General features: G+C 70.8%; 37 protein-coding genes and 1 pseudogene. 14 read left to right on the top strand and 24 right to left on the bottom strand.

Going from position 1 to position 55,388, the window contains the following annotated elements; translation table 11 throughout:
* From ABT001_RS30475 to ABT001_RS30460, 4 genes are all read right to left on the bottom strand, one after another.
* The coding region (locus ABT001_RS30475; protein ID WP_351284158.1) for a type I polyketide synthase at positions 1-12,488 on the bottom strand (12,488 nt) is incomplete at its 3' end.
* A gap of 268 nt (positions 12,489-12,756) precedes the next feature.
* The gene (locus tag ABT001_RS30470; RefSeq protein ID WP_351284156.1) at positions 12,757-13,521 is read right to left on the bottom strand and encodes a thioesterase II family protein; all 765 of its coding nucleotides are present in this window, start codon (positions 13,519-13,521) and stop codon (positions 12,757-12,759) included.
* A 21-nt stretch (positions 13,522-13,542) separates the two neighbouring features.
* Positions 13,543-16,299: an AAA family ATPase gene (locus ABT001_RS30465; protein WP_351284153.1), complete on the bottom strand. Its 2,757-nt coding sequence runs from the start codon at positions 16,297-16,299 to the stop codon at positions 13,543-13,545.
* Positions 16,300-16,301: 2 nt separating this feature from the next.
* On the bottom strand, positions 16,302-16,850 hold the full coding sequence (locus ABT001_RS30460; RefSeq protein ID WP_351284150.1) for an NlmOI: 549 nt from the start codon (positions 16,848-16,850) through the stop codon (positions 16,302-16,304).
* A gap of 698 nt (positions 16,851-17,548) precedes the next feature.
* Between ABT001_RS30460 and ABT001_RS30455 the strand changes: the two genes are divergently transcribed.
* Positions 17,549-17,935 (top strand): hypothetical protein, encoded by a 387-nt coding sequence (locus ABT001_RS30455; RefSeq protein WP_351284147.1) that lies wholly within the window; start codon positions 17,549-17,551, stop codon positions 17,933-17,935.
* A 920-nt stretch (positions 17,936-18,855) separates the two neighbouring features.
* Here ABT001_RS30455 and ABT001_RS30450 read toward each other — a convergent pair.
* Positions 18,856-19,746, bottom strand: a complete 891-nt coding sequence (locus tag ABT001_RS30450; RefSeq protein WP_351284145.1) for a LysR family transcriptional regulator — start codon at positions 19,744-19,746, stop codon at positions 18,856-18,858.
* A 112-nt stretch (positions 19,747-19,858) separates the two neighbouring features.
* Here ABT001_RS30450 and ABT001_RS30445 point away from each other — a divergent pair, with 112 nt between their 5' ends.
* Complete coding sequence (locus tag ABT001_RS30445) at positions 19,859-20,917, top strand: zinc-binding dehydrogenase (RefSeq protein WP_351284142.1); 1,059 nt, start codon at positions 19,859-19,861, stop codon at positions 20,915-20,917.
* Positions 20,918-21,029: 112 nt separating this feature from the next.
* Here the strand turns inward: ABT001_RS30445 and ABT001_RS30440 are convergent, their stop codons facing one another.
* The 3 genes from ABT001_RS30440 to tap all read right to left on the bottom strand — a co-directional run bounded on the left by ABT001_RS30440 (position 21,030) and on the right by tap (position 24,694).
* Complete coding sequence (locus ABT001_RS30440) at positions 21,030-21,653, bottom strand: hypothetical protein (protein WP_351284140.1); 624 nt, start codon at positions 21,651-21,653, stop codon at positions 21,030-21,032.
* A 224-nt stretch (positions 21,654-21,877) separates the two neighbouring features.
* Positions 21,878-22,435, bottom strand: a complete 558-nt coding sequence (tpg, locus tag ABT001_RS30435; protein WP_351284138.1) for a telomere-protecting terminal protein Tpg — start codon at positions 22,433-22,435, stop codon at positions 21,878-21,880.
* Between the two features lie 12 nt (positions 22,436-22,447).
* Positions 22,448-24,694: a telomere-associated protein Tap gene (gene tap, locus ABT001_RS30430; protein ID WP_351284135.1), complete on the bottom strand. Its 2,247-nt coding sequence runs from the start codon at positions 24,692-24,694 to the stop codon at positions 22,448-22,450.
* A gap of 193 nt (positions 24,695-24,887) precedes the next feature.
* Between tap and ABT001_RS30425 the strand changes: the two genes are divergently transcribed.
* Positions 24,888-25,865, top strand: a complete 978-nt coding sequence (locus ABT001_RS30425; RefSeq protein WP_351284132.1) for a hypothetical protein — start codon at positions 24,888-24,890, stop codon at positions 25,863-25,865.
* Positions 25,866-27,030: 1,165 nt separating this feature from the next.
* Here ABT001_RS30425 and ABT001_RS30420 read toward each other — a convergent pair.
* Entirely contained in the window at positions 27,031-27,420 is a 390-nt protein-coding gene (locus tag ABT001_RS30420; RefSeq protein WP_351284129.1) for a hypothetical protein, read from the bottom strand.
* 185 nt (positions 27,421-27,605) lie between these two features.
* On the opposite strand from ABT001_RS30420, the gene ABT001_RS30415 reads away from it, so the two are divergent.
* From ABT001_RS30415 to ABT001_RS30395, 5 genes and pseudogenes are all read left to right on the top strand, one after another.
* Complete coding sequence (locus ABT001_RS30415) at positions 27,606-27,902, top strand: transposase (protein ID WP_351284126.1); 297 nt, start codon at positions 27,606-27,608, stop codon at positions 27,900-27,902.
* Positions 27,903-27,916: 14 nt separating this feature from the next.
* A pseudogene (locus tag ABT001_RS30410) lies at positions 27,917-28,062 on the top strand (IS30 family transposase); the annotation flags it as partial.
* 50 nt (positions 28,063-28,112) lie between these two features.
* Positions 28,113-28,406: a hypothetical protein gene (locus ABT001_RS30405; RefSeq protein ID WP_351284123.1), complete on the top strand. Its 294-nt coding sequence runs from the start codon at positions 28,113-28,115 to the stop codon at positions 28,404-28,406.
* Positions 28,407-28,786: 380 nt separating this feature from the next.
* Positions 28,787-29,047 (top strand): hypothetical protein, encoded by a 261-nt coding sequence (locus ABT001_RS30400; protein ID WP_351284120.1) that lies wholly within the window; start codon positions 28,787-28,789, stop codon positions 29,045-29,047.
* Positions 29,048-29,490: 443 nt separating this feature from the next.
* Complete coding sequence (locus tag ABT001_RS30395) at positions 29,491-29,790, top strand: YncE family protein (protein ID WP_351284118.1); 300 nt, start codon at positions 29,491-29,493, stop codon at positions 29,788-29,790.
* A gap of 113 nt (positions 29,791-29,903) precedes the next feature.
* On the opposite strand, the gene ABT001_RS30390 is transcribed toward ABT001_RS30395, so the two are convergent.
* The gene (locus ABT001_RS30390) at positions 29,904-30,653 is read right to left on the bottom strand and encodes an SDR family NAD(P)-dependent oxidoreductase (RefSeq protein WP_351284115.1); all 750 of its coding nucleotides are present in this window, start codon (positions 30,651-30,653) and stop codon (positions 29,904-29,906) included.
* Between the two features lie 128 nt (positions 30,654-30,781).
* On the opposite strand from ABT001_RS30390, the gene ABT001_RS30385 reads away from it, so the two are divergent.
* Complete coding sequence (locus ABT001_RS30385) at positions 30,782-31,216, top strand: Rrf2 family transcriptional regulator (RefSeq protein WP_351284112.1); 435 nt, start codon at positions 30,782-30,784, stop codon at positions 31,214-31,216.
* A gap of 146 nt (positions 31,217-31,362) precedes the next feature.
* Here the strand turns inward: ABT001_RS30385 and ABT001_RS30380 are convergent, their stop codons facing one another.
* Positions 31,363-31,842, bottom strand: coding sequence for a CGNR zinc finger domain-containing protein (locus ABT001_RS30380; RefSeq protein ID WP_351284109.1), 480 nt, complete (start codon positions 31,840-31,842; stop codon positions 31,363-31,365).
* A gap of 106 nt (positions 31,843-31,948) precedes the next feature.
* On the opposite strand from ABT001_RS30380, the gene ABT001_RS30375 reads away from it, so the two are divergent.
* A complete protein-coding gene (locus ABT001_RS30375; RefSeq protein ID WP_351284106.1) occupies positions 31,949-32,815 on the top strand; it encodes an alpha/beta fold hydrolase in 867 nt (288 codons plus the stop codon).
* 391 nt (positions 32,816-33,206) lie between these two features.
* On the opposite strand, the gene ABT001_RS30370 is transcribed toward ABT001_RS30375, so the two are convergent.
* Together ABT001_RS30370 and ABT001_RS30365 are read right to left on the bottom strand one after the other, a co-directional pair.
* Positions 33,207-33,332: a hypothetical protein gene (locus ABT001_RS30370; RefSeq protein WP_351284103.1), complete on the bottom strand. Its 126-nt coding sequence runs from the start codon at positions 33,330-33,332 to the stop codon at positions 33,207-33,209.
* Between the two features lie 144 nt (positions 33,333-33,476).
* Positions 33,477-34,475 carry an NADP-dependent oxidoreductase gene (locus ABT001_RS30365; RefSeq protein ID WP_351284100.1) on the bottom strand — a complete coding sequence of 333 codons (999 nt, stop codon included), beginning with the start codon at positions 34,473-34,475 and terminating at the stop codon, positions 33,477-33,479.
* 121 nt (positions 34,476-34,596) lie between these two features.
* Between ABT001_RS30365 and ABT001_RS30360 the strand changes: the two genes are divergently transcribed.
* Both ABT001_RS30360 and ABT001_RS30355 read left to right on the top strand, forming a co-directional pair.
* Complete coding sequence (locus ABT001_RS30360) at positions 34,597-35,472, top strand: LysR family transcriptional regulator (protein WP_351284097.1); 876 nt, start codon at positions 34,597-34,599, stop codon at positions 35,470-35,472.
* 191 nt (positions 35,473-35,663) lie between these two features.
* Positions 35,664-36,089, top strand: coding sequence for a hypothetical protein (locus tag ABT001_RS30355; protein WP_351284094.1), 426 nt, complete (start codon positions 35,664-35,666; stop codon positions 36,087-36,089).
* 66 nt (positions 36,090-36,155) lie between these two features.
* Here ABT001_RS30355 and ABT001_RS30350 read toward each other — a convergent pair whose 3' ends face one another.
* Positions 36,156-36,290 carry a hypothetical protein gene (locus ABT001_RS30350; protein ID WP_351284092.1) on the bottom strand — a complete coding sequence of 45 codons (135 nt, stop codon included), beginning with the start codon at positions 36,288-36,290 and terminating at the stop codon, positions 36,156-36,158.
* Between the two features lie 784 nt (positions 36,291-37,074).
* Here ABT001_RS30350 and ABT001_RS30345 point away from each other — a divergent pair.
* A complete protein-coding gene (locus ABT001_RS30345; RefSeq protein WP_351284089.1) occupies positions 37,075-39,903 on the top strand; it encodes a helix-turn-helix transcriptional regulator in 2,829 nt (942 codons plus the stop codon).
* Between the two features lie 162 nt (positions 39,904-40,065).
* Here the strand turns inward: ABT001_RS30345 and ABT001_RS30340 are convergent, their stop codons facing one another.
* Positions 40,066-40,908: a metallophosphoesterase family protein gene (locus tag ABT001_RS30340; RefSeq protein WP_351284086.1), complete on the bottom strand. Its 843-nt coding sequence runs from the start codon at positions 40,906-40,908 to the stop codon at positions 40,066-40,068.
* A 558-nt stretch (positions 40,909-41,466) separates the two neighbouring features.
* On the opposite strand from ABT001_RS30340, the gene ABT001_RS30335 reads away from it, so the two are divergent.
* The gene (locus ABT001_RS30335) at positions 41,467-42,663 is read left to right on the top strand and encodes a cytochrome P450 (protein ID WP_351284083.1); all 1,197 of its coding nucleotides are present in this window, start codon (positions 41,467-41,469) and stop codon (positions 42,661-42,663) included.
* A 69-nt stretch (positions 42,664-42,732) separates the two neighbouring features.
* On the opposite strand, the gene ABT001_RS30330 is transcribed toward ABT001_RS30335, so the two are convergent.
* The 9 genes from ABT001_RS30330 to ABT001_RS30290 all read right to left on the bottom strand — a co-directional run.
* Entirely contained in the window at positions 42,733-43,842 is a 1,110-nt protein-coding gene (locus tag ABT001_RS30330) for a DegT/DnrJ/EryC1/StrS family aminotransferase (protein WP_351284081.1), read from the bottom strand.
* Complete coding sequence (locus ABT001_RS30325) at positions 43,839-45,377, bottom strand: NDP-hexose 2,3-dehydratase family protein (protein WP_351284078.1); 1,539 nt, start codon at positions 45,375-45,377, stop codon at positions 43,839-43,841. Before ABT001_RS30325 ends, ABT001_RS30330 begins: the two co-directional genes overlap by 4 nt.
* A gap of 73 nt (positions 45,378-45,450) precedes the next feature.
* Positions 45,451-46,161 (bottom strand): class I SAM-dependent DNA methyltransferase, encoded by a 711-nt coding sequence (locus ABT001_RS30320; protein ID WP_351284075.1) that lies wholly within the window; start codon positions 46,159-46,161, stop codon positions 45,451-45,453.
* A 14-nt stretch (positions 46,162-46,175) separates the two neighbouring features.
* On the bottom strand, positions 46,176-47,432 hold the full coding sequence (locus ABT001_RS30315) for an activator-dependent family glycosyltransferase (protein WP_351284072.1): 1,257 nt from the start codon (positions 47,430-47,432) through the stop codon (positions 46,176-46,178).
* 111 nt (positions 47,433-47,543) lie between these two features.
* Positions 47,544-48,566: an NAD-dependent epimerase/dehydratase family protein gene (locus ABT001_RS30310; protein ID WP_351284070.1), complete on the bottom strand. Its 1,023-nt coding sequence runs from the start codon at positions 48,564-48,566 to the stop codon at positions 47,544-47,546.
* A complete protein-coding gene (locus ABT001_RS30305; protein ID WP_351284160.1) occupies positions 48,563-49,168 on the bottom strand; it encodes a dTDP-4-dehydrorhamnose 3,5-epimerase family protein in 606 nt (201 codons plus the stop codon). Before ABT001_RS30305 ends, ABT001_RS30310 begins: the two co-directional genes overlap by 4 nt.
* 108 nt (positions 49,169-49,276) lie before the next feature.
* Positions 49,277-50,014, bottom strand: coding sequence for an ABC transporter permease (locus ABT001_RS30300; RefSeq protein ID WP_351284068.1), 738 nt, complete (start codon positions 50,012-50,014; stop codon positions 49,277-49,279).
* Positions 50,011-50,970, bottom strand: a complete 960-nt coding sequence (locus ABT001_RS30295; protein ID WP_351284065.1) for an ABC transporter ATP-binding protein — start codon at positions 50,968-50,970, stop codon at positions 50,011-50,013. The genes ABT001_RS30300 and ABT001_RS30295 overlap by 4 nt, the downstream gene beginning before the upstream one ends.
* 56 nt (positions 50,971-51,026) lie before the next feature.
* The coding region (locus tag ABT001_RS30290) for an SDR family NAD(P)-dependent oxidoreductase (RefSeq protein WP_351284062.1) at positions 51,027-55,388 on the bottom strand (4,362 nt) is incomplete at its 5' end.

Here is a 55,388-nt window from a genome sequence, read left to right as displayed (position 1 = left end):
GCCGAACCCCGCACCACCGCCAACACCCGACGCCCCGCCCGCCGCGCATCCGACAACCGCTCCACCACCAACACACCAACACCCTCACCCCAACCCGTACCATCCGCCCCCTCAGCAAACGACTTACACCGACCATCCCCAGCCAACCCACCCTGACGAGCGAACGCCTCGAAGGCGTTCGGGGTGGCCATCGTCGCGACGCCACCGACCAGCGCCAGGGTCGACTCCCCGCTCCGCAGCGACTGCGTGGCCAGGTGCAACGCCACCAACGACGACGAACACGCCGTATCCACCGTCACCGCAGGACCTTCGAGGCCGAGGGAGTATGCGATCCGGCCGGAAAGGACACTGGCCGCACCGCCGGTGAGGGTGTATTCGCGGCCGCGGCCGGCGGCCGTGACCAACTCGGCGTAGTCGTGCGCGCCCGCGCCGACGAAGACCCCGGCCGGGGTGCCCCGCAACGACAGCGGGTCCACGCCGGCGTGTTCCAGCGCTTCCCAGCCGACCTCCAGCAGCAGCCGCTGCTGCGGGTCGGTGGCCTCGGCCTCCCGGGGCGAGATGCCGAAGAACCCGGCGTCGAACCCCTTGACGTCCAGGAAGCCGCCGCGCAGCCCGGCCCGCTCGGCCAGACCGGACAGGTCCCAGCCTCGATCGGCCGGGAAGTCCTCGATCGCGTCCTCGCCGGCCAGCAGCATGTCCCACAGCTGCTCCGGAGAGCCGATGTCGCCGGGGAACCGGCAGGCCATGCCGACGATCGCGAGGGGCTCTTCGGAGCGCACCGCGACCGGGGCCGCCGTCGCCGGGGCCGCCGCCCGGGGGCCCGGGGCGTCGACGAGCCTCGTCAGCAAGTACCGCGCCGCCTCAACCGGGGTGGGGTGGTCGAAGACGAGCGTCGCGGGCAGGGAGAGCCCGGTCGCCGTGGCCACCCGGTTGCGCACCTCCACCGCGGTCAGCGAGTCGATCCCGAGTTCCTTGAACGGTTTCGCCGCAGGGACGGCCGCGTCGGCGTCGTGGCCGAGCGCCAGCGCGGTCGCCCTGCGGACCAGACCCAGCACGATGCGCTCCCGGTCCGGGCCGTCCGCGGCCAGGACCTTCCGCCGAAGCGCCGAATCCGTGGCCGCGGGCTTCTCGATGGACACGCCCGGCAGGCACTCGATGAGCGGACGGCGGCGGGCGGCGGTGTAACTGTCGGCGAAGGCGGCCCAGTCGATGTCGGCGACGGTGACCGTGGTGTCGTCGTGCTCCACCGCGGCCACCAGCGCGGCCAGCGCGGTCTCCGGCGCCATCGACCGGACGCCGATGTGGGTCAGTTCACGCTCGACCCGGGCGTCGACCATGCCGCCGCCGGCCCAGCTGCCCCAGGCGATCGATGTCGCGGTGCGCCCCTGCCGCCGGCGCCGTTCGGCCAAGGCGTCGAGGGACGCGTTCGCCGCCGCGTAGGCGGCCGAGCCCGCGCTGCCCCACACCGCGGCACCGGAGGAGAACAGGACGAAGAAGTCGAGGGGACGATCGCCGAGCAGTTCGTCGAGGTGCCGGGCCCCGTCGGCCTTGGCGGTCGCCGCGGCCAGGACGGCCGCGTCGGTCTCCGCGATCGCGGCACGCGGGCTGGCCCCGGCCGCGTGCACCACACCGGTGATCTCCCGTCCCTCGGCGTCGAGGTCGGCGATCAACGCGGCGACGGCGTCCCGGTCCGCCACGTCCGCGGCTACGGTCGAGACCTCGGCGCCCAGGCCGCGCAGCTCGGCGACCAGTTCCGCGACGCCTTCGCCGTCCGGGCCGCGCCGGCTCACCAGCACGAGGTCCCGCGCGCCGCGGGCGGCCAGCAGGCGGCAGACGTGCCCACCGAGCGCGCCGGTGCCGCCGGTGACGACGACGGTGCCGCGCACCCGCCACGGCGTCGCCGCACCGGTCACCGGCGCGGGGACGAGCCGGCGCACCAGCACGCGGCCGTCGCGGACGGAGAACTCCTGCTCGTCCCCGGGCGACGCCAGCACCGAGGCGAGCGCACGCAGCTCGCTCGGCTCCGGGTCCACCGGCAGGTCGATCAGGCCACCCCAGCCGTCCGGCCACTCCAGGCCCGCGACCCGGCCGAAGCCCCACAGCGCGGCCTGGTCGGGGTCGGCGTCGAGAGCCCCGCGCGTGACGCACCACAACGGCGCGGCCGTACCCGAGTCCTGGACTGCCTGGACGAGCCCGAGCACCGTGGTCAGGGACGCATCGTCGATCAGGGCGACGATGCCGTCGGCCTGGCCCAGGTCGGTGGCGGACAGCGGCAGGACGGCGGTCTCGGTGCCGAGAACGGCGCGCAGGTCGCCGGCCGGCCGGTCGGCCGACGCGAGCACGACCCAGCGCCCGGTGGGCACCGCGCCGCGCGCGAGGGTGGCGTCCTGCCATGTCGTGCGGTAGCGCAGCGCGTCCGCCGTGGCCCGGCGTCGCCACCCGGCGAGCAGTTCCAGGGTGGTGTGGACGGCGTCGCCGCCGACCACACCGAGTTCGTCCGCGAGAGCCCCGGCGTCGCCGTTGTCGACCGCGCGCCACAGCTCACCGGCCGGCTCACCGGCCGACGCGGGCGCGGCGGGCGTCGGCCAGAACCGCTGCTGCTGGAACGGGTAGGTGGGCAGGTCGACGCGCTCGCCCGAGTCCGCGGGGCGCACCGCCGCCCAGTCGACGGGGACGCCGTGGGTGAACGCCTCGGCCAGCGCGGTGAGGAACCGGCGCGGGCCCTCGTGGTGGCGCCGGAGGGTCCCGGACACATGGGCGTCACATCCGGCGGCCTCGGCTTCCTCACGTACCGCGGGCACCAGGACCGGATGCGGGCTGATCTCGGTGAAGACGCCGGATCCGGCTTCCAGCAGGGCGCGGACGACCGGTGCGAAGGAGACCTTCTCCCGCAGGTTCCTGTACCAGTACTCGGCGGTCATCGCGGTGGTGTCGAGCGAGCCGGGCACGGTCGTGGAGTGCAGCGGGATCTCGGCCGCGCGCGGCGTGATCGGGGCCAGGTCGCGCAGCAGGTCGTCACGGATGCGTTCGACCTGCGCGGAGTGCGACGCGTAGTCCACGGCGATACGGCGCGACCGGATGCCGGTGCGCTCGCACCCGGCGAGCAGTTCGTCGAGCGCGGTCGAGTCACCGGAGACCACGGTCGCCGTGGTGCTGTTGACGGCCCCGACCGACAGCCGGTCCGCCCATGGCTCGATCAGTTCGGCGACCTTTTCCTCGGACAGCGACACCGATGCCATACCCCCGGGTCCGGAAAGTCGCGCCCCGATCAGCTTGCTGCGCAGGGCGACCACGCGTGCGCCGTCCTCCAGACACAGTGCCCCGGCGACGACCGCGGCGGCGATCTCGCCCTGGCTGTGCCCGACGACGGCGGCGGGGACGACCCCGCACTCCTGCCAGAGCCGGGCCAGCGACACCATGACCGCCCACGTCACCGGCTGCACGACGTCGACACGGTCCAGTGGTCCGCGCAGCTCGGCGATCAGGTCCCAGTCGGTGAAGGGGGCGAGTGCCGCGGCACACTCCCGCATCCGGGCGGCGAACACGGGCGAGGCGTCCAGGAGGTCGGCTGCCATGCCGGTCCACTGCGCGCCCTGCCCCGGGAAGACCCAGACCGGCCCCGTGTTCCGGACAGCTTCCCCCGCGACGACGTCGGGGTCTTCCGCGAGGTTGCCGAGTCCGCGGACGACGTCTTCGACACCGGTGCCGAACACGACCGCGCGGTGCTCCCACACCGTCCGCTCGCCCAGCTCCCGAGCCACGGTGGGCAACGTCGGCGAAGCGGCGGAGGTTTCGCCGAACACACCGGCGAGGCGGGAAGCGGTCTCGTCGAGCGCGGCGGGCGAGCGGGCCGACAGCACGAGCGGCGCGAAGTCCGAACGCAGCGCGCGAGGCGCCTCGACCGGAAGTGCGGGCGGCTGCTCGGGCGGCTGCTCCAGGATCACGTGCGCGTTGGTGCCGCTGAGCCCGAACCCGGACACCCCGGCCCGGCGCGGGCGGTCGACGGCGGGCCAGCTCCGCGCCCGGTCCAGAACGCGGACTTGGCCGGCCGTCCAGTCGACGTGCGGCGACGGTTCGCCGGCGTGCAGGGTCGCGGGCAGCCGGCCGTGCCGCATCGCCAGCAGCATCTTGATGACCCCCGCCATCCCGGCGGCGGCCTGCGTATGCCCGAGGTTCGACTTCACCGAGCCCAGCCACAGCGGCTCCGCGCGGTCGGCCCCGTAGCTCGCCAGCAGCGCCTCCGCCTCGATGGGGTCGCCGAGCGCGGTGCCGGTCCCGTGCGCCTCGACGGCGTCCACGTCGGAGGGCGTCAGCCCGGCGCTGTCGAGCGCGGCGCGGACGACCCGCTGCTGGGCGAGCCCGTTGGGCGCGCTGAGGCCGTTGGACGCGCCGTCCTGGTTGACCGCGGTGCCCGCCACCAGGCCCAGCACCCGGTGCCCGTGACGTCGGGCCTCTGAGAGCGGTTCGAGGACCACCACGCCGGCGCCCTCACCCCAGCCGGTGCCGTCGGCGTCGGCCCCGAACGCCTTGCAACGCCCGTCCGGCGCGAGGCCGCCCTGGCTGGAGAAGTCCACGAACAGCTGCGGCGTGGACAGCACCGTGACCCCGGCGGCCAGTGCGAGCGAGCACTCCCCCGCCCGCAGCGACTGCACCGCCAGGTGCAGCGCCACCAGCGACGACGAGCACGCGGTGTCCACGGTGACCGCCGGCCCGGACAGCCCGAGAAGGTACGAGATCCGCCCGGACAGCACGCTGGCCGATGTGCCGGTCAGCAGGTGGGCCTCGGTGTTCTCGGCCCCCGCGCGCAACAGGTCGGCGTAGTCGCGCAGGTTGGAGCCGACGAACATGCCGACGTCGCGCCCCCGCAGCCCCGGTGCGGGAATGCCCGCGCGCTCGAGGGCTTCCCATGTGATCTGCAGGAGCAGCCGCTGCTGCGGGTCCATGGCGAGAGCCTCGCGCGGCGAGATGCCGAAGAACTCCGCGTCGAAACCGGCGACGTCGTCGAGGAACCCACCTGTCCGGACGTGACTGGTGCCGGGGTGCGCCGGGTCGGAGTGGTACAGCGCGCCGAGGTCCCACCCTCGGTCGGTGGGGAACTCCGTGATCGTGTCGGTCCCGTCGGACAGCAGGTCCCACAGTCGTTCGGGTGAGTCGGCGCCGCCGGGGAACCGGCAGGCCATGGCCACCACGGCGATCGGCTCCTCCATCGCGGCTGCGGCCCGCACCGGGACGGGTGCCTCCTGGGGATTTCCGAGGTAGCGGATGACGTCACCGGGTGTCGGATGGTCGAACACCAGCCCGGCGGGCAGGTCCAGTTCGAGCCGCGCTGCGAGGCGGTTACGGAACTCCACCGCGGCCAGGGAGGTGAAACCGAGACCGGCGAAAGTCAAGGTGGGGTCGATCGCGGCACCGGATGGGTGGTTGAGCACCTCGGCGGCCTGCGCGAGCACGAGGTCGTGGAGCCGGGACCGGCGCTGTGCCTCCGACAGGGCACGCAGGTCGTCCCGAGGCGACGGCTCAGTCGCCGCTTCCTCGATCTCGCCGAACAACGGGCCCGGCCTGGACGCGGCCAGACGCGGCCAGTCGACGTCGGCGACAACGGCGGTGGGGTGGGTCGTGCCGAGGAGTCCGTGCAGGGTCGCCAGGGCTGAAGCGGGCTGGAGCGGCTTGAGGCCGATGCGGTGGAAGTGCTCGCGGACCTCGGCCGTTCCGGCCATGCCGTCGCCGGCCCACGGGCCCCAGGCGACGGCGGTCGCGGGCAACCCGGCCGCGGTCCGTGCTTCGGCGAGGGCGTCGAGGTAGGCGTTGGCTGCGGCGTACCCGGCCTCGCCGATGTCGCCGACGACCCCCAGGACCGACGAGAACAGCACGAAGGCGGAGAGATCCAGCCCAGCCGTCAATTCGTGCAGGTTGCGGGCGGCGACCGCCTTGGCCCGCGCGACCGCCCGCACCCGCTCGGGCGTGAGGGTGTCGAGCAGACCCGCGTCCACGACACCCGCGGCGTGCACGACCGCGGTGAGCGGGAACCGCGCCGGAACGCCGTCGATCACTCGGGCGAGCGCGTCCCGGTCGGCGGCGTCACACGCCTCGATCGTGACGCGCGCGCCGAGGGCGGTGAGTTCGGCTTCGAGCGCGGCGGCGTGCCCTCCCCCGCCGGTGCGGCTGAGCAGCAGCAGGTGCTCGGCGCCGAGCCCGGCCAGCCATCGGGCCACGTGCGTGCCGAGCGCGCCGGTGCCTCCGGTGACGAGGACGGTGCCGCTGGGCCGCCATGTGGGCCCGGCTGCCGGGAGCACCGGTCCACGGGCCAGTCGCCGGACATACGCACCGGACTCGCGGATCGCGAACTGGTCCTCCGCGCCGGACGCGGCGAGCATCGCGCAGAGTTCGTCCAACGCGGCCGGGCCGGGCTGGAGCGGTAGGTCCACCGCGCCGCCCCAGCGGGCCGGCTGCTCCCGGGCCAGCACCCGGCCCAGACCCCAGACGGGCGCCTGCTCCGGATCGGCCGGCTCGTCGGTCACACGCTGGGCCCCGACCGTCACGCTCCACAGGGCCGCCGTGCTGCCCAGGTCGTCCAGCGCCTGCGCGAGCGACACGGTCGCGGGTGCACCGCCCTCACCGTCCAGGGCCAGCAGGGACAGGACTCCGTCGGCCGGCGTCTCCCGCAGCCGCGCGGCGATCGCCGCGCGGTCCACCGTGGAGAGTTCGACCACGCTCAGCTCCAGTCCCCGCGACGCGAGGCCGCCGTGCAGTTCTCCGACCAGCTCCGCCGACGCGGTCGGAGGTACGACGAGGAGCCACTGCCCCGCAGGCACAGCGCGGGGCATCGACGGCACCGGCCGCCAGCCGGTGCGGTACGAGTGCGTCGCCGGAAGGACCGGGACCGTCGGCGTGGCGGTCAGCCAGAACCGCCGGCGCCGGAACGCGTACGCCGGCAGGTCGACCGTCCGGGCACCGGTGCTCGCGAAGTACGCGGGCCAGTCCGGCTCGCCGCCGCGTCCGTGCACCCGGGTCAACGCGTCGACGAGCGAACGGACTTCGGAACGCTCCCGGCTCAGCAGCGGTACGCAGACGATGGCGGCGGGCAGCGTCTCGGCCACCATGGGTGTCAGGACGGCGTCCGGGCCCACCTCCACCAGGACGGCGGCACCCGCCGCACGTAGCGCGACGACGGCGTCGGAGAACCGCACCGCGTCCCGTGCGTTGCGCAGCCAGTGTTCCGGGGTGCGCAGACCCTCGGTGGCCGGGGCCCCCGTCGTGGTCGAGACGATGTCGAGGACCGGCACGCGGTACTCCACGGAAGCCAGCACCTCGCCGAAGGCGGCCAGCACCGGTTCGATGAGTGCCGAGTGGAACGCGTGGCTGACGCTGATCCGCTTCGTACGCATCCCTCCGGCGGCCAGGACCGCCGCGACCCGGGTCACCGCCGCCTCATCGCCCGAAAGCACCACCGATCGCGGGCTGTTCACCGCGGCGATCGACACGCCGTCGACCAGCGACGCCCGTACTTCGGCCTCCCCTGCCGCCACGGCCACCATGGCGCCGCCCTCGGGCAGCGCCTGCATCAGGCGGCCCCGCGCGGCCACGACCGCGCACGCGTCCGGCAGTGACCACAGCCCGGCGCAGTACGCGGCGCTCAGCTCGCCGATGGAGTGCCCGGCCAGCAGGTCCGGCCGTACTCCCCAGTGGTCGAGGAGTCGGAACAGGGCGACCTCGATCGCGAACAGCCCGGCTTGGGCGTACTCGGTCCGGTCGAGCAGGTCGTCGTCCTCGCCGAACACGACGTCGGCGATCTTGCGGTCCAGATGCCGGTCCAGCTCCGCATGCACCTCGTCGAGCGCGGTCGCGAAGACCGGGAACTCGCGGTACAGCTCGCGGCCCATGCCGGCACGCTGGGCGCCCTGGCCGCTGAACACGAACGCGACAGGGCCGCCGGCGGCCCGCTCCGGGGACCCGTCGGCGGCGAGCCGGGCCAGAGCGGTCAGCGCCTCTTCCCGGTCGGCGGCCACGACGGCACCGCGGTAGGCCAGTGCGGACCGCGTGGTGGCCAGGGAGAACGCGACATCGGTCAGGTCGGCGTCGGAGTCTGCGAGCAGGTGTGCGCGCAGCCGCCCGGCCTGCGCGCGCACCGCGTCGGGGTCCGCGCCCGAAAGTACCAGCGGCACCATGGCCGGCCGGTGCCGGATCGGCGTGGGGGCGGGTGGCTCCGCAGGCGGCTCGGCCAGGATGACGTGCGCGTTGGTGCCGCTGATACCGAAGGACGACACCCCGGCCCGGCGCGGCCGGTCGGTCGCCGGCCACGGCTCGCCCTCGCGCAGCAGCCGGACGTCGCCGGCGGACCAGTCGACCTTCGGCGTCGACTCCTCGACGTGCAGCGTCGCGGGCAGGAACCCGTGCCGCATCGCCAGGACCATCTTGATCACGCCGACGACCCCGGCCGCAGCCTGCGTGTGGCCCAGGTTCGACTTCACCGATCCGAGCCGCAGCGGCTCGGATCGGTCCGCCCCGTACACGGCGAGCAGGGCGGACGCCTCGATCGGGTCGCCGAGCGCGGTGCCGGTGCCGTGCGCCTCCACCGCGTCCACATCGGACGGTGCGAGGCAGGCGGTGCCCAGCGCCCGCCGGATGACGCGTTGCTGCGCCGGGCCGTTCGGGGCGGTGAGCCCGTTGGAGGCGCCGTCGGAGTTGACCGCGCTCCCTGCCACCACCGCGAGCACGCGGTGACCGCGGCGACGGGCGTCGGACAGCCTCTCCAGCAGGAGCACACCCGCGCCTTCGGCCCATCCGGTACCGTCCGCGTCGGCGGAGAAGGCCTTGCATCGACCGTCGGCGGACAGGCCACCAGCCGTCGCGAACTCGGAGAAGAGACCCGGCGTGGCCATCACCGCGACGCCACCCGCGACGGCGAGGTCGCATTCCCCGTCGCGCAGCGAGCGGGCGGCCGTGTGCAGCGCGACCAGCGACGAGGAGCAGGCGGTGTCCACGGTGACCGCCGGCCCTTCCCAGCCGAACGTGTAGGCGACGCGGCCGGACAGCATGCTGGCGGTGGTGCCGGTCAGCAGGTAGCCGCGGGACTGGTCGGTCCCCTCGTGGAGGCGCGGGCCGTATTCCTGGGACATCGCGCCGACGAACACGCCGGAGTTGCTGCCGCGCAGGGCGTCCGGCGCCATACCGGCGCGTTCGAGGGCTTCCCAGACCGTCTCCAGCATGATCCGCTGCTGCGGGTCCATGGCGGCGGCCTCGCGGGGTCCTATGCCGAAGGGAGTGGGGTCGAACTCCACCGCGTCGTACAGGAACCCGCCGCGTCGCGGTACGCCCGCGTCCAGCGTGGCCAGGTCCCAGCCCCGGTCGTCGGGGAACCCGGAGATCACGTCGCGGCCCTCGACCAACAGGTCCCAGAACTGTTCCGGCGAGCTCACCCCTCCGGGCAGCCGGCAGTGCATGCCGACGATGACGACCGGGTCACCGTCGGTGGCCCCAGCCGTCTGCTCGGGTCGGGCGTCGGGCTCACCGGTCAGCAGGTCGTCGAGGTGGCGGGCGAGCGCGTCCGGCGTCGGGTGGTCGAACACCAGGCCAGGAGCGAGCCGCAGTCCGGTGGCCCGGGTCAGCCGGGCTGCGAGCTCGACGCCGAGAACCGAGTCGAGGCCCAGCTCGCGGAAGGTCAGCGCGGGCAGCACGTCGTCGTGTCCGTCGGTGCCCAGCACCGCGGCGGCCTCCTCGCGTACCAGTTGCAGCAGCGCCGACCGGCCTCGGGCCGGCTTCCGGCGCGATGCCGGTGCCTGTGCGGGAGCCTCTACCGCCAGGGGCCCGGCCTGCGGCGCGCTCCCCGACCACGGCCAGAAACTCCGGCGCTGGAAGGCATATGTGGGCAGGGCGGTCCGCTTGCCCCCGGACGCGGCGAGCACCGCGGGCCAGTCCACGTCGACGCCGTCGGCCCATGCCTGTGCGAACGCGCGCAGCAGCCGCTGCGGCCCTCCCTCGAAGCGGCGCAACGACGACAGCGCGACGGCGGCGGACTCCTCGTGCTGGATCGTGTCGGTGAGCCCGACGACGAGCACGGGGTGCGGGCTCATCTCGACGAAGGCCCTGGCCCCCGCCGCCAGCAGGAACCGGGCCGCGGCCTCGAACCGCACCGGCTCGCGGAGGTTGCGGTACCAGTAATCCGCGTCCAGCGCCGTGCCGTCGTGCGCCGTGCCGGTGACCGACGAGACGAACGTCGTCGTGCCCGTCCGGGGCAGTACGGGTGCCAGCGCTTCGAGCAGGTGCTCGCGCAACTCTTCGACCTGGGCGGAGTGGGAGGCGTAGTCGACGGCGACGCGCCGGGCGCGCACGTCCTGTTCCTCGCAGTGACGGAGGAGCTCGTCGAGGGCGTCGGGGGTTCCGGACACGACGGTCGCCCCGGGCCCGTTCACCGCCGCGACGCTGATGTGGTCGTCCCAGGGGCTCATCAGTTCGCGGGCGCGTTCGGCCGAGACCGGCAGCGAGACCATGCCGCCCCGCCCGGCGAGGCGGGCCAGGGCCCGGCTGCGGAGCACGACGACTCTCGCGCCGTCTTCGAGCGACAGCGCGCCGGCCACCACGGCAGCGGCGATCTCGCCCTGGCTGTGCCCGACGACCGCCGATGGCACCACGCCCGCGGCGCGCCACACGGCGGCGAGCGAAACCATGACCGAGAACAGGACCGGCTGGACGACGTCGTCGCGGTCCAGTGGCCCGGCCAGTTCCTCGAAGAGGTCCCATTCGACCAGCGGGGCCAGTGCCTCGGCGCAGTCGCGCATCGACGCGGCGAACGCGGGCGAGGACGTCATCAGGTCCAGCCCCATCGCCGTCCACTGCGAGCCCTGCCCGGGGAAGACGAACACCGTGTCCCCGGCCGGCCCCGTCTGCCCGGTCACGACCTGGGCGACCGAGCGCTCGTCGGCGACCGCGTCCAGTCCGGTGCGCAGTTCGTCGGGCCCTGTCCCCATGACGACGGCCCGGTGGCGGAACGGCGAGCGGGTTGTGGCGAGCGAGACCGCGACGTCGGCGGCAGGGACGCGGCCGGCGGCGAGTTGTCCCCCCAACACGGCGGCCTGTCCGCGCAGGGCGTCGGCGCTGTGCCCGGACAGGACCCACGGCGGGGTGGTGTCCGCGGCGAAGACGGCCGGGGTGTGCAGCCGGGCGACGACGGCCTTCTGCCGGCCCCTCTGCTCGGTGAGCACGACGTGGCAGTTGGTGCCGCCCATGCCGAACGCGCTGACCCCGGCGACCAGCGGCCCGTCGACCGGGACCCACGGTTCGGCGCGCACCTGGACGGCGAGGTTGAGCTTGTCGAGCGGGATGGCGGGGTTGGGATTCTCGAAATTCAGGCTCGGGAAGAGTTCCCGGCCGCGCAGCCCCAGCACGACCTTGATCAGTCCGGCGATGCCGGCGGCGCCTTCGAGGTGCCCTATGTTCGTCTTGACCGAACCCACCGGCAGTGGTGCGCCGCCGTTCCGGGCCTCCCCCAGCGTCGCTCCGAGCGCGGCGGCCTCGATCGGGTCGCCCAGCGGGGTGCCCGGGCCGTGGAGTTCGGCGTAGCCCGCGGACTCGGGCGGCAGTCCGGCCCGCCGGAACGCCCGGCGGATCACGGCTTCCTGGGAGGCCCGATCCGGTGCGGTCAGGCCCGTGCCGCCGCCGTCGTTGTTCACGGCGCTGCCCGCGATCGCGCAGTACACCGGGTCGCCGTCGGCCAGCGCGTCGGAGAGGAACTTGAGCAGGACGAACCCGCCGCCCTCGCCGCGGACGTAGCCGTTGGCCCGGTCGTCGAAGGTGTAGCAGCGCCCGTCGGGTGAGAGCGCGCCGAGGTGGGCGACCGACAGCGTCCCTTCGGCGGTGAGGTTGAGATTCACCCCGCCCGCCAGCGCGGCGACACACTCGCCGCGGCGCATGCTCTCCGCGGCCTGGTGCACGGCGACCAGTCCGGACGCCTGCCCGGCGTCCACCACGACGCTCGGGCCGCGCAGGCCCAGCGCGTACGACACGCGGTTCGCGATCAGCCCGCGGTGCAGACCGGTCAGACTGTGGTGTCCGAGTGCGCCACGCCCCTGGCTCTGCACGATGCCGCTGTAGTCACCGGACATGGTCCCGACGAACACGCCGGTGTCGCTGCCGTGGAAGCGGTCACGGGCGGTCCCCGCGTCCTCGAACACTTCCCAGCCCAGCTCCAGCATGAGGCGCTGCTGGGGGTCCATGGCCAGCGCCTCTCTGGGCGAGATCCCGAAGAACTCCGCGTCGAACAGGTCCACCCCGTCGATGAACCCGCCGCGCAGGCCTCCGACGGCGGCCACGTCGTCGGAGGCGTCGCCCAGACCGGCCAGGCGGTCCGGCGGCATGTCGGTGATCGCGGACTCGCCCCGCCGCAGCAGCTCGGCGAAACGCTTCGGCCCACCGGCGCCGGGAAAGCGGCACGAGACACCGACGATGACGATCGGATCGGTCGACGGCACTCGGCCGTTGCCAGACTCAGTCACTCGCGTGTTCCTCACCAGGTCGGATGGACGCCTTCGGGAGACGCGGTCACGCTAAGCCCCGATCGGGTCGGCCCGGCCCCCTAACGGCGGCACCTGGACCACACAACCTCGCCCGGCTGGGCCGCGTAACGAAAAGTCGCCGCCGACCAAAGGTGGTCGGCGGCGAAGGAGCGCCGCGCCGGAGCAGCACAGCGGACCGGAAGTCCTGCGGCACAGGGAAAACGTCGCCGGGCTCGGGACCACCCCCCTGGTCCGGTGGAACGCCCCCCTAACCGGTGTGGCGGGCCGCGGTGAGGGTGTCGGCGATCGCGCGGGTCATCCGCGCCGAGGGCGGCACCAGGTAGAAGTGGCCGCCGGAATAGGTTCGGAGGCTGAAATCCCCGGTGGTGTGCCGGGACCATGCCCGGGCTTCGTCGAGGGTCACCTTGGGGTCGGTGTCGCCGGTGTGCACGTGGATCGGCGCGCGCAGCGGCCCGCCGCCGCCGAAGCGGTAGGTCTCCGCCGCACGGTAGTCGTTGCGGATCGCCGGCAGCGCCATCCGCAGGATCTCCTCGTCCTCGAAGATTCGGGCTTGTGTGCCGGACAACGACTTGAGGTCGGCGATGAGCCCGTCGTCATCTCTCAGGTGGGTGAACTCCGCGCGGACTTCCGACGGAGCCCGGCGGCCGGACACGATGACCGCCGCCACGTCGATGCCGTCCGCTTCCAGCCGGCACGCCACTTCGAAGGCGAGCGACGCACCCATACTGTGACCGAACAACGCCAGGGGCCGGTCGCACCACGGTGCCAGCACCGGGACGAGTGCGTCGGCGAGCTTCCCTATGTCGTCGACCAGGGCCTCGTTGCGGCGATCCTGCCGGCCGGGGTATTGGACGCACAGTGCGTCCAGCCCCGGAGCAAGCGCCCGTGAAAGCGGGAAGAAGAAGCTCGCCGACCCGCCGGCGTGCGGCAGGCAGACCAGCCTGGCCGGCGCCTCGTCGGCGGGGTGGAAGCGGCGGATCCAGGCGTCGCCGCCGGGTGACGCGGTGCTCATGGAGAATCCCCCCGGGAAGAGTCAGGCGGTCTTGGTCCGTGCCGGCCACAGCAGCCGGGCCAGATCCGCCCGGCGGGTGACCTCAAGCTTGCGGTAGACCCGGGTGAGGTGCTGTTCGACCGTGCTGGTCGACAGGTGCAGGCGCATGCCGATCTGACGGTTGGTCATGCCCGAAGCGGCCAGCGCCGCCACGCGCCCTTCGGCGTAGCTAAGCTTCTGTCGCACCGGGAGGTACTCGTCGCCGAGCAGGCCGACCAGGTCGAACCTGTAGCCCTCGCCCAGGATCCGGCGCACGTCCCCGGTGGCCCCGCAGTCGTCGGCGATCTCCATGGCTTCCTGGGCCCCCTGCTGTGCTTGTTTGGCGTCTCCCCGGGCGTACCGCTCGTTACTCAGCTCCGCCAGTGACAGGGCGAGTTCGAGGGCGTGGTCGGACTTTCGCAGCAGAGCGACCGATTCTCGCAGCATGCTGTTGCGCGCGTCCGGTTCGGACAGCCGCGCGCGCAGCCGCAACGAGACGCCGCGGACGGCTCCCGGCTCCCTCCGACGGTGGCGGCTCTGCTCGTCGAACAACGCCTTCGCCTCGTCGGTGCGGCTCAGAGCGGTATACACCATGCCCGCGCCGAGCCGCCACGGCGCGATCACCGCACGGTCCAGACCCCATTCCCCCATGAGCCGCCCGCACCGCTGGAAGTCCTCCAACGCCGCGAAGTACCGTTCGGTCCGCAGGGCGTACATCCCCCGGGCGTACAGGTAGTTGAGGCCGAAGGCGGTGTCGAACGTTCCGGTGGGCAGCGGACGGCGCAGGTGCTCGGCGGCCTCGGCGTACCGGCCGAGCCCGCTGGTCGCGGCGATCAAAGTGCTCTGCGGGTACGCGATCACCACGCCCCAACCACGATCGGAGATCAGCGCCAGCGCTTCGCTCGCGCGGTCTTTGGCCATCTTCAGCCTGCCCTGGCGCAGCGCGACGTCCGCGGACACCCCGAGAACGATTGCCGACAGCGTTGTCAGGTTGCGGCGACGCGCGTGGTCGAGCAGGCTTTCGCACGAGAGCTCCGCCCGGTCGAGCTGGTCGGCGTAGACCAGGGCGAGCAGCGCGGCCAAGACCGACTCGTCCGCGTGGCTGCCCATCTCCGCGCTTTGCAGCACCAACTCGGCGCTCGAGCAGTCGACACCCACGCCATCAGTGAGCACCGACACCAGTGCGGTGACGGCGTGCAGACGGATGTCCCCGGTCGCGTCGGGGTCGCGGGGCTTCCCGCGCTCGGCCGCGTCGGTGGTGAGCGCGGTGCCGTGCCGGGGATGCAAGTACTGCATCCAGTGACGGACGGCGTTGAGCGCGCCCTGGGTGGCGGGCGGGCGACCGGCTCGGGCGGACTCCATCCACTCGACGACGGCGACGGCTTCGTTGGCCCTGCCGTGCCACAGGAGGTGCACGGCGAGCCAGCCGGCGTCCTGGTCACTCAGGTGGCCGGCCAAAAGGGCCTCGTGCAGAGGTGTGAGGCAGCTGGCCGCGGCCCGCGGGTTGGTGTGCCACTTGACTCGCACGAGCAGACCGAGGATGCGGGCCTGCGTGCGCTCGTCGGCCTCGGCGCGCGAGGCGAACTCCATGTACGTCGCGGCCTGACCGAGCTCCCCGCCCATTAAGGCTTCCTCAGCCGCCTCGATGAGCACCTCGACCGCCCATGGCGCCGGGGGTGCCGCGGTGGCCACGAGGTGGTGCGCGACGCGCTCGCCTGCCGCGCCCCTCTCGTAGAACAGTTCGGCGATCCGGCCGCGCAGGGCGGCGACGACCGCCGGCTCCATGGTCTCCAGCACCGCGGCCCGGGCAGCCGCACTGCGGTAGTCACCATCCGGATCGAGCACCCCTGCCGCGGCGAGCGCTGCCATCGACCGGCCCACGTCATCCGCAGATGCGAGGACCAGCTGCGGGACCAGGTCGCGATCCGCCCGGTCCCGTAACAGCGCCAGCGCCTGGGCGACATCACGCAGGCCGGTGCCGCCGCGGTACAGGCAGGCGGAAACTGCGTCCCGCAAGCCTCGGCCGTCGCCCGGGGGCAGTCCACCGGTCACCACCGCGTCCCTGAGGAGCCCCTTGAGCAGCAGCGGGTTTCCCCCCGACGCCGCGTGCAACGCGTCCAGCCGACCGGTCAGCCGGTCGGCTCCAGTGAATTGCCGGGCCACCGCCTCGGCTCCCGTTCGCGTCAGCGCGCCGACGTCCACGGAATGGATGCGGGCACGCCGGGTCAGCTCGGCGGCGAACTCGGTCAGCCGCGTCTGGAGGTGGTCGGCCACACCGAACAGGAACAGGATCGGTGAAGCGAAGAGCCGGCGCTGCACGTACAGCAGGTTCTGCAGGGATGCTTCGTCCGCGAAGTGTAAATCGTCCACGCAGACCACCAGCGGGCCGGAACCGAGACGCTCGACCAGTGCCCGGTGGAGGAGCTCCCCGATCCGCAGGGTCGCCGACAGCTCCCGATCGACCTCGTCCGAACTGTCCAGGCCGTCGGCAAGCTGCCGGACAAGGGCGTGCGGAGACCACTGCTCGGCCAGCGACCCGTTAGCGGTCAGGACATCGGTTCCGGCCGCGGTGCAGTGGCGGGCGAACTCCCGGATGAGCGCCGTCTTGCCGGTGGCGACGGGCCCTCGGACCAGGACAGTCTGGCTGTAGCCCCCCTTCGCCGAGCGCAACAGCCCGTGGAGGTCGGCGAGCTGACCGTCGCGCTCGACGAGTTCTTTGCCGTACTCGGACCGGTCCGGTTCTCGAAACTCCTGTGCCATGCTCACCGCTCGGTGTCGGCGGCCGCCGAGTCGCGGAAGCAGTCGATCAGGTCGACCTGCACCCAGTCGTCACCCTGCTGGACGAAGCCGCGTTTGCGGTAGTGGTCCGGGGTGACGGGAGTCAGTTCCTCCTTGAACACGAACGGCTGACCGAACGCGACGTACTCGCCGGTGCACCGGAGCGCCCCGTCCTGCCATCCCTGGCAGGTCGTGGTGCCGTGGTTGCCCCAGTCGTCGGTGTAGTGGGAGAAGAACGTCTCCGCCACACTGTTCCACCCGAAGAGCCATCGCGCGCGGATGCCCGGCACCGGGATCCACTGGGTCATCTCGTAGTACTGGCCGTTGGCGACGGGCCGGGTGTTCCAGGACGCCGTGCCCGAGGTCGGTGGTTCGCTGGACAGGTTGACGTACTCACACCGGAAGTCACCGAGCAGGAAGTCCAGTTCGTGCATCTGCTCAGCCGGTTTCGGAGCCGAGAACCCCGCCACAGCGGCTTCCGCTTCGGCGCCGGTCAGCACGTCAGCGGGAATGGACGAGTCGTCGACAGTCATGAGCGCTCCCGAGATTCTCTATGAGATGTACCACTGGCCCAGCATGAACGCGGCGACGGCGAGCATCGTCCCCTCCACCGCATCGAATCCAATCAAAGCGCTCAGATGAGCGCAGGTGCGCACGTCGTGCCCTCCGCAGCACAGTTCCGCCCACCGGCACCAAAACCGTACTTCGATCAAGTGATTTTGACCAGAGACACCTTCCCAACTCCGGCACAGCAACAACACATGCCACCCGGGATTCATGCCAGTTGCACGCATGCACCAAGCCAGCTTTCACCCTGCCCGATATTTGACACTTTGCCGAAAAATGCCCGCGAGTGCTCATGACAGCGCACATAATCGAGTAACTAGGATATTGGCGAAACAATCATCGACCTAAGTTCACTCTTCTTTAACCTCGATCCTTCGCGACGGTCCACCGACGGAGTCGGTGGACCGTCTGGCGTCCTCCCGGCCTGTGACACTGGTGCTCCCAAGGGCCGGAAGCTGCTGGTCATCTGGGGGGCAGCAGGTCGAGCCGGGCCAGGGATGCGCTGATCTCGTCGGTCCAGGACCAGTGGCGCGGTCGGGGCGGCGACCGATTTCCCGATTCCGGGCACGCCTGTCTGCCTCACCAGTCAAACGGTCCGGCCGTGCCGGTGTACCAGGACAAGCCTGAACTCGTCGACGGTCGGGCGTAACCCGCCACCGCGCGGATGAACGTCGACAGGGAACAGAGGAAGTTCGATCTCATCGCGAGCATGTACGCCGTGGTCCACGGTGAGGCGACCGGTCCGCGCGCCGACATCCTGACCGCTCAGGCCCTGACCTGCACCGCGGATCACCAGGGACTGCTGACCTCCATCAGCCCGGACGAAGAAGCACCTCCGACCACCGCTGCGCCGACCGACTCCTTTTGCCGATTTTTCCAGGAAGGCCTCCTCGGTCGGAACGAAAAGGGCGGCTACATCAGCTTCCGACGGCTACACGCAGCGCGCACTCAGCGAGATCCCGGCGATACGGTCAGGGAAATAACTCGTCAAGCAAAGTCACTAGACCTGCGGTTTTATATTCCTGGAGAATTCATGGCAGGAAGAAGCTGAATAAGCCCGATCGCCAGCGCACATACGAAATCGAGTACAAGGTTCTGCTGGGCCTCTGTGGAGCGGCGTTTGCGATGCCGCGTGACCTTGAGGTGCACTGGATGCCGGCCTGGGGGCAAGGGGATGAAGCGGACCTTTCTGATGCTGGTCCGATCGACGCTGCAGAGCTGGCGCCCCCTTACGGTGACCGACACCAGGCACCACTTGAGTGGCATGCTGCGGGGCGGATCACGCAGGTCCACCTGCCACAACAGCCCGGTCTGGCCTCGGCGGCGGGCTCTGTGGATCAGACAGCGCGACCGCCATCCCAACCGGCCGGCGAGGTTGCTATGCACCTGCACCGCAATGTCCCTCACTCGGCCCCCTCTACGACCCCACCATGTGACCGCCCACGATGACCAGTCGGTGACGCACTCCGAGCGCTTCGGTGAGGCGTCTCCAGCCTGACGGTGACATGACGTCAGCCTAGGTCGTGCAGCAGTCGAAGACCTCTGAACTGCCGCACATCTACGGCATGACCAGGACCGTTCACTAGGGCGTGTTTCGGAAGTCCCGCCTGCCTGGCGGCGTCTGGCACGCCCTAGCACCCCAACGCGGCTCCGGCAAGAACCCCAGTGCTTCCCGAGCTCATCAACATCACCTGACAGTGGTTCTGAGCGCCTTCCGAACTCGTCGACAAGTGACGTCGCTACTGGGTCCTGGCACAGATCTTGGGGAGCCGTCGCGGAGCGTCACCTCGGCGTTCTATATGAGAGGACCGTTCGTCAGTTGATGTATGTTCTCGCTGCCGTAACCACAGACGTCGGCGGAGAGCCGGTGCCGAGAGACGGCGGCAACGGGGAGCATGTGGCAGCGAACACGCGATGGCGGAAGCCCTTGCACGCGCGGACGGCTCGGCTCCCCCGTACGCGGGAGCCGCGTCACCGGAGATGCTGGTCGACCAAGCGCTCGAAGGCGCGGGCCGCCGCACTGAGGGTGCGGTTGCCGGGCGTGGCCAGGGATATCGGCCAGTTGAGGTCCGCGCCGGTGATGGGCAGCGAGACGAGGTCGGCGTCGGGCTCGGTACTGCCCCGGGGCAGCAGAGCGACGCCCAGGCCGTGGCGGACGAAGTCGGCACCGGCCCCGATGGCGGTGATCTCGATGGCGACATGGCGCTGAAGTCCGGCCGCGGCGAACGCGCGATCCGTTACGGCGCGGTTGCCATAACCGGAGGGGAAGTCGACGAATGCCTCACCGGCCAGATCCCCGAGCGCCACCCGGCTCTGGAGGGCAAGCCGGTGCCCCGCAGGAACGACGAGGTCCAACCGCGTGGTGGTGAGGTCTCTCCACTGCGCGCCGGGCGGCGGCGAGCCAGGGATCGAGACGAATGCGAGGTCGAGCCTGCCCTCGGTGAGCGCCTCGAGGAGCCCGGGTGAGCCGCCGCCTGACGCTGCGGTGGCCAGGCACACGGAGACAGCGGGGTGCTCACGGTGGAAGCGGCCCAGCAGTGCCGGCAGGTCGATCATCCCGAGAGAACTCAGCGTCCCGACGCGCAGGGTGCCGCGGACGCCACCGTTGACGGCGTCGACGGCGTCACGCGCGTCCCGGGCGGCGTCGAGGGCAGCCCGGGCCTTCGGCAGCAACACGCGTCCCGCGTCCGAGAGGCTGACCCGCCTGGACGTGCGCTCCAGCAGTCTGGTGTGCAGCTCCCCTTCCAGGGCTGCGATCGTCGCCGACACAGCCGACTGCACGACGTGCAGCCGGGCGGCGGCGCGCGTGAAGCTCGACTCCTCAGCTACAGCGACAAAGCACTCCAACTGGCGCAGTTCCATTTCCCCACCATCTCTCAAGGTGATGGCTGCGAGCAAAATCATTCGTTGGACGTGATCCATCGGTGGACGGAGTGTGGAAGGCGTACGAGCCCACTTCTCCAGGAGCCCCGCCATGACCACCGCACCGTCCGGCCGCCGCCACGCCCCTCGCGCCCGCCACGGCCTCGGCCCCCACCGCGAGATCCGACTGGCGGCCCGCCCCGCGCCGGGGGCGCCGCTCACGGACGACCTCTTCGAGATCGTCAAGGTCCCGACCCCCTCCCCCGAGGCCGGCCAGCTCCTCGTACGCACCAGGGTGATGAGCGTGACCGCCGTGATGCGGACGCTCATGGACGAGACGACCGACGTGCCGATGCGCCCCTTCACGCTCGGTGAGCCGCTGTACGGCCCCGCGATCGGCGAGGTCGTATCCGCCCCCGGCACCCGTTTCTCCCCCGGCGACCTCGTACAGCACGATCTGGGCTGGCGCGAGTTCGCCCTTCGGGACGCCTCCACCGCGAAGCGCGTCGACCCCGGCCTGCTGCCCGACCCGGCCGCCTACCTGTCCCAGGGCCCCACCGCCTGGATGGGCGTCACCCGCGGAGCCGAGGTACGCCCGGGGGACACGGTCTTCGTCAGCGGCGCCGCGGGCGGTGTGGGGTCCCTCGCAGGGCAGGCCGCCCGGCTCCGCGGGGCCCGGCGGGTCGTCGGCAGCGCCGGCTCGCAGCGCAAGGCGGACATCCTGCGCGAGGAACTCGGTTACGGCGCCGTGATCCTCCGCGGCGAGGGATCAATCGAGGAGCAACTCCGCGCCGCGGCTCCGGAGGGCGTCGACGCGGTGATCGACAACGTCGGCGGCGAGCAACTACAAGCGTCCATCGCCGTCGCCAACCAAGGCGCCCGCATCGCCATCGTCGGGGCGCTGGGCACCCAGCTCACGGCCTCTCGCTCCCCGACGACGGCCATCGACACCTTCTCTCTGCTGACACGGGGCATCACCTTGCGCGGTACCGTCCTGCATGCGGACCACCTCGACCTGATCCCCGAGTGGTACCACCAGTTCGGCGCCGGGCTGCGCGACGGCACGCTGACCTTCCCTCACTCCCGGCTGCACGGCCTCGACAACGCCCCCTTGGCCCTGCGCGAACTGGTCGAAGGCCGCCACGTGGGCGCGGTCCTGGTGGAGCTGTGAGAGCAACGCGCCGCCATCAACCTCATGACCCGCCGCCTCACCCACGAGACCACCCCCAACTGGCGCGACACCTGGACCAAATGAAACAGACATCGGAGAACCAGACGCTCACTCAGTATCCCCAGCTGGCGTAGATGGTGACGCTCTCGCCGTTGTCCCTGGCTCCGACGCACACGTCACGCCAGTCGAGCAGCCAGCCGCTGGAGCGGCAGCTCTCTTGCTGGAGGCCCAGTTCGCGGATGATCTCCGGGCGGGACAGACCGTTCCCGCTGGCGACCGTCGCAGCGCGCCAGCAGCCGCCGGAACCGCAGCTGGTGCCTTCGTTGACCATGCGGATGCCTGGCGGCAATGAGGGGAGGGCCTTGGACGGCGGAGCGTCCGATCCTTCGCCGATTATCAGCGCATACAGGAGCCCGGCCACGAGGGTGAGGGCGAACTGCATCCCCAGGAAGCCGATCGCTCCGTTGCGGCGGGGAATCCATTCTGGGGGAGGGGAGTTCTCGTGCCGTCCTTCCAATCCCGCACCGCAGGCGATGAGCAGAGGCGCCAGGGCCGTGAACACGAGATGTGCGTCGGGCCCGGGGGCGTGGATCCAGCCCTGCTGGACACTGATCAGCAGACCGGCTCCGGCGAGCAGTGTGCCGCCGATCACGAAGCCGACAGGGCGGGTGCGGGCGATCGTCGTCCAGACAACGGCGGGCGCGACGGCGAAGAATATCCCCAGGACGATCAGCATGTACGGGGGGACGTGCGGCCTCGGGTGCCCGGTTCCACACGGCAGGGGTACATCTCAGGCCCGCAGGCCGGTCGTTCACGCCCTGTAGTGCGGCGAAGTCGTCGTCGCTGAAGTCTCACCCGCGCGCACCTACGGCCCTGCCGGTGACAGCAAGTCTGCCCATGTAACAACTATCGCGCTTCGGCTCACCCATAAGGCGGTTCGGGCCCGTGCTGCGGGGCGATCTACAGGTCGAACTCGAGGTGCTCGATGTCGGTGAATCGGACCTCGTCCAGGGAGCCTGCGCGGCGGCCGCCGTCCTGGAAGTAGATCTCCTTGAGCGCTTCAGCCGCGATCTCCTGGAGCTGGGCGTCGCCGGCGCCCTGCTCCTGGGCCTCGAAGAGACGGGCGGCGTAGACCGGGGGCAGGGCGACGGTCAGGTGCCGGATGCGGTCCTGGTCCGTCGATCCGATCGGGGCGGTGTAGCCCATGCGGGCGCGGGTGTCGATGATGATGCCGCCGGTGGTGGCCGCTTTCGCCTTGGCTTTGGCCCGGATCTGCGGCTGCCACCTCTTCTTCACCTCGTGCTCCATGCGTGCGGCGAGGTCGGGGCGGGGCTTCTTGATCTGGCCCTTCACGTACCGCTCGACGGTGCGCTGGGAGACCCGCAGCATCTGGGCGACAGCCTTGGTGCCGCCGAGCTGCTTGATCAGGTACCGCATCTGCGGGCCCGCGTTCTTGGGTGCCGGGCGGGTGAACGCCTTCTGCACCGCCTTCTCCAAGCCGTCCCCGATCAGGCTCATCGTGGCCTTCTCCTACTCTCCGTTGTCGACGTCGGTGACGGTGCCGTCCTTGATGGACCGGGCAAGGTTGAGCTCCGGGGCATTGAACCGCTCGCGGACTTCCTCGCCCCACAAAACGGACTGGGTGCCTTCGTGCTTGACCAGGCCGGGGTTGATGCCGAGCTTGAAGCCGCCGGGCAGCGGCTTGCCCTCCCGGTAGGGCAGGAAGTCAAGCGGCGAGGGCCCGTCGGCGGCGTAGACGACGCAGTCGGACAGGATCGCGATCGGGTACTGACCGGTGAACGCCGCGTGCTTGACAATCTTACGATGGAGGTTGATCCGGGTGCGGGAGATGACCGCGGCCCGGATGTCGGGGCGCCACGTCGGGCGCTCCAGGGCCCGCCACCGCTCGCCCGGCCGCCAGCCCTCGCCCCGGGGCCGCTCGCGCAGCTTGCCCAGGCCGCCCTTGACCGTCGCCTTGATCGCCGAGACGACGATTCCCAGCTCCGGGTCGCGCTCCTTGCAGCCGTCCATCGCCGTGAGGAAGTCCTCCGGCGACAGGTCGGCGTCGACCCCGAGATCGGCCATCGTGGCGAGGTAGGCGTCACGCAGCCGCTGGTACCAGCCGTCCAGGTAGCGGCCGTTGTCGTACCGGACCCACGCCTCGGTCGGCGTCACGTCGTAGCCGAGCTCCTGGGCATAGGCGACGGTGGGCGTCGCATACCAGGCCAGGCCTTCCGGCCGGTCACCCTTCGGCGTGAACGGGGAGGGCAGCAGGCTGCCGTCCAGCCTCACCCGCTCCTTGCCGACCTTCACACGGGACAGGTCGACGTGGGACAGGTCGACCAGCCACGAGCCGGGCAGCTTCGGGTCGAACACCGGATCCTTGACGCGCGTCGGCTCCCCCAGACCGACGGTCAGCCCGTTCGCACCGGCGGCGAAGGCCATGTTCACGTCCAGCCCGACCAGATGGCGCAGGGTGCACTCGTCATCGGTCATCGGCCGCGCCCAGTCGTACGCCTCTTCGAACAACTTCTCCGCCGGTCGCCGCACATGGAAGCGCGGCAGGTCCTTGAGCAGCGGGTGTCCGTCCGGTGCCTCGCACGGCGCGCAGTCCACCGGGTCCGTGCCCAGCGACCCGGGCGACTTCTCGTCGGCCTGCCGCAGAACGCCGGTCTCCTCGTCCCGTACGGCGTGGGTCGGCGGGTGCAGCGCAGTCATCAGCTCCAGGCCGGTGACAGCGGTGGAACCGCGCGGCGTCATCACCCGAGATGCGTACACGCCCAGGACGCGGGCGAGCTCCGCCGGCGGAAGCTGGGCGGCGGCGCCCCAGAACCGAGGGTCCAGCGCGTTCCATGACGGGATGCACAGCTGCACGCACTGGCGGTCCGAGCCCTTGGCCGGACGGTAGATCCGCGCCCACGGCCCGAAGCCCCTCTTGGTCAGCTTCCAGTCGGCGCGGGTCAGCTGCTTGACGACCTTGTGGCCCTCCGGGATCCGCCCGGCGTTCTTCTCCTCCTCCGTGAAGGCGACGGGCAGGCCATAGCGCTCCAGGGTGGCCGCGGTGAGCACGAGCAGCGGGTCGGCGGGCCGTCCCGGGCCGGAGAGCTTCTGCTGCCCGAGCTTGGCCTCCGTCAGGGTCCAGTCGACCAGGGAGGGCAGGGACTTGGCAGGCACGTCCAGGACCAGGCCGCCTACGCAGTACGCCACCACCTTCCCGGCCTCGACGTCGACAACGGCCAGCGGGCCGTTCTCGAACCGCGGGTCCACCTCGCCCGCCGCGGTTCCGGCCGGGGCTGTCTTGCTCGCGCCGAGGCGGCGCGACATCGACGTCGGCCTGGTGGTGCGCGCCGGACGCGGCGCGGCCGCCGGAGCCTCGGTGGCAGGAGCAGGAGCGGTGCTGGTCCGGGTGTTCTGGGTTTCCGTCATGTCCGCAGCCTCGGACGCCGGACCTGTGGGCAGAGACCGCGCTTCCGACGGATCGGGCGCTGCGGTGAATGTGGCCGACACCGCAGCGTCCTGGACGGGCGCGGCAGGGTCGGCGGGGTAGAGCTCCGCGAGCTTGTCCAGCAGCCGGGCGTAGGCGTCGCGCTCCGGCGGGCGGGGCTCGGTCTTGCCGGCCTCCCAGCCGGACACTGTCGCCCGGCGCACCCGCAGCGCGGAGGCCACTTCGTCGATCGTCAGGCCGTGCGCGGCACGCAGCCGCTTGCGCTCCGCAGGGGGCGGCAGCGTGGCGCGGGACGCGAGCAAGGCGTCGACTGCGTCGAACAACTCGGACATGGATTACCTCCTGAACCAGCACCTTACGCCGTAAACGTACGACACGCGTACGTTCGGCGCGCAAATTGCGTACATCGTCCGTTCGGGAGCGGAGGTGTGGTCCAGGCCAGCGGATGGCCAGAAATCGGCGCGTCACATGGAGTGCTTATGAGGAGATACGGCCGGCTGCATCTCTGAGTAACCAGGGGGTTACGTGAAGTGGAAAGACGCGTTCAGTGCCGCGATGAAGGAACTGGAGGCGATGCGGGGCCAGCTCGCACCGGTTGACCGTCTTGAGGACTCGACGGTCGGCCTGACAGCCCTGCATGGTGAGGTCACCCAGAGCCGTCTGAAGATTCTGGAGGCCGTCCAGACAGGCGTCACCGGACTGCGCGAGGAGAACCGCGAGGTTCGTCGCCGCCAGGACCGGATGATCAGCGACCTCAACGACACCCGGAGTGAGCTCCGGCAGCTGCTGGAACTCACCGACACCCTCCGCCCCCTCGCGGCGCTCCGGAGGCCGGCCGACGAACCCGATGCCAGCGCACCGGCGCCTGTGGAGCCTGCGGCCCCGGAGCTAAGTACTGAGCCCGGCTTCGGTCCCGCCGCCTCCGCAGCGGACCAGCCGCCCACCTCATCCGACACCGACTCCCAGGGGGGAACCATGGACGACAACGGCCGTCAGGCGCAGCCCGAGCCCAAGCACCAGGATGAAGCGCAGGACGCCGCCCTCAAGCAGGCGATCGAGGCCGCCTACCAGGGCAAGGGCACTCCCGCCGCGCCCTCTTCCGTCGTCCCGCGGACGGCCGAGGAGGGGCAGGACCCACGGGTCAACCACGGTGTCCTGCTGCTGAAAGCCGCCGGGGTGGCCTCCGCGGACCTGATCGCCCACCGCGACACCTGGGAGTGGCTCACCGCCCTGGCCGTCGACCACGCCCACTTCCGTACCCCGCCCTCGGTCGAGGACGTCAAGGAAGGGCGCGTCCAGACCGTCCTGTCCGGCCGCTCCGTCATCGCCCTGCTGATCAAGCTGTGGGAGACCCGCCACTCCGCCACCCCACTGGAAGCGGACTGGGCACTGGCCATGACCGCCTACAACCGGATCGCGGCCGAACTCACAGGTGTCGACGGCGAAGGCCAGACCATCCGCATCGTCCTGGACGACGGCCTCCCCCACACGGCTGAGGACTGACACCATCTCCCGCCGGCCCGCCATGGCACAGCAGGAGGCCCTCACCGATCGCCGCTCGGCGAGGGCCTCCGGGCGTTCAGAGTGCGGGGGTGCAGCCCCAGCCGAGGTCCGGCTCGAACCCACCCGGTTTGGACTGTCATGACGGTGAAGGTCGGCCGGTACACGGACAGGGATCTCGCGCGAGCTGACCCCAGAAGTTTTCGTTCGAACAGGTCCGCCGCCGACTCGGTTTTCTCGTCCCACGACAGCGGGCGTCCCCGCTTCGCGAGGCCTTCCGTCGTGGAGCAGCTGCTGCGGTGGAGAGAGACTTTCCCCGCGACGTACGGGTGGAGGCTTTGATCAGCGAACCGCTCCTTCTGGGCCAGGGCGAAGTCCCTGAACTTCTCCAGCTCAGAACGCGCCTCCGCGCACCGTGTGCAATCCGGGCTGTGGTCCGGCAAGTTTCTCTCCGTACGTTGTCAGGCGGCCTGTGAGGGCCAGGCGTGGCCTTGGGCCCGAGCTGGTGTGATCATGGTCAGCCCCGCGCGTTCGGCGCGAGGCGTTGCAGGGCCCATACCCGGAATGCGTGGGTTCCATCTACTCCCAGCACGGCCTCGCCATCACCCGTCAGGTCCAGCAGCCCCGAAAGACGATCCGACCGCCTTCCTCCTCATCCCCCCCGGGTGAGAACGAAACGGCCGGTCGAGTGTTGCCGCCCCACGCCACGTCCTCGTCGACAGTCCACTCCACATGATGCTCGCGCCCCACTCCCGTCGGGTCACCGCACCAGAACACCGCAGCGGCGCCCGCCTCCGAGCGCACCCGAACCGTCGCACGCCCGTCTGCGATCTACCCCACCGCTTCCACCTGGACCAACACCCCGCGATCATCCACGGCAGCACTGCGTTCCCGAACACTCCTGCCAGGACAAAACGCTCTTTGAGTGGTGCGGCCTCGATACCCCGCAGCGCCTATGCGCGGTGTTCAACATCACTCCGGAGACCGGACTCCGCTGCACCCGGAGCCCACGGACAGCGATGACGTATCCGGCTGCAACATGGAGACATCCTGACCGACCTCCACGCTCACCTGCTGGCCGCCATCGTCGAGCTCGGCGCTGAGCAGGAGCTCCCAGCTACCCGTAACGGGCGCTTCAGGGGCGCGGTCATCCCAGAAGGCTGCCCGGTCAGCGCCGTCCGCCGCCGACGCGGCGGTCGTCGGCCAGTGCGGTCAGCGGGCCGAACTCGCGGGCAAGCTGGTTCCACGTCAGAACCTCGCCACAGCGGGCCGGGAACTCCTTCGGGTTGAACTCGGGCATGGTCCAGGTGCCAGTGCCCCGGTCCCGCAGCCACAGGTCCCCGTCACCATCGACCACAGTCGGCGGCACCGGTACGGGATCGGCCTGATCGGTGGGCTCCCAGGTGACCCGGCCCGGGTGGGAAACGCGGCGCAGCTCGGTGGTGGCCAGCCGCGCGGCCAAGTCACGGATGGACTCTTCGGCGTTTTTGACCGACGCGAGTCGGAATGCGTCGTCAAGTACGGGCAGGGCTGGATTCTTGCTGCGCTTTGAACTCATACGCTGACTACCTCCGGTGGGGGGCGTCACATCCGTTATGGCACCCCGTAGGGGAACACGGTATCCGAGACGGGAGCCGGGCCGGCTACGACCACTGTCCAGGTGGAGGCGCCGGCATGAAGCTTCCCCTTGATCGTGGACACCTGGAGACTGGGATCTTGAGGTTCCAGAGGAAGTAGCACCAGGTGGGAAGCAAATACACGAAGCGGTACACCGAGGAGTTCAAGCGGGACGCGATCGCGCTCGTCGACTTCTCGGGCAAGACGGCTACCGCTGTCGCCCGGGGGCTGGGCATCGGCTCCGAGTCCCTGCGCGGCTGGTACCGCCGGGCCAAGGCCGCCCGGGGCGAGGGCGCCCCGGGCGAGCTGACCAGCGCCGAACTGCGTCGGCTGCGCAAGGAGAACCGCGAGCAGCAGCAGCAGACGATCGAGATCCTGAAAAAGCGACGGCGGATTCAATCGGTCGTCGCAACACCTTCGTGAGCTGGGGGTTTGTGATGGGTGTGGGAAATCGGCAGCGGGCGGTGCGGGAGTCGCGGGGCAGATGCCCTCGCCAGGGCGGCCGAGCGTTGCCTGGCGTGAGGACCGGGTCAGGTTCTGGAAGGCGATCGCGCGGGGGCTGAGTTCGGTGGATGCCGCATCGCCACCGCCTACCTCGCTCCTGGCCTGGTAAGGGACTTCCAGGCAGAAGCGATGACGATCGTCGCTCCTGAGGACGACTCCTGGGCCGTGGCCGGCCCCGACGGCACCACCGTGCGCATCCACGGACCGCGAGATGTGTGGGCCGAACTGGAGGAAGTCCATACCCGCTGGGTCCGTGCCGGCCGCCCCAGCACATACGGGGTCGAGATCCCGGCGGCAGGCGGACCGCAACACGTCACCTCCGGCACCGGGCCCGGCGCCCTGATGTGGGCTCTGCCTGACCCCTCCGGTGCGCCGCAACCCCACCGGTCCCGGTGCCTGCCCGAAATGGAGGAAACGCTGTGAGGCTGATCGAGTCGGCTGCAGCTGACTACGCCCGGGACCGTCCGGGCAGTTCCGACGAGGTGGTGCAGTGCTGATCGGATGCCTGGAAGACGTCGGCCATCCCGTACTACTCGGCCTCGGGGCGGGCACCGACCAGGTCATCCGCCAGGGTCCCCGCCGGCACGACCGGCCACGATCCCGCCAGGGGGGGTGCCCGGCCGCAAACGCGGCCTGGCAGTGGACGTCCTCGACCTGGGTATCGCAGTCGTCGTCCTCGCCGCAGCGTGGGGTGCCCGCGGCGCCACCACAGGACCGGCCACCCCGCAGGTGAATGGGGCGGACGAAGGGTAAGCACCGGGGCGAAGGCGTGTCCGGTGGGAGGGCGGCGCGTTGTACCGGCCATGAACGTATACCGAAACCTCACCGTCGCCGCGGCCGGATGCCTTCTGCTGGCCGGCGCCCCCACTGCCCAGGCCGACGATTTCGCTCCAGCAGTGACCAACACCGTTCTCACTGCCGGCACCGCCGGAGTGCGGACGGGCACGGCCGCCCATGGAGTGGCGGAACAGACCGGAGTCGCGAAGAAGGTCCCGGCTGTCATGGGCCTCGTACAAGACGGGGCCGACGCGCTGGCCGCACGCGACGGGTCGGCCAGCAGCTGATCACCCAGGGGTCCTCGAAGCCAAGAGACGACCACCACCATGTATCGAGACCGCTGGAGCCGGCATGTCGGTGATCTGCAGTTCCTCAGCGCCCGGCTGCAGCACCAGACTTCCGCGTCATCGAGTAGGGCCACCCACCGCCGCACGCGCGGCGTTGCGGCTGACACTCGCACCTGTCGGCGACATGTGAATCGTGACCTCTGACGGTGAATCAAAACTGACACGTCTCGTGGGATCTCGAAGAACACTGTGAAGCGGGCGTCAACTCCTGACCGGCCGCCGGCGTACTCCCGGCCGGTCAGGAGCTCGGCAGTCGACGCCGGTAGAGCCGGCCCGTACTGCGGGATTGGCGCTGAGTGGACTGGTCGCTTTGGCCACCCCGCCCGCACAGGCGCTCGCACCGTCCCCGACGGCCTGCATCACCGACCTGATGAGGAAACGAGGTGTCGGTGCTGGGCACCGCCACCAACGCGGTCAGGGCCACGACCCCGGTCGGCAGCAGCCCGATCGGGGTGGTGGCCTCTCCGGACGCGGCGCGGGTGTGCGTCACCAACAACGGCTCCGACTCGGCGTCGGCGTCGGCCAAAAGACTGTCACTATCGGCGTGGAACCGGCCGCGAGAGGAAGGCGTCGTAGAGTTCGATACGTCGTTCCCAGCGGACCACGAAGCGTCTGGACTGGTGGAGCAGGGCGATCTGTTTGATGTTCGGGGGGCTGTGCTGGCAGTCAGCGCCTGGATGTAGCGGCGTCCCAGCTCACCGCGCACAGCCTCGAGCCGCACACCGTGTCGCGGGCCGTCGGCGGTGCGCGCCCCGGAGGCGCGATGTCCTTCGGGGCGCGCGGCAGTGGATCGGGTTCAGGCGTTGTAGCCGCCGTGGGCGTCGAGCACGGCGCCCGTGACGTACGACGCTGCGGGGCTCGCCAGGAAGGCGATCGCCGCGGCGATTTCGTCGGGGTGCCCCATGCGTTGCAGGGACAGCGAGCTGACCAGCACCTTGAGGGTCTCGGGGTCCGGCGGTTGCATGCCGCCCTCCATCAGTCCGGCCTCCACGACGTTGGCCGTGATGTTCCGGGTCCCGAGGTCGCGTGCGACGCCCATGGTATACCGCTCGATCCCTGACTTGGTCGCCGAGTAGTCGGCAAGGCCAGGGGTGCCGACCCGGGAGCCCAGTCCGGAACTCACGGTGATGATGCGGCCTCCCGTGCGCATCGCTCGGGAGGCGGCCCGGATGACAGCAATCACGCCGAGGTAGTTGGTGGCGTGCATGCGGTCCAGTGCGTCGGTGTCGGCGTCCGGGTCGTCCACCGTGCCGGCCACGGAGATCGCCGCGTTGTTGACGAGGATGTCCAGGCCGCCGAAGTGCGCGACCACGTCGTCGATCAGCGCCGGCGCCCGGCTCGTGTCCGCCTGGTCGGACTGGAACGCGACGGCCTTGGTTCCTCTGCCGCGCACCTCGTCGACGACGGCCTGCGCCTGCTCCTCGGAGCTGACGTAGGTGAAGGCGACGTCGGCGCCCTGCTCGGCCAGCAGCCGTACGGTCGCGGCTCCCAGTCCGCGCGACCCCCCGGTGACCAGGGCGACCTTGCCCCTGAGTGACTTGCTCATTCTTCTCACCTCGTTGATTGAACCTTCCCAACTGTCGCAACAGTAATTGTTACGACAAGCTGTTGCAACTGTCGCTGTTACGACTGCACTGTCGTAACATGAACCGTTGCGGCCGACAGGAGGAGTTCATGAGCGCCAACAGCAGGTTGACCATTGCCGCGCACGCGCTGGCCTGGATCGGTCTCTACCAGCGCCAGGGCCATGAGGTAGCCACCTCCGAGCAGATCGCGACCAGTGCGAACACCAACCCCGTGGTGATCAGGCGGCTGCTCGGCGAGCTGCGCAGGGCCGGACTCGTGGAGTCCCGGCGAGGCGTGGGCGCAGGCTGGTCACTGGCACGCGAGCTGGAGTCGATGACCCTGCTCGACGTGTACAAGGCCGTGGAGCCCGGCCCGCTGTTCGCGATGCACCGCACCACCCCGGACCAGGGATGCGTGGTGGGTTACGGCATCCAGCCGGCGATGCAGGGCATCTACGAAAGCATCGAGGAGACCCTGAGACATGAGCTGGCTCGCGTCACGCTCGAGACCGTGCTCCGGGACGTCCTCGCGGCGCCTCGCTAGCCCTCCCCCGGCCACACCCTGACATCACCGGGATCCCCTCGCCGCCCAGGCCGGTGAAGCCGCCACCGGGGCCGCCCGCCGAGAAGGCCCCCTTGCAGCTGGGCGGGGTTTCCCGTTCGCCTCCCGCCGGGCCCTTGGGTGCGGATTCAGCGGATGCGTTCGTAGTGGCGACGCGCTTTCTCGCGGTTGCCGCAGACCGCCATCGAGCACCAGCGGGCGCGGTTGGCGCGGCTGCGGTCGAGCAGGAACAACCGGCACTCGGTATTGGCGCAGGGGCGCAGCCGGCCGGGCATCTTGTGCTCGATGGCGGCCCAGGCGAGGACCGTTTCGACGGCCAGCCGGGCGTGCGGGGGAGATCTGACCGCCCACTGGAGGCCGTCCGAAGTGACCTCCGGGACCTGGTGGACCCCTTCCAGCAGCGGGCCCAACGCGACAGGCGAGCAGCTTCCGCGCACCACGTCGCGCAGGACGTCCCGCGCCTCGCGCAGCAGCGTCAGTTCCGCGAGGCTGCCGTCGCCACCGTGTTCCCGCGCCCAGCGCCTGCCTGCGTCGGGGTCGCCGAGCGCGTCCTGCTCCTCGCCGTTGATCAACGGCCTGCTGTTGAGCAAATCCAGTAGCGCGTCCATCGGGTACCACCGTCCTCCTAACTGGATCGAATCGTTTGACAGGTTAGTTCATTCCGTGCTTGCGTAGCGAGTCGCTAACCAGATCAAACACACAAAGGGGTTAGAGATGAGCTCGGTGCACCACCGGACCGCCACAGTCGACGGTCATGAGATCTACTACCGCGAAGCCGGCCCCGCCGACGCCCCCGCGATCGTGCTGCTGCACGGCTACCCGACCAGTTCGTTCATGTTCCGGGAACTCATCCCGCTGCTGGCCGACGACTACCACGTCATCGCACCGGACCACCTCGGCTTCGGCCACTCCGATGCCCCGCCCGCAACGGAGTTCGACTACACCTTCAACGCCCTCGCCGAACTCACCTCCGGGCTGCTCGACCAGCTGGGCCTGGACCGCTACGCCCTCTACGTCCAGGACTACGGCGCCCCCATCGGATGGCGCCTCGCGCTGAAGAACCCCGAGCGGATCTCCGCCCTCGTCACCCAGAACGGCAACGGATACGAGGACGGTTTCGTCGAGTCGTTCTGGGCCGACGTCTGGGCCTACGGGGCGAACCCCGGCCCCGACACCGAACCCGCCGTCCGCGCCGCGCTGAGTCTCGACGCCATACGCTGGCAGTACGTACACGGCGTGCCCCATCCGAGCGTGGTCAGTCCGGACACCTGGGAGCACGACGTCGCGCTCGTCTCCCGCGAGGGCAACGACGAGGTCCAACTGGCGCTGTTCCGCGACTACCAGAACAACCGCCCGCTCTACCCACTGCTGCACGAATACCTGCGCACCAGCGAGGTTCCTGTGCTCGCTGTCTGGGGCCGCAACGACGAAATCTTCGGCCCGGCGGGCGCACGCGCCTTCGCCCGCGACGCCAAGGACTCGGAGGTGCACCTGATCAACGGCGGCCACTTCCTGCTGGAGAGCCACTTGGACGTGGTCGCCGGCTACCTTCGTGGTTTCCTCGGGCGGGTGCTGGGATAGACAGAGCCGGGGCAGGAGACAGACCCTTCGCAGGCCACCGCACCAGTCCCCGGCTCGGCTCGGTCGTACGGCGCTCCCGCCCCGGGCGCGGGTCGGGGAGAGCGACGCCGAGACGATGGCAGGACACCGGCGGGCGCTGTTCGGCCTGAAAACCAGCAACCGCCCTGAATACCGGTGGCGCCGCTCGGGGCGGGCGGCAGCAACGGGGCCACCCGCTCCCCAGGTCGTCAGGAACGAGATCAGCACATACTCGGACACCCTGCCGACCAAGATCGTCGAGCACAGGCCCCGCGGCGCAACTCATTCCGAAACGATCAGTGAAAGGCGTTGTCCCTATCTGGTACAGATGAGGAACACCCCGGCGAGAGCATCCATATGCTCTCGCCGGGGTCTACAGTTCGGTCTGCACCGGCCCGACGGTGGGTGGCGGATCGCCGAGCTCACCCTGACGCCGGCACACGTCAGCGGTGGTGGCATCCGTCGTCGTGACCACGACACCGACCAGGTGGTGCCGCATCCTTCCGGTCCGGACCGTGTGCCCGTCGCGGACGAGTCGAGCACCGCCGCGTGGTGGCTTCGGTCAGGACCGCTTCCAGCTCGGGCGCATTCAGCTCGTTCAGGGCGTGGGTGTACTTCGCCACCGCCTGCTGGAGTTCGGCGATCACGGAAGCACCGTCAGCACGATCTTGCCTTGGAGGTGACCCTGTGCGGCTCGCTGGTGTGCGTTCCCCGCATCGGGCAGTGGGTAGGTGCTGTCCACCCCGACCTGGAGCTTGCCCTCGCCGAACAGGCGCCCGATCTCGGCGAGCTGGGGACCGTTGGAACGCACCTGAATGTTCGAGACCGTGATGCCCAGACTCGCCGTCTCTTCCGGGTCGTACTCGGCGAAGAACACCGGCAGCATGGTGCCGCCGCGCTTGAGTACGGTCAGAAAGCGTGAGCTGTCCGGGCCCCCGACGGTGTCGATCACCAGGTCCACACCGCTGACCACGTCCGCAGCCTGCGTCCTGGTGTAGTCGATGAACTCATCGGCGCCGAGCTTGCGCAGGATCTGCTCGTGCCGGCCGGAGGCCACCGCGATCACGTGTGCCCCCTTCCATTTCGCCAACTGCACCGCGAAGTGGCCCACTCCCCCGGCGGCCCCGTTGACCAGCACGGTCGTTCCTGGCGTGATCGGCACCGGCTGGTGCACCTGGCCGGTGAAGGGAGACGGCACATCGTGGCCGAGATCAACCAGGTACTGCCAGGCCGTAAGCACGGCCATCGGCGCCCCAGCCGCCTGCACATGGTCGACACCGGCCGGCTTGTGAGCCAGGTCGGAAGCCGGCGCGGCCACATACTCGGCGTACGTCCGGCCGTCGAATCCGGGGAACCTCAGCATTCCGAAAACCTCGTCGCCGGCGGCGAATCCCAGCACGTCCGGAGCGACCGCCTGGACCACGCCCGACATGTCCGTTCCGGGGATCAGGGGGAACTCCAGCGTCGGCCTCATCTCTGCCGGCATGACCTTCATCCCCTCACGCAGGTACCAGTCCGGCGGGTTGACGCCCGCCGCGTGCACCCGGACGAGCACCTCGCCCGGGCCGATCTCCGGCACCGGCACCTCGTCATACTGCAGAACTTCCGGCCCGCCCGCTTCGTGGAACTGGATCGCCTTCATCGCGCCCGTCGCTTTCTTGGGAAAAGTTGTTCCTTCAGTCAAGGCTGAGGACGCCCTGACCGTCCAAGACCCGTTCGGCAACCTGGTCATTCCGAAACGGCATGACACGTACGCTGGAAGGGTGAACGATCTCGGACAGGACCTGGAACTGCGGCTGGTTCGCTACTTCACCGTGGTGGCGGCGCACCAGAACTTCGGCCGGGCCGCCGCTGATCTGCATGTGGCCCAGCCGGCGCTGAGCCGCCAGATCCAACGGCTCGAGAAGCATCTCGGCGCACGCCTGCTGGACCGCACGCCCCAAGGCACCCGGCTCACTCCGGCCGGGCAGATGTTCCTCCCTCAGGCACAAGCCCTGCTGCAGGCCGCCCGCCAGGCCGAACTGGCCGTGCGCGAACAAGCCGAGACCGAACGAATCGCCATCGGCTACGTTGAAGACCTGGTGATCACTGCCGCCGTACGGGTACTGCGCCGCCGTCATCCGGACGCCGAGATCGCCACCCGGTATCTGAGCTGCCGCGATGTCGGAGCGCTGTCCGACAAGCGCGTCGACGCCCTGATCGCGCGGGCCCCGCTGCCGCTGGCCGCCGACGACGTGTTCACCACCCTGCTGTACGAGGAGCCCCGGATGCTCGCGGTCCCTCGCGGCCATCACTTGGCCGACCGCGCGTCGGTGGCCGCGGAAGAACTGGCCGGCGAGGAGGCGGCGCCATGCGCCTTCGAGACCGAGGACTGGACGTCCTACCGGATCCTCGGGGCGGGCGTGCCACCGATCGAGAGCTACGAGGACAAGCTCGAACTCGTCGCGAGTGGCAGGGCGATCGCCGTGCTGCCGGTCGGCGATCGGCGTAGCTCACTGCGCCCCGACCTCGTCACCGTCCCGATCGAGGGCGCTCCCCCCAGCCAGGTCGTCCTGGTCAGCCGCAAGGGCGACCCGAATCCGATGATCAGGAATCTCCGGCTGGCTGCCGAGGCCGTCCTGACCGCCCCGGCAGCCTGACCGACACCACCGCCCAGCCACCGCCCTGGATGTGGACGTGGGGACAGGACCCGATACGCTTCCTCACCTGGGAAGTGCCTCCGACAGCGGCGGGAACAACGGCCCCGACAATCCCCATTGTTGCTGATCAAAGGCACATACGCGTACCTGACGACCCGTCGGACAGTCAGCTTCATGAAAGCGCGAAAGTAGTGCCTGACCCCATCTTCGCAGTTCCCGTCCTTGCCGTCCTGGCCGGGTTACTGATGCTGCGTCGCGGCGTAAGAGCTCCATGGCACGCGCAGCCCATTGCGCTTGTCGGTGTCGCCGGGGCCTCCGGCGGCTTCGCGGTCGTGGTGTGGGGGGTCGGCGTCTTCGCAGGGGGGCTGGACAGTCGGGAAACCTGTGAGCTCACCCATCACACCACCTACGACCAGGCGTGGCGGGAGCGCACGGGAGCGGACGGCACATCGTTCTTCCCGTTGGCCGACGCATGCAACGAGCACATCAGTCTCGTGCCCGCATGGGTGAACCCCATGATCGTCGCTCTCGCTGTCCTCACCGTCAGCGCTCTTTCCCTTGCTCTGTTCCGGATCGCTCACGCGATCTTCCACAGGAAGAAGCTGGTCTCCGCCTGAACGGATCAGCGCCCGGCGTCCGCACGCTTCAGGCTGGCCGAGTGCGGCAACCACGCGGACGCCGTGCTACTGCGGCATCACCGGCAGAGCAGGGAACTTGCGTCCGAGCGCCATGAACTCGTGGCGCAGCCGCTGGAACTCGTCACCCTTGGCTGCCAGGACAGAGCGAGGCGTCTCGTGCCGCTGCTCGACGAGGGGCAACCCGACCTGAGCGCAGGCGAGTTAGCAGATCGGTTGGCACGTGATCTCAGCGCGACGGAGCGCCGCACGGTGGCTGCCGTGGCCTTGCGCGGCTCACCCTGCGGGCCGGATCCGCTGCGCCGCGAAGCGCGAATGTTCATCTGTGCCCGTTCGGGCGACCTGACGTCCTCGGATTCGTCGCGCCGGGCGATGTCACTCATGTCGGCGGGTGCGCCCTCGGCCTCGCGCGTGGGGCCCTCGGAGTACACGCACGAACATCGAGTTTCGGTCACCAAGGGTGACCCGGACGAGTTAGGGGGTGTAAAGATCTACGGGCCCCCGCCGGGACTCGCATGGGTCCGCAGCGGAACGGTCGACGAGTGGGCCGGGGTGCCGCTCGCGACGACGGGGATTTCGAATCAAGGAGAACGCGAGGGACCTATGCCCGTTTTCCTTGATTTACCTCTTCCTGTCTTCTTGGAAGCGGCAATGGCATATCGGGTGAACTCCGGCAGATGCACCATGCCAACACCCTTACCGTCGGCAACCCCTTTGAGGAATCATCAGGCCCCTATTCTTCGGTCCTCAGGTGATTCTCCGGCCCCTGCACGGACAGTGAAACCGTTGCGCTGCGGCCGATCTTTATGCAATCTTTGCCGAACATCGCGACTTCCATGACCATGGAGCCTGACAGCCCGCGACAGCGGGCTACCAGGGCAGTTTCGGGCATGAGAGCGCCGGCTGCACACAGGGACCCCGTGTGCGGCAGGCGCTGCATACGGGGAGGCTGAAACCAATCGTGCTGGTGCACAGAGAAGAAGAACTGGCGCTGCTCCGCCGGGCCTATCACGACTGCGAGAGACAGGGGCGCGGCCAGGTGGCGCTGATCGCCGGCGCCGTGGGCAGCGGCAAGACTCATATGCTGGAGCAGCACGGGAAATGGGCCGCAGCGGCCGGCGGGCGCATACTGACCGCCACCGGTTCGCGGGCCGAACGCAACCTGCACTTCGGGGTTCTGGGGCAACTGCTGCACGGCCTGCACCTGGGCCAGGAGGAATCCGCCCGGATCGAGGACCTGACACGCGAGGCGGCGTCGTCCCTCACGACCGCGACCGCCGGGAGCGACGACAGCGACACCCTCCCCGTCGACGGCCCCCTCTGGGGGCCCCTGCTGCGCAGTGTCCACGCTGCGCTGTCCCGTGCGGCCGCCCAGCAGCCGTTGCTGCTGGCAGTCGACGAGCTGCACCACACGGACGCGGCCTCGCTGCACTGTCTGCTGTTCGTCATCCGGCGCCTGCGGCACGCCCCGATAACGGTGGTCTTCGCGGAGACATCCGTCCCCGGGTCGGCCCATCCGGTCTTCCACGCCGAGCTGCGCAGCCAGCCGTACTTCGCCGGGATCACCCTCCCGCCGCTCACAACCGACTCGATCATCGGGCTGCTGGGCCAGGAGGGGAGACCCGCCGACATACGCCAGGAGGCCGGACGCCTGTTGCGGATGACCGGGGGGAGCTCGCTCCTCGTCCAGGCATTGATCGACGAACGGGACGCCCCGGGCAACACGGACGACAACGACCCTCGCGAGGACGACACCTTCAAGCGCGCCGTCCTCGGCTGCCTCTACCGTCACGAGCCCGCCGTCCGCCAGGTCGCCGAGGCCCTGGCCGTTCTCGGCCGCCCGGTCTCCCCGGAGCTCCTCGACCAGCTTCTCGACGTACTGCCCAACACGACGGCGCCGGCGGTCCGCGCCCTGCACAACTCGGGGCTCGTCGAGCACAACCGGATACGTCACCCCCGCATCCGGCACTGTCTCCTCTCCGACCTCGCTCCCGAGAGGAAGCAGAAGCTGCACCGGAGGGCGGCCGAGGTGCTCCATGAGGGCGGGGAGGAGCCGAGCGTCGTCGCCGAGCACCTCATCGCCTCGGCCTGGACCGACACACCCTGGGCGTCGCCCGTGCTCCAGAGGGCCGCCGCCCAGGCCCTCGCGGCAGGCCGGCCCGACCTTGCGGCCGCCAGCCTCCGGCTGGAGACGCAGGAGGAGACCGCCGGCCAGGACATCGCCACCACGGCGATGCTGGTCAGTGCGCGCTGGCAGAACAATCCCACCAGCGTCGGTCAGCAGCTCGACCACCTCGTGAAGTCCGCCCGCGCCGACGGCTGGTCCACCACCGCAGCTCTCTCCGCCGTCCCGTACCTCCTGTGGCAGGGGCGCGTGGACGAGGCCGTCGAAGCCGTCGAAGGTTTCCGGACGGCCGGACCTGACGACGACCCGGCCGGCCGGCGCCGGACCATGGAACTCCTCATCGCCCTCTCGAACCCGGACCACCTCGCGAGCGCCAGGGAGTCCGCGGGTTCCCGGCACCGGATCACCGAGGTCCCGCCCAGCGCGGGACCTCGCCTGCGGGCGCTTTCCGTGCTCGGCGGCGCGATGATTCCGTCGGCCGGGAACAACACCGTCGTCCAGGCGGAGCAGTTGTTGCAGCAGTACCACGCCGACCCCGGCTCACTGGGTCTGCTGGCCGCACCTCTGCTGGCGCTCCTGTATTCCGGCCGCGCCGACCGCGTCGCGTCCTGGGGTGAGATCCTGCTGAAGCAACCGCCCGCACGGCACGCGCCCGCCTGGCTGGGCGTCATACGGGCCATCCACGCGGAGGCTGCGCTACGACTGGGCGACCACGAGGCCACCGAACGGCTCGGGAAGGCCGCACTGGTGGACGTGCCCTGCGCCGGGTGGGGGGTCGCCGTGGGCGGGCCGCTGGGCACGCTGGTCACCTGTGCCACGGAGCAGGGCAGACACGCCGAGGCAGAGCGCTGGCTCGCCCAGCCCGTACCGCCGGGAATGTTCCGTACTCCCGCGGGCATCCATTACCTGGCCGCACGGGGCCGGCACCATCTCGCCATGGGGCGCGCCCAGGCCGCCACCGCGGACCTGCGCCGCTGCGGCGAGCAGATGCGGCACTGGGGCCTCGACACGGCCGGACTGCTGACCTGGCGGCTCGAACTGGCCAAGGTGCAGCTCAGCCTCGGAAATCGTACCCATGCCGCGCAGTTGCTCCTGGAGCAGTTGCGCGTTCCACACGGTCTCGACGACCGCACCCGAGGCCGGGCGCTGCGGCTGTTGGCGTCCACCGCGGTGCCGGACCAGCGGCACAAGCTGCTGTCGAAGGCGGTCACTCTGCTCCAGGCCAGCGGCGACCAGCAGGAGTTGATGCTCGCGCTCAACGACATCAGCCATGCGTTGCAGCGGTCCGGGGACTCGGCCCAGGCGCGGCTGTTCGTCCGCTGGGCGCATCAGCTGGCGCAGGGCGCTGCGGACGGCGGTTCCATGATTCCCGGTCAGCAGGACCGGAGGCAGCCGGCGGGCGGCACTCGCGAGCAGAACGGGCAGCAGGACGCGGCGAGTTGGGAGGCGGATCCGGTTCTCAGTGAGGCCGAGCACCGGGTGGCGGTGCTGGCTGCGCAGGGGAACACCAACCGGCAGATATCCGACGCGCTGTTCATCACGGTCAGCACGGTCGAGCAGCATCTCACGCGGGCGTACCGGAAGCTGGACGTGAAGCGCCGTACGGATCTGCCGAAACGTCTGGCCTCCTGTGCCGGGCCGGTGGCCGAGGAAGCGGAGAAGGTGTTCTGAAGCCCTGCCCCCGCGCCCTTCGGCGCCGTCTTCGGCCGGGTGCCGGGGCACTGGCAGCCGTCGGGCGCGGGGGTGCGTCAGGCCGTTCCTCAAGGCGCTGTCCGTCACGGGGTCGCGGCCGGCAATCGCGCCGGACCGGACGGTGGCGGCCCAGGCCCAGGCTCAGGCCGGTGCGGGAAGGATCGTGCGCAGGCGCCCCGGAGGCGTCGTACGCCGTCGCCATTCGCGGGGGTAGCCGACCGAGACCTCCTCGAAGCGGACACCGTCGTACCAGGTGGTGCGTGGTATGTGGAGGTGCCCGTAGACCATTACCGAGGCCTCGTACCTCAGGTGCCAGTCGGCGGTGAGCTCCGTGCCGCACCATTGGGCGAATTCCGGGTAGCGCAGGATCCGGGTGGGCTCGCGTACCAGGGGGTAGTGGTTGACCAGGACGGTCGGGCGTCCCGCGCGCTCGTCGTCGAGGCGGCGCCGTGTCAGTGCGACGCGAGCCCGGCACCAGTCGTCCAGGCCGGGGTGCGGGTCCGGGTGCAGCAGCATCTCGTCGGTGCACACCACTCCGGTCTCGTAGGCGTAGGCCAGCGCCTGTTCCTTGGAGTGCGTCCCGGCCGGGCGCCAGGAGTAGTCGTAGCCGAGGAAGAGCGGGACTATCAGGGTTTCCGCCCCGTCGGCGTCCTCCCAGACCGGGTACGGGTCTTCCGGCGTCACCACGCCGAGGCTCCGGCAGAGTCCGACCAGGTGCTGGTAGCGGGCCTCGCCGCGGAGCTGGACGGTGTCGTCGCGGGGGGTCCACAGTTCGTGGTTGCCTGGTGTCCAGATCACCTTGGCGAAGCGGCGGGTGAGTACGCCGAGGACCCATTCCACGTCGTGAACGAACTCACCGATGTCACCGGCGACCAGAAGCCAGTCGTCGTCACCGGTCGGTCGGAGTCCTTCGACGATTTCGCGGTTCTCCGCGTATCCGATGTGCAGGTCGCTGATGGCGAGCAGCCGACGGCTCCTGAGCATCCGAGCACCTAAGCCTTTCCCGACCGGGCATGCCGACGGCCGGCGGTCGGCGGCCCGGCAGAGTCCGAGCCTACGAGAGGCTGCGGGGTACGGAACACCCCTAGCCGGGGCCGGCACCCCTAGGTGTCCGGCCCGTGGGCACGGGGGTGGCGGGGCTCGCGGTTCCTCCCCGGCCCGCCGAAATGCCTGCCAGTCGGCTGTACGGGGCCCGGCCGGTCGAGCGAGGTGCGCAGGCCCTTCCGCGGGACCGGCCCGCCCCCCGGGTCCGGGGACGGACCGGCCGGGTGGTTAGGGGTTCTCCGCGTCTCGGCCGCCCGCTTAGCCTGCGGGCAGAGATCGGCCTGTGAAGTGACGGGGAGGGCATGAGCGTTCGGGAGCCGGTCCCCCGTGACCGGGAGTCCGCTCTCCCGTCGGCGGGATACGGCGTGGGCAGACACGTCGCGGGACCCGAAGCGGCCGTCGCGGTGGCTCGCGAGGAGTGCGCCGGAGGGTACGGGCCGGTGCGGGCGGGCTCGCCGCGCGGGCCCGGCAACGTACCGATGCAGAGGGATGGATGGCATGAGCGTTCTCTACGACCTGAACGACCCGGCTCTGGCGGCCGACCGGTTCGAGTACTATCGGCGGCTTCGCGAGAGTGATCCGGTGCACCGGACGGCGACGGGATTCTGGGTGCTCACCCGGTACGACGACGTCGATGCGCTGCTGCGCTCCCCGCACTCCTCCAGCGCCTTTCCCCAGGAGCCGGGCTGGGCCATGAGCCGGGGCGGGCCGACCTGCCCGGTGATGCGCAGTGTCGACAAGTGGCTGCTCCTCAAGGACGGGGCCGACCACCGCCGCCTGCGCAAGCTGATCGCCCGGGTCTTCACGCCGCGGTCCATCGACCGGTTGCGGCCTCGCATCGACGAGATCGTCGACGGTCTGCTCGACGCCATGGGAGAGGGCGAGGTGGACCTGGTGCGGGACCTGGCGCTGCCGATGCCCGTGGCCGTGGTCGGGGAACTGCTCGGGATACCCGCCGAGGACCGCGCGCGGTGCCGGGACTGGACGGACAAGGTGGGGTACGTACTGGACCCCGACGTCGCACCCCGCCGCCGCATCGCCATGAACAAGGCCGAACCGGAGTTTCGGGCCTACCTGTTGGAGCTGATGGCCTCGCGGCGCGGTGCCGACCCCCAGCACGACCTGCTGTCGGTGCTGATGGAGGCCGAGGACGGCGAGCAGCTCACCGAGGAGGAGATCGTCGCCAACATCCTGCTCATCTTCAACGCCGGCCACGAGACCACGGTCAACCTGATCGGCAACGGCATGCTGGCTCTGCTGCGGCAGCCCGACGCGCTGGAGGCCCTCCGGGCGGACCCGGCGCTGATGCCGACCGCGGTCGACGAACTGTCCCGCTTCGACCCGCCGGTGACGCTGGCCACCCGGATCGCCACTGCGGACATGGAGATCGGGGGCAGGACCATCCCGAAGGGGGCCCATGTGATGGGGTTGCTGGACGCCGCCGGGCGGGACCCGGAGCGTTATCCCGACCCGGACCGCCTGGACCTGTCCCGTACCGAGCCGAAGACGCTGGCGTTCAGCTCGGGCCCGCACTTCTGTCTGGGGGCGGTGCTGGGGCGTCTGGAGGCGGCGACCGTGTTCTCCAAGCTGCTGGGGCGGTACTCGAAGATCGAGCTTCTCCGCGAGGACCTTCCGGTCAACCACCACTTCAACCTGCACGGGTTGCTGGAGCTGCCGCTGCGGCTCACTCGCTGAACGGCGGGCGTACGCCGCGGCCGGGGACGGTCTCCGCCCCTGGCCGCGGCGTTCGTGTCCGCGTTCGTGTCACACCGTGCGCAGAACTTCGCGCAGGGCGTCGATGACCTTGTCCTGGCGTTCCTCGGAGAGCGAGGCGTACATCGGCAGGGAGAAGATCTCGTCGGCCATCGCCTCGGTGACCGGCAGCGACCCCTTGGGCTGTCCCAGGTGGGCGAAGCCGCTCATGGTGTGCACCGGCCAGCGGTAGCTGATGTTGAGGGAGATGTCGTACGCCCTGAGGGCTTCGATGATCGCGTCACGCCGGGGGTGGCGCACGACGTAGAGGTAGTAGACGTGGTCGTTGCCGGGGGTCACCTCGGGCAGGACCAGACCGCTGTCCGCCAGGGCCTCGGCGTAGCGGGCGGCGACGCGGCGGCGGGCGTCGAGGTATCCGTCGAGGCGGCGCAGTTTGCGGCGCAGGATCTCGGCGTGGACCTCGTCGAGCCGGGAGTTGTGGCCAGGGGTCTGGACGACGTAGTACTGCTGCTCCATGCCGTAGTAGCGAAGCCTGCGCAGAGCGGCGTCGGTGTCCGCGTCGTCGGTGATCACCGCTCCGGCATCGCCGTAGGCGCCGAGCACCTTGGTCGGGTAGAAGGAGAACGCCGCCGCTCTGCCGGTGGTGCCGGCGAGTCGGCCGTGCCGGCGGGCGCCGTGGGACTGCGCGCAGTCCTCCAGTATCACCAGGCCGTGGCGGGCGGCGAGGTCCTCGAGCGGTGCGAGGTCGACGCACTGCCCGTAGAGGTGTACGGGGAGCAGGCAGCGGGTGCGCGGGGTGATGGCGGCCTCGACCTGGGTGGTGTCCATCAGGTAGTCGCTCTCGCGCACGTCGACGAAGACGGGCGTGGCGCCGACCTGGTCGATGGCGATGACGGTGGGCGCGGCGGTGTTGGACACCGTGATCACCTCGTCGCCCGGGCCGACGCCCAGGGAGCGCAGTGCGAGTACGAGGGCGTTGGTGCCGTTGTCGACGCCGACGCCGTGCGCCAGGGAGTGGTAGGCGGCGAACTCTTCCTCGAAACCGCTGACGGAGGGTCCGAAGATCAGTTGGCCGGAGCGGAACACCTGATCGACGGCGTCGAGGATGTCCTCGCGCTCCGCCTCGTACTCGGCGAGGTAGTCCCATACGCGCGTGGTCATGTCTGTCGTCTTCCTTCCGGTTCGGCCCGACCGTCCGCGCCGAGGTGGGCATTGGTGCCGTCGCCGGCCGGGGGCCGGCCGGCCAGGCTGTGCAGACAGGCGATGACGGAGCGGGCCTGGATGTTGAGGTAGTGGCTGTGGCGCAGCAGGGCTCCTGTCTGGTGGAGCGCCAGCCAGCGGTATTCGGGGCAGTCTCCGAGGGGGAGTTCGGCGTCGGACTCGACGACCATGTACCGGGTGCGGGCGTGCAGGAAGCGGCCGCCCTCCTCGGAGTGGACGGCGTCGAACCGGACGTTCTCCGGCCGGGCGGCGAGCACCGTGTCGAGGAAGCGCGGGCGGGCTGCCGGAGGTAGGTGCTCGTAGGTGTCGGGGATGCACTGCACGGTCGGGGCGAGTTCCAGCACGTCGAGGTGGCCTGCTTCGACGCGGGCGTGCAGCAGGACGTGGAGCACGCCGTCGAACTCGCGTACCAGCAGTGCGACGAGTCCGGTGCCGCGCGGGGCGATCATCGGCTGTTCCCAGCGGCCGACTTCGCGGCCGACTGCCTCCACCGCGACGCCGACCACGTCGAAGAACAGGTCGTTCTCGTGGCGGATGCGGCCGTCCCGCAGGTGCCAGCCGACCACGCGGTCGAGTGGGATCTCGCGGACGCGGCGTTCCTGGCGCGTGCGCTCCTCGGTGATCCAGCCGAGGATCTCGCTGTCGGTGTGGGCCGCGCGGAAGCCCGGGTCGGCGGAGTGGTCCAGCGCCCGGCCGAAGCGGTCGTGGCCGGCGCGGGGGTACGCGGAGGCGGCACCGGGGCCGGAGACGGGGAGGCAGGACAGCACCGTACGGGCGTCCATGTTGACCATGTCGTCAAGGAGCAGCAGCGAGTGGAGCTGAGCCAGGGTCAGCCAGCAGAAACTGTCGAGGAGGTCGACCGGTTCGGTCACCTCGACGATCATGTTGCGGTTGACCTTGTGGTGGAACCAGGCACCCTGTTCGGACTGGCGTACGTCGGCGAGGACCCGGTGGCGGGCCGTGTCGCGGAAGTGGTCGAGGTAGGGGACGGCCTTGCCCCCGTGCACACCGGTGTAGTTACTGCGGGTGGCCTGGACGGTGGGCGAGAGCTGGATCCCGTTGATGTTGCCGGGTTCGGCCTTGGCCTGCATCAGGAAGTGCAGGACTCCGCCGAACTCCTTGACGAGGATGCCGAGGATGCCGACCTCGGGCTGGCTGATGATGGGCTGTTGCCAGCGTTCGACCGCCGCCCCGGGCACCTCGACGTCGAGGCCCCGGACGGTGAAGAACCCGCCGCTGGTGTGGCCGATGTCTCCGGTGTGCGGGTCGGCACGCCAGCTCCGGAGGGTCTCCAGCGGGCGCAGTTCGACGGTGGTGCGGGTGCGGTCGCGGCAGTCGGCGAGCCAGGTGCGGAAGGTCGCCGCGTCGGTGTGGAGCCCCTCGTGGGCCAGCGCGGACACGGCGAGGCGTGTTGCCGTGTCCCGGCCTTCGTCCGCGGTCGCCGCGCGGGGGGACTGCGGGCTCGTCCGGTTCACGTCTGTGGCTCCATGCTCTGCGCGGGGGAGGTCGGGTACTTCGCCGTTGCGCGGGGTAGGTCCACCGCCCGGGTCAGGCGCGTACGGCGAGGAACAGCCCACGGCCGTTGTGCACCTCGGGAAGGTACTCGACGGCGAAGCCGGCCTCGGCGAACGCCTTCTCGTACTGGCCCCGGGTGTAGAGGCGTGCGAGATAGGTCTCGACGAAGTGGCGTATGCCCTGCTCGGCGCTCGCGACGGTGTAGTGCACCTCCATGCGTGACTTGTCGTCCTGGCGGGTGGCGTGCGAGACACGGGCCATGGTGAGGCCCTCGGCGGTGCACACGTCACCGGCTACGTGGCCCGGCGTGAACGTGTCGTCGAACCACCACGGGTCGACCAGGACCACGCCCCCGTCGGAGAGGTGCGCCTCGAAGCGGCGCAGCGTGGCAATGAGGTCGGCCTCGGTCATGGCGTGGCCGATGGAGCCGAACATGCAGGTCACGACGTCGAACCGGGCTCCCAGTTCGAAGTCGCGCATGTCTCCCTGGTGGATGATGTCACCCAGCTTGACGCGAGCGGCATCGACCATCGGCCGGGACAGTTCCAGGCCGGCGACCGTGTCGAACATGCCCGCGAAGGCTTCCAGATGGGAGCCGGTGGCGCAGGCGACGTCCAGCAGGGAGGTCGCGTCGGGGGTCTTCTTCCTGGCGAGGTCGGCTACGTACCGGGCCTCACCCGCGTAGTCCTTGCCCCGCGCCCGGTGGATCAGGTCGTAGGTCTCGGCGAACTCTGCTCCGTACACGGCGGTGGGTCCCCTCAGCGGGTGGTCTGGTGTCGGGCGGTGAGGTCCTCGAGGACCGGGACGATCTCGTTGGGCGAGGGCGCGGAGAGCACGTCGTCGCGGAGTGCCTGCGCTCCCTTGCGGAACGCCGGGTCCTCCAGCAGGCGCACGAGGGACTCCCGGACCCGCTCGGGGGTGACCTCGCCCGGCAGTACGCAGAGGCCCGCACCCGACTGCTCGATGAGGTCGGCGCGGACCACGGTGTCCCAGAAGCCGGGCAGGATCATCTGCGGTACGCCGTAGAAGGCCGCGGTGGACTGCACGCCCGCCCCACCGATGTGGATCACGGCCGAACAGGTCGGCAGCAACCCCTGCATGGGTACGAAGTCCATCACGGTGGCATTCGACGGCGCGGTCTCCGCCGACTCGCCGGGGGCGGGCAGCAGTGTGGCGATCAGCTCGATGTCCAGGTCCGCGAAGGCGTGCAGGGCACCGATGCTGAACATGTCGAAGCCGAAGTAGCCGCGGACCGAGACGCCTGCGGTCACGGCGACGCGGGGCTTCGCGGGCTCCGTGCTCAGCCATTCGGGCAGTTCGGCCTGCCCGTTGTAGGGGACGTACCGCACGCCGACGACGGGCAGACCGTTGTCGATGCGGTGGGAGGGCGGGTTCGGGTCGATCGTCCACTGTCCGTGGGCCACGGTCTCGTCGTACGTCGCGCCGTGCCGTGCGAGTGTCTCGGTCAGCCAGTTCCTCAGCGGGTCCGTCCGCTCGCCCTCGGGGCGTTCGGCGATCCGTGCCAGGAAGTCGTTGCGGGACCGGGTGACCACGTCCGCGCCCCACAGCATGCGGGCGTGTGCGGCTCCCGTGGCGCGGGCGGCGACGGCGCCGGCCCAGGTGAACTGCTCCCACACGATCAGGTCGGGCTGCCACCGCCGGGTGTACGCGACGAGTGCGTCGGTGAACTCCTCGTTGTTGACGGTGCGGAAGTACTGGGTGACCGTCTCGTCGAAGAACCGGAGGAGTTCGTCGTGGCCGAGGTCCGCCGAGTGCGTCACCGCCTCGACGACCCGGGCAGCCCAGCCCTCGTCCTGGCTGGCCTCCATCACCTGCTTCCACCGGTGGTCGGCGCCGAGCGGCACCGCCGTCAGTCCGGTCCTGGTGACGGCCTCCGCCATCTCGGGCTGGGTGGCCACCCTGACCTCGTGGCCGGCGGTCCGCAGGGCCCAGGCCAGCGGCACCATGCTGAAAAAGTGTGTCTTCTCCGCATGCGAGACGAAGAGAATGCGCATGGTCGCCCTCCAGACGGTCCACCGGCGCACAACGGCCGGCTCTTTTCCGCGTGTTCGGTTCAGGGCGAGAACCTAGGGATTGCCTCGTGCGGGGAACAACCCCTACCGCCCCTACACCCGACCTGCGTCACCCCGGCTCCGGGCCCGGTCGGCCCCCACGGGCGCGAGCGCGGTGACGGTGCGCCGGAGCGCTTCATCGAGTTCCACCCGCGCGGTCCAGCCGGTGACGGCGGCGAAGGGGCCGGGGTCGACGACGACGTCCACACTGTCGGCGGGGTCGGCGGAGGCCGGGGGCTCGACGGAGACGACGGGGACGGCAGGGGCGCCGGTGTGCGCGGCGACGGCCGCCGAGACGCCGGTGAACAAGGTGCGCAGCGTGACGCCCGTGCCCGTCCCGATGTTCCAGTACGCACCAGCCAGCCGGTCTGCGTGGTCGAGGGCGGCCAGGAATGCCTCGACGACGTCGTCGACGTACACGAGGTCGCGGCGGACGGAGCCGTCGCCCCAGATCGTGAGGGGGTCGCCGGCCAGGGCGCGGCGGGTCATGGTGGCGACGACACCGCGGTCGGGGGCGGTGCTGTCGGGGCCGTGGCCGAAGACCGTCGGGAGGCAGAGCGAGACACCGCGCAGGATCCCGTCGGCGGTGGCGCGGGCGAGCACACCCTCGGCCTGCAGCTTCTGCCGGACGTACGGGCTCCTGCCCCGGTCCGGGTCGGCGGCTGATCCCGCCGCGTGGTCGTCGAGGTGGGTGGTGGTGCTGGGGAAGACCACCACGGGCCGCCGGGCCGCCGCCTCGACCGCGTCGGTGAGGTCGCGGACCAGGCCCACGTTCATCCGCTCGGCGGCGGTGTCGCCCTCGGCGACACGCCAGCCCGCGTCGGTGGCGGCGACCAGGTGAAAGACCGCGTCGGCCCCTTCGACGGCCTCGGCCAGCGCACCGGGGGCGGCGAGATCCGTGGTGCGTACGTCGATGTCGGCCACGGCACCGGTGGGGGCGGGGGTGGCCCGGCGGGCCACCAGGCGCAGCCGGACCGGGCGTCGGGCAAGGGCGCGGGTGAGTGCGGAGCCGAGGAAGCCGGACGCACCGAGCACCACGACGAGGGGGCGCCCGGCGCCGGCGGTGCCGCCGCTCACGCGTACATCGCCTTCTCGATGCGCCGGCACTCCTCGTACACCGGGAGCATTCCGGCTTCGGCGGCCTCGGCCAGGGTGGGGGCGACCGCGTCGCGCTCCGAGAGGAGCATGCGCGTGCGGTCCGGCAGGGGCAGGCCTTCGAGTGCCGGGTCCAGAACGGAGAGGGCCAGTTCGTACTCGGCGACGTAACTGCTGGAGACCATGTACGACATGACCGTGTCGTCCTCGAGTGCGACGAAGGCGTGGCCGAGGCCGAGGGGGAAGTACATGGCCCGGTGGTCGCTCTGATCCAGCAGGACCGAGTCCCAGACGCCGAAGGTGGGTGAGCCGACCCTGATGTCCACGACGATGTCGAGGGCGCTGCCGCGCGCACAGTACACGTACTTCGCCGAACCGGGCGGGGTGGTGGTGAAGTGCACGCCGCGCACCACGTCGCGGGCGGAGATGCTGTGGTTGGTCTGGGCGACCGGGAACAGGGGGTGCCCCACGGCGGCGGTGAACGCGGGCTCCTGGTAGGGCGAGAGGAACGCGCCCCGGTCGTCGGGGAAGGCCTTCGGGGTGAAGGCGAAGGCGCCCTCCACCCGCAGCGGGCGGGCGGACATGGAGCCGGTGGAGACGACTCCCCCGGCAGTGACCGACAGGTTCTCTGACAAGGCGGACCTCACGGATCGGTGGGGCGGGAAGAAGTAGGTGTTGCTCCGAGCGGTGGTTCAGCGGAAGCGGCGGCCTTCGTCGGCGCGGTAGGCGCGGTAGGCGAGGAAGGCGAGGGCGAGGGTCCACACACCCTGCGCGATCAGTGAGGTGGGCTGGGGCGTGTAGCCGCCGACCGCCGCCCACACCAGCTCGGCGGAGCCCCGGACCGGTGTGTAGGGGGCGATCACGGCGATGAAGCCGTCGGTGGACCGGGGGTCGGCGAGCAGTCCGCCGAGGACGACCAGGACGAGCGGCGCGATGCTGGTCAGCGTCGCGACGAGGTAGGGGTTGACCGCGTACCCGATGGCCAGCATGAGCAGGGCGAACGGGATGACGGCGAGCAGCACCGCGCCCATTCCCAGGAGGAGTTCGGGCAGTGAGGCGTCGGCCCGGGTGGCGACGGCGGCGACCAGGACCAGGGGGATCGCGCCGAGCAGCGTCATCAGCATGCTCAGGGTCACCATGCTGACCATGCGGGGCACCGGGCCGCCCGGCAGGGTGCGGACGTAGCCGCCCCAGGGTTTCATCCTCGCGTCGGCTATGCCCATGCCGTACTGGGCCGAGCAGATGATGAGGACGGCGAACAGACACATGGAGGCGGTGCCCATGGTCGCGGCCCGGGGGTCGTCCCCCAGGGTCGGGACGACGAACACGAGCATGCCGCCGGCGGGCATGAAGAGCAGTCCGATGAAGACGGCCGGGATCCGGACGGCCTCCAGGATCTCGAACTTGACGTAGGCAAGGGTCATCTTCACGATGTGGTCGTCTCCGCAACGTTCTCACGGTCGCTGTCTCGGCCGTCGGGGGTGGCGTGTCCTGTGTCCTCCGCCGAGTCGCGGTTGCGGCCCAGCAGTGCCAGGAAGGCGTCCTCCAGGGACCCGGAGCTGACTTCGAGGTCGCGGAAGGCCGCTCCGGTGTTCACCAGGTCGCGGACCAGCCGGTCGGAGTCCTGGCAGATCAGGTGGACCCGGTCGCCCTCCTGCTCACTGGCGATGAGACCGGGCAGGGTGGGTACCTCCGCCATCCGTACGGAGACCCTGCGCAGGCCGCTCACCCGTCGCAGCGCCTCGACACTGTCGTCGGCGACGCTGCGGCCCCGGTCGATGATCACGACGCGTTCGGCCAGCTCTTCCACCTCGTCGAGGTAGTGGCTGGTCAGTACCACGGTTCCGCCCTTCTCGTGGAAGGCTCGGACGCCGTTCCACAGTGCGTGGCGTGCCTCGACGTCGAGGCCGGTGGTGGGCTCGTCGAGGAACACCAGATCGGGGTTGCCGACGAAGGCCAGGGCGATGGCCAGACGGCGCTTCTGGCCGCCGGAGAGGCCACCGACCTGACGGTCGGCGAATCCGGTGATGTCGAACTGCTCCAGCAGCGCCTTCTTGTCCGCCGGACGTTCGAAGTGCGCGGCCACGAAGTCCATCACCTCGGTGGCCTTGAGTGTTTCGGGCAGGCCCGTCTCCTGTGGTGTCATGCCCATCCGCCTCCGTGCCGCCACGTCCCTGGGGTCACGGCCGAACAGTTCGACGCGGCCGCTGGTGGGCTTGCGCAGGCCGGTGAAGAGGCTGATCAGGGTGCTCTTGCCGGCTCCGTTGGGGCCGAGCATGCCGAGCAGTTGGCCTGCCGGGATGTCGAGCGAGAGGCCGTCCACGGCGGTCGTGCCGCCGTAGCGCCGGGTGACCCCGATCGCGCGGGCCAGTGGTTCGGTTGTCATCGGGGGTCCTTTTCTCTGTCCGGGGGGTGGGCTCACGGATGTGGGGGCGCCGGGCCTCAGGACAGCTCCCCCACCCAGCGGTGGACGGCGCGGGCCGTCGTCCCGGCGTGCTCGGCCATGATCGTGAAGTGGTTGCCGGGTACGTCGACGACGTCCTGGGCGGTTGCCCAGGAGCTGCGCCAGTCCCGCCCGTCAGCGGGCTCGCGCAGCGGTTCCGAAGCCCTCAGCAGCAGGGTCGGGATGTGCGTGTGGGGAGGGCCGTCCTGCCAGAACAGGCCGCCGTACCACGCCATCGCGGTGAGGCGGCTGTCGTCCATGGCCACGAACTGCTCGACCCGGTCGAAGACCCCTTCGGAGAGTTCTGTGTTCCACTCCACGAGCAGCGGGTCGTCCAGAGCATAGACGTCCGCCAGCACCAACCCTGCCGGTGGGGTGCCCAGTTGGGAGAGGCGCATCGCCAGCCGGTGGGCGAGGATCGCACCTCCGGAGTGCCCGAACAGGACGAAGGGTGTGTCTCCGGCGTGCGCGAGAATGCCCAGGGCTTGCCAGTCCAGCGCGACGTCGGGGGTCGCGGGGAGCAACTCACCGCGGCCGTAGCCGAGTACGGGTACCGCGGCCACCCGGCGGGCGCCACGCAGCGGTGCGGCCAGGCGGGCGAACTCGTGGGGGCCGCCGCCGGCCGTGAGGCCGCTGACGCAGACCAGCAGTTCCGGCGCGGGCCCGTCGGCGAGTCCTACCAGGGCGGCCGGTCCGCCCGCCTCGGTGACGTCGTCGGCCACCGGTCTGAACCTGGCGGTGTCACCGAGGAGTCCGAGGAACTCCTGGACCCGTCCGGTGCGGACGGCCTCCCGGTAGAGGGACTCCAGCAGGCCCGCCGGGTTCCGGTCCGTGGGTGAGATCCCGAGTACGGGTGCGGCGGATACCGGGGGTCCGCCCACCGCCATGGCCGTTCCGCCGAGGAGGTACCGGGCGAGGGCGGCGGGAGTGGTGTGGTCGAAGACGACGGTGCCCGGCAGCGACAGACCTGTCGCCTTCTCCAAGGCGTCGCGTATCTCCAGAGCAGCAAGCGAGTCGACGCCGAGTTCCAGGAATTCGCGGTCCGGTGCGACAGGTCCGGTGTCGGGGTGTCCGAGCACCGTGGCGGTGGTGACGCGTACGAGGTCGAGTGCCAGCCGGTCCCGGTCGGGGCCGGTGAGGGCGGTTCCGCTCGTGCCCGCCGGCCGGGCCGGGGTTCGGACCGCCTCCGACAGCCGCTGGACCTCGCGGAGTTCGTCGAAGAGCGGGCGGGGCCGGGCCAGGGTGTACGTCGGGTGGAAGACGTCCCAGTCGACGTCGGCGGCGATGACGTGGGTGGTGGGACCGGCGACCGCGTCCCGCAGGACGGACCAGGTCAGATCGGTGTTCAGGGGACGCAGGCCGTGGCGTTGCGCGGTCGTGCCGTCCCCGCCCGTCGCCCACGGCCCGAAGGATATCGAGGTCGCGGGCAGGCCGAGGGACCGGCGGTGTGCGGCGAGGGCGTCCAGGCGTGCACTCGCGGCGGACCGGGCGGCCGTCCCGGCTCCGCCCCAGACACCCGTCACCGAGGAGATCAGTACGAAGGCCTCCAGCCCTGTGGTCAGTTCGTGGAGCGCTTGGGCGCCTTCGGCGGTCGCGTCCGCCCGGCGCAGGTGGGCGGGGTGCAGGTCCACCGCGGGTACGTCGCCGGCCGTGCCCACGGCGTGCACGACGGCGGTGAGCGGGTGTTCGGCCGGAACGGCCGCCAGTGCCCGTGCGACGGCCGTCCGGTCGGTGACGTCGGCGGCGACGAGGGTGACGCCCACCGGCAGGCTCTCGGCGAACTCCCGGGCGCCCTCGGCGTCGGCACCACGGCGGCCGAGGAGCACCAGGTGCCCGGCACCGTGGGCGGCGAGTGCGGTGGCCACTGCCCGGCCGACGCGTCCGGTTCCGCCGGTCACCAGGACGGTGCCCGATGGCTGCCAGTGCGGTATGCCGACGGGTGGTGCGGCGCGGACGATCCTGCGGGCCAGCACGGTCGCGCGCAGCGCGATCTGGTCCTCGCCCGCGCCTCCGGCGGCGAGCAGTCCGGCGAGCCGGGCGGCGGTCCGTGAGTCGGGGCGTTCCGGCAGGTCGACCAGGCCGATCCGGCGGTGCGGGACCTCCAGTCCCAGGGTGCGGGCCAGCCCCCAGACCGCAGCGGCGGCGGAGTCGGCGGCCGGGTCGGCCGGTCCTGTGGTGACCGCTCCGGTGGTCAGGCACCACAGCGGGGCGTCGAGGGCGATGTCGTCGAGGGCCTGGGTCAGGGCGAGGACGGGGGCGGGGTCGTCGGCGAGGCACAGCACTCCGGCTGCGGCCGGCCCGTGATCGAGGGCCCGCTGCAGTTCCTTGGTGCAGGTCTCCCGGTCGCCGCCGGCTGCGGTGTGGACCTCGGTGATCCGTACGCCCTGTTCGCGCAGCAGCGCGAGGAGGTGGGCGGTGCGGTCGTCGGCGGCACCTGCGGCGAGCCAGATCCCGTCCGGCACGGCCTGGCCGAACTCGGGCAGGGGACGCCACCCCACCTGGTAGAGGTGGCTGTCCGAGGCTGTCCGCTCCTGGGTGGGCCGGGGTTCGGGCCAGTAGCGGCTCCGCTGGAAGGCGTACGTCGGCAGGTCGGCCCGGGCGGTACCGGGGCCGAGGAGCGCCTGCCAGCCGACGTCGACGCCCGCGGTGTGCAGCCTGGCGACGGCGGTGAGCAGGGCGGTCGATTCGGGCCGGCCGGAGCGTTGGAGGGCCACGGCGAGGGTGTCGGCGGTGCCGTCGAGGGTACGTCCGCGTTCCAGGGTCCGTTCCAGCGGCGCGGTGAGCGTGGCGCCGGGGCCGATCTCGGCGAACCGGGTCACCCCCTGGTCGAGGAGCGTGCCGACGGCGTCGGCGAACCGTACGGTGGCGCGGATCTGACGGACCCAGTACTCGGGAGTGGCCATCGCGCCGTCGTCGGGAAGCCCGGTGACGGTCGACACGAGCGGGATGCGGGCGGGCCGGTAGTCGAGGGTCGCGGCCACGGCGGCGAAGCCGTGCAGCACGGGGTCCATGTGCGGCGAGTGGAAGGCGTGCGAGACGTCCAGGGCACGGATCCTTCGGCCGGTCCTGCGTCCCTCCTCAGCGAGTTCGGCGAGGGCGTCGGAGTCCCCGGACAGGACGACGTCCTCCCGGGTGTTGACGGCGGCGATCTCCACGCGCCCCTCGTACCCGGCGAGCGCCGCGAGCGCCTCGGCCTCGGTCATCCGTACGGCCAGCATCGCACCGCCCTCGGGCAGCTCCTCCATCAGCCTTCCCCGGGCTGCGACCAGGACGCACGCGTCGGCGAGCGGGAGGATCCCCGCGACGTGAGCGGCGGCGAGCTCGCCCACCGAGTGTCCGGCCAGTCGGTCCGGGGTCAGCCCCCAGGACTCCAGCAGCCGGAACAGCGCCACCTCGAAGGCGAACAGGCCCGCCTGGGTCCAGCCGGTGCGGCCGAGTGCTTCGGCGTCGTGGAAGACGACCTGGCGCAGCGGACGGTCCAGGTCCGGGTCGAGGTGGGCGCATACGGCGTCGAAGGAGTCCGCGAAGGCCGGGTACGTCTCGTACAGTTCGCGGCCCATTCCGGGCCGCTGGGCGCCCTGTCCGGAGAAGACGAAGGCAAGCTCCCCGCGGGCGGCGACGCCGCGTACGAGGCCCTGTCCCGTCCGGTCCTGGGCGAGTGCCGCCAGTTCGCGGCGCAGCCCTTCGGAGTCGGGTGCCAGGACCACGGCCCGGTGTTCCAGGGCGGCCCTGGCGGTGGCCAGGTGGCGGGCGGCGGCACGCAGGTCGAGGGTGTCACCGGTGCGGTCGAGGTGGGAGCGCAGGCGGTCGGCCTGGGCGCGCAGCGCGGCGGCGGACCGGCCGGACACGGGCCAGAGGACCGGCGTCCCTCCGATTTCCGGGACGTCCGCCACGGGCTGCTCCGCTTCCGGGGCAGCCTCGATGACGACGTGGGCGTTGGTGCCGCTGATTCCGAAGGAGGAGACGCCCGCCCGGCGGGGCCTGCCGGTCTCCGGCCACGGCCGGGACTCGGTGAGCAGCTCCACGGCCCCCTCCGACCAGTCGACCTCAGGGGTCGGAGCGTCGACGTGCAGGGTCCTGGGCAGGGTGCTTCGGCGGATCGCCTCGACCGTCTTGATGACTCCCGCGACGCCGGAAGCGGCCTGGGTGTGCCCGAGGTTGGACTTGACCGAGCCGAGCCACAGCGGCCGGCCGTCGGGGCGGTCCTGCCCGTACGTCGCCAGCAACGCCTGCGCCTCGATCGGATCACCCAGCCGGGTACCGGTACCGTGCGCCTCCACCGCGTCGACATCGGACGGCCCCAGACCCGCCGCACCGAGCGCCTCACGGATGACACGCTGCTGCGAAGGCCCGTTGGGAGC

Source organism: Streptomyces sp. NPDC002793 (genome assembly GCF_040295485.1).
Classification (GTDB): Bacteria; Actinomycetota; Actinomycetes; order Streptomycetales; family Streptomycetaceae; genus Streptomyces.
Note: the sequence above shows the minus strand (reverse complement) of the source record. Positions and strands in the feature narration are given on the sequence as shown.

Excerpts from the sequence above, each read along its gene's own strand:
- ABT001_RS30470 (WP_351284156.1), bottom strand. The coding sequence starts at position 13,521 with ATGAGCACCGCGTCACCCGGCGGCGACGCCTGGATCCGCCGCTTCCAC.
- ABT001_RS30465 (WP_351284153.1), bottom strand. The coding sequence starts at position 16,299 with ATGGCACAGGAGTTTCGAGAACCGGACCGGTCCGAGTACGGCAAAGAA.
- ABT001_RS30460 (WP_351284150.1), bottom strand. The coding sequence starts at position 16,850 with ATGACTGTCGACGACTCGTCCATTCCCGCTGACGTGCTGACCGGCGCC.
- ABT001_RS30455 (WP_351284147.1), top strand. The coding sequence starts at position 17,549 with ATGAACGTCGACAGGGAACAGAGGAAGTTCGATCTCATCGCGAGCATG.
- ABT001_RS30450 (WP_351284145.1), bottom strand. The coding sequence starts at position 19,746 with ATGGAACTGCGCCAGTTGGAGTGCTTTGTCGCTGTAGCTGAGGAGTCG.
- ABT001_RS30445 (WP_351284142.1), top strand. The coding sequence starts at position 19,859 with ATGACCACCGCACCGTCCGGCCGCCGCCACGCCCCTCGCGCCCGCCAC.
- ABT001_RS30440 (WP_351284140.1), bottom strand. The coding sequence starts at position 21,653 with ATGCTGATCGTCCTGGGGATATTCTTCGCCGTCGCGCCCGCCGTTGTC.
- tpg (WP_351284138.1), bottom strand. The coding sequence starts at position 22,435 with ATGAGCCTGATCGGGGACGGCTTGGAGAAGGCGGTGCAGAAGGCGTTC.
- tap (WP_351284135.1), bottom strand. The coding sequence starts at position 24,694 with ATGTCCGAGTTGTTCGACGCAGTCGACGCCTTGCTCGCGTCCCGCGCC.
- ABT001_RS30420 (WP_351284129.1), bottom strand. The coding sequence starts at position 27,420 with ATGAGTTCAAAGCGCAGCAAGAATCCAGCCCTGCCCGTACTTGACGAC.
- ABT001_RS30405 (WP_351284123.1), top strand. The coding sequence starts at position 28,113 with ATGACGATCGTCGCTCCTGAGGACGACTCCTGGGCCGTGGCCGGCCCC.
- ABT001_RS30400 (WP_351284120.1), top strand. The coding sequence starts at position 28,787 with ATGAACGTATACCGAAACCTCACCGTCGCCGCGGCCGGATGCCTTCTG.
- ABT001_RS30390 (WP_351284115.1), bottom strand. The coding sequence starts at position 30,653 with ATGAGCAAGTCACTCAGGGGCAAGGTCGCCCTGGTCACCGGGGGGTCG.
- ABT001_RS30385 (WP_351284112.1), top strand. The coding sequence starts at position 30,782 with ATGAGCGCCAACAGCAGGTTGACCATTGCCGCGCACGCGCTGGCCTGG.
- ABT001_RS30380 (WP_351284109.1), bottom strand. The coding sequence starts at position 31,842 with ATGGACGCGCTACTGGATTTGCTCAACAGCAGGCCGTTGATCAACGGC.
- ABT001_RS30375 (WP_351284106.1), top strand. The coding sequence starts at position 31,949 with ATGAGCTCGGTGCACCACCGGACCGCCACAGTCGACGGTCATGAGATC.
- ABT001_RS30370 (WP_351284103.1), bottom strand. The coding sequence starts at position 33,332 with ATGCGGCACCACCTGGTCGGTGTCGTGGTCACGACGACGGATGCCACC.
- ABT001_RS30365 (WP_351284100.1), bottom strand. The coding sequence starts at position 34,475 with ATGAAGGCGATCCAGTTCCACGAAGCGGGCGGGCCGGAAGTTCTGCAG.
- ABT001_RS30340 (WP_351284086.1), bottom strand. The coding sequence starts at position 40,908 with ATGCTCAGGAGCCGTCGGCTGCTCGCCATCAGCGACCTGCACATCGGA.
- ABT001_RS30335 (WP_351284083.1), top strand. The coding sequence starts at position 41,467 with ATGAGCGTTCTCTACGACCTGAACGACCCGGCTCTGGCGGCCGACCGG.
- ABT001_RS30330 (WP_351284081.1), bottom strand. The coding sequence starts at position 43,842 with ATGACCACGCGCGTATGGGACTACCTCGCCGAGTACGAGGCGGAGCGC.
- ABT001_RS30315 (WP_351284072.1), bottom strand. The coding sequence starts at position 47,432 with ATGCGCATTCTCTTCGTCTCGCATGCGGAGAAGACACACTTTTTCAGC.
- ABT001_RS30305 (WP_351284160.1), bottom strand. The coding sequence starts at position 49,168 with ATGTCCGCCCGCCCGCTGCGGGTGGAGGGCGCCTTCGCCTTCACCCCG.
- ABT001_RS30295 (WP_351284065.1), bottom strand. The coding sequence starts at position 50,970 with ATGACAACCGAACCACTGGCCCGCGCGATCGGGGTCACCCGGCGCTAC.